At 33.9% G+C, this 57,671-nt stretch carries 42 protein-coding genes and 2 tRNA genes (2 of these 44 only partly in view); 33 read left to right on the top strand and 11 right to left on the bottom strand.

What is annotated here, in order from left to right; genetic code table 11:
• The 22 genes from BLT30_RS08815 to BLT30_RS08705 form a co-directional block, all read left to right on the top strand.
• Window positions 1–1,185, top strand: the end of a protein-coding gene (locus BLT30_RS08815) for a T9SS type A sorting domain-containing protein (RefSeq protein WP_089873207.1). The gene continues 5,115 nt to the left of window position 1, outside the view; only the last 1,185 of its 6,300 coding nucleotides appear in the window; the start codon falls outside the window, past its left edge; the stop codon is at window positions 1,183–1,185.
• Window positions 1,186–1,559: 374 nt separating this feature from the next.
• A complete protein-coding gene (locus tag BLT30_RS08810; protein ID WP_089873206.1) occupies window positions 1,560–7,604 on the top strand; it encodes an Ig-like domain-containing protein in 6,045 nt (2,014 codons plus the stop codon).
• Window positions 7,605–7,712: 108 nt separating this feature from the next.
• On the top strand, window positions 7,713–8,027 hold the full coding sequence (locus BLT30_RS08805; RefSeq protein WP_089873205.1) for a hypothetical protein: 315 nt from the start codon (window positions 7,713–7,715) through the stop codon (window positions 8,025–8,027).
• A 102-nt stretch (window positions 8,028–8,129) separates the two neighbouring features.
• Entirely contained in the window at window positions 8,130–8,705 is a 576-nt protein-coding gene (locus BLT30_RS08800) for a sugar transferase (RefSeq protein WP_089873204.1), read from the top strand.
• Window positions 8,706–8,908: 203 nt separating this feature from the next.
• Window positions 8,909–10,042, top strand: coding sequence for a DegT/DnrJ/EryC1/StrS family aminotransferase (locus BLT30_RS08795; protein WP_089873203.1), 1,134 nt, complete (start codon window positions 8,909–8,911; stop codon window positions 10,040–10,042).
• A gap of 19 nt (window positions 10,043–10,061) precedes the next feature.
• Window positions 10,062–11,993 carry a polysaccharide biosynthesis protein gene (locus BLT30_RS08790; RefSeq protein ID WP_089873202.1) on the top strand — a complete coding sequence of 644 codons (1,932 nt, stop codon included), beginning with the start codon at window positions 10,062–10,064 and terminating at the stop codon, window positions 11,991–11,993.
• Window positions 11,994–12,041: 48 nt separating this feature from the next.
• A complete protein-coding gene (locus BLT30_RS08785) occupies window positions 12,042–12,824 on the top strand; it encodes a polysaccharide biosynthesis/export family protein (protein ID WP_089873201.1) in 783 nt (260 codons plus the stop codon).
• Between the two features lie 254 nt (window positions 12,825–13,078).
• Entirely contained in the window at window positions 13,079–15,436 is a 2,358-nt protein-coding gene (locus BLT30_RS08780) for a GumC family protein (RefSeq protein WP_089873200.1), read from the top strand.
• Between the two features lie 19 nt (window positions 15,437–15,455).
• Complete coding sequence (locus BLT30_RS08775) at window positions 15,456–16,904, top strand: flippase (RefSeq protein WP_089873199.1); 1,449 nt, start codon at window positions 15,456–15,458, stop codon at window positions 16,902–16,904.
• A 29-nt stretch (window positions 16,905–16,933) separates the two neighbouring features.
• A complete protein-coding gene (locus BLT30_RS08770; RefSeq protein WP_089873198.1) occupies window positions 16,934–17,887 on the top strand; it encodes a glycosyltransferase family 2 protein in 954 nt (317 codons plus the stop codon).
• Between the two features lie 8 nt (window positions 17,888–17,895).
• On the top strand, window positions 17,896–19,119 hold the full coding sequence (locus tag BLT30_RS08765) for an EpsG family protein (protein ID WP_089873197.1): 1,224 nt from the start codon (window positions 17,896–17,898) through the stop codon (window positions 19,117–19,119).
• 5 nt (window positions 19,120–19,124) lie between these two features.
• A complete protein-coding gene (locus tag BLT30_RS08760) occupies window positions 19,125–20,267 on the top strand; it encodes a glycosyltransferase family 4 protein (protein ID WP_089873196.1) in 1,143 nt (380 codons plus the stop codon).
• A gap of 247 nt (window positions 20,268–20,514) precedes the next feature.
• On the top strand, window positions 20,515–21,468 hold the full coding sequence (locus BLT30_RS08750) for a glycosyltransferase (protein WP_089873194.1): 954 nt from the start codon (window positions 20,515–20,517) through the stop codon (window positions 21,466–21,468).
• 6 nt (window positions 21,469–21,474) lie between these two features.
• Window positions 21,475–21,954: an acyltransferase gene (locus BLT30_RS08745; RefSeq protein WP_089873193.1), complete on the top strand. Its 480-nt coding sequence runs from the start codon at window positions 21,475–21,477 to the stop codon at window positions 21,952–21,954.
• Window positions 21,955–21,994: 40 nt separating this feature from the next.
• Complete coding sequence (locus tag BLT30_RS08740) at window positions 21,995–23,290, top strand: GH39 family glycosyl hydrolase (protein WP_089873192.1); 1,296 nt, start codon at window positions 21,995–21,997, stop codon at window positions 23,288–23,290.
• Window positions 23,291–23,584: 294 nt separating this feature from the next.
• Window positions 23,585–24,664, top strand: a complete 1,080-nt coding sequence (locus BLT30_RS08735; protein ID WP_139166610.1) for a glycosyltransferase — start codon at window positions 23,585–23,587, stop codon at window positions 24,662–24,664.
• 51 nt (window positions 24,665–24,715) lie between these two features.
• Window positions 24,716–25,684, top strand: coding sequence for an NAD-dependent epimerase/dehydratase family protein (locus BLT30_RS08730; RefSeq protein WP_089873190.1), 969 nt, complete (start codon window positions 24,716–24,718; stop codon window positions 25,682–25,684).
• 175 nt (window positions 25,685–25,859) lie between these two features.
• Window positions 25,860–26,303 (top strand): adenylyltransferase/cytidyltransferase family protein, encoded by a 444-nt coding sequence (locus tag BLT30_RS08725; RefSeq protein ID WP_089873189.1) that lies wholly within the window; start codon window positions 25,860–25,862, stop codon window positions 26,301–26,303.
• A gap of 11 nt (window positions 26,304–26,314) precedes the next feature.
• On the top strand, window positions 26,315–26,860 hold the full coding sequence (rfbC, locus tag BLT30_RS08720) for a dTDP-4-dehydrorhamnose 3,5-epimerase (RefSeq protein WP_089873188.1): 546 nt from the start codon (window positions 26,315–26,317) through the stop codon (window positions 26,858–26,860).
• Between the two features lie 141 nt (window positions 26,861–27,001).
• Complete coding sequence (locus tag BLT30_RS08715; protein WP_089873187.1) at window positions 27,002–28,393, top strand: exopolysaccharide biosynthesis polyprenyl glycosylphosphotransferase; 1,392 nt, start codon at window positions 27,002–27,004, stop codon at window positions 28,391–28,393.
• Between the two features lie 90 nt (window positions 28,394–28,483).
• Window positions 28,484–29,785: a 30S ribosomal protein S12 methylthiotransferase RimO gene (gene rimO / locus BLT30_RS08710; protein ID WP_089873186.1), complete on the top strand. Its 1,302-nt coding sequence runs from the start codon at window positions 28,484–28,486 to the stop codon at window positions 29,783–29,785.
• A gap of 525 nt (window positions 29,786–30,310) precedes the next feature.
• Window positions 30,311–30,679 (top strand): septal ring lytic transglycosylase RlpA family protein, encoded by a 369-nt coding sequence (locus tag BLT30_RS08705; RefSeq protein ID WP_089873185.1) that lies wholly within the window; start codon window positions 30,311–30,313, stop codon window positions 30,677–30,679.
• Between the two features lie 232 nt (window positions 30,680–30,911).
• On the opposite strand, the gene groL is transcribed toward BLT30_RS08705, so the two are convergent.
• The 5 genes from groL to fbp form a co-directional block, all read right to left on the bottom strand.
• Window positions 30,912–32,534 carry a chaperonin GroEL gene (gene groL / locus BLT30_RS08700; protein ID WP_089873184.1) on the bottom strand — a complete coding sequence of 541 codons (1,623 nt, stop codon included), beginning with the start codon at window positions 32,532–32,534 and terminating at the stop codon, window positions 30,912–30,914.
• A gap of 106 nt (window positions 32,535–32,640) precedes the next feature.
• Complete coding sequence (locus tag BLT30_RS08695) at window positions 32,641–32,919, bottom strand: co-chaperone GroES (RefSeq protein ID WP_027385110.1); 279 nt, start codon at window positions 32,917–32,919, stop codon at window positions 32,641–32,643.
• 171 nt (window positions 32,920–33,090) lie between these two features.
• Window positions 33,091–33,804 (bottom strand): DUF3108 domain-containing protein, encoded by a 714-nt coding sequence (locus BLT30_RS08690; protein WP_089873183.1) that lies wholly within the window; start codon window positions 33,802–33,804, stop codon window positions 33,091–33,093.
• A gap of 62 nt (window positions 33,805–33,866) precedes the next feature.
• Window positions 33,867–34,874 carry an o-succinylbenzoate synthase gene (locus BLT30_RS08685; protein ID WP_089873182.1) on the bottom strand — a complete coding sequence of 336 codons (1,008 nt, stop codon included), beginning with the start codon at window positions 34,872–34,874 and terminating at the stop codon, window positions 33,867–33,869.
• 63 nt (window positions 34,875–34,937) lie between these two features.
• On the bottom strand, window positions 34,938–35,957 hold the full coding sequence (gene fbp / locus BLT30_RS08680; RefSeq protein ID WP_089873181.1) for a class 1 fructose-bisphosphatase: 1,020 nt from the start codon (window positions 35,955–35,957) through the stop codon (window positions 34,938–34,940).
• 239 nt (window positions 35,958–36,196) lie between these two features.
• Between fbp and BLT30_RS08675 the strand changes: the two genes are divergently transcribed.
• The 4 genes from BLT30_RS08675 to BLT30_RS08660 all read left to right on the top strand — a co-directional run bounded on the left by BLT30_RS08675 (window position 36,197) and on the right by BLT30_RS08660 (window position 39,644).
• Window positions 36,197–37,435 (top strand): aspartate kinase, encoded by a 1,239-nt coding sequence (locus BLT30_RS08675; protein ID WP_089873180.1) that lies wholly within the window; start codon window positions 36,197–36,199, stop codon window positions 37,433–37,435.
• Window positions 37,436–37,442: 7 nt separating this feature from the next.
• On the top strand, window positions 37,443–39,287 hold the full coding sequence (locus tag BLT30_RS08670) for a bifunctional lysophospholipid acyltransferase family protein/GNAT family N-acetyltransferase (RefSeq protein WP_089873179.1): 1,845 nt from the start codon (window positions 37,443–37,445) through the stop codon (window positions 39,285–39,287).
• 92 nt (window positions 39,288–39,379) lie between these two features.
• Window positions 39,380–39,452, top strand: a tRNA-Phe gene (locus tag BLT30_RS08665).
• A gap of 119 nt (window positions 39,453–39,571) precedes the next feature.
• Window positions 39,572–39,644 (top strand) — tRNA-Phe (locus BLT30_RS08660).
• A gap of 105 nt (window positions 39,645–39,749) precedes the next feature.
• On the opposite strand, the gene BLT30_RS08655 is transcribed toward BLT30_RS08660, so the two are convergent.
• Together BLT30_RS08655 and BLT30_RS08650 are read right to left on the bottom strand one after the other, a co-directional pair.
• Window positions 39,750–40,502: a polysaccharide deacetylase family protein gene (locus BLT30_RS08655; protein WP_089873178.1), complete on the bottom strand. Its 753-nt coding sequence runs from the start codon at window positions 40,500–40,502 to the stop codon at window positions 39,750–39,752.
• Between the two features lie 86 nt (window positions 40,503–40,588).
• Window positions 40,589–41,542, bottom strand: coding sequence for an NAD-dependent epimerase/dehydratase family protein (locus tag BLT30_RS08650; RefSeq protein WP_089873177.1), 954 nt, complete (start codon window positions 41,540–41,542; stop codon window positions 40,589–40,591).
• 95 nt (window positions 41,543–41,637) lie between these two features.
• Here BLT30_RS08650 and BLT30_RS08645 point away from each other — a divergent pair, with 95 nt between their 5' ends.
• Entirely contained in the window at window positions 41,638–42,468 is an 831-nt protein-coding gene (locus BLT30_RS08645) for a sulfurtransferase (RefSeq protein WP_089873723.1), read from the top strand.
• A gap of 73 nt (window positions 42,469–42,541) precedes the next feature.
• On the opposite strand, the gene BLT30_RS08640 is transcribed toward BLT30_RS08645, so the two are convergent.
• A complete protein-coding gene (locus BLT30_RS08640) occupies window positions 42,542–45,757 on the bottom strand; it encodes a hypothetical protein (RefSeq protein ID WP_245707147.1) in 3,216 nt (1,071 codons plus the stop codon).
• A 186-nt stretch (window positions 45,758–45,943) separates the two neighbouring features.
• Here BLT30_RS08640 and BLT30_RS08635 point away from each other — a divergent pair, with 186 nt between their 5' ends.
• The 3 genes from BLT30_RS08635 to BLT30_RS08625 all read left to right on the top strand — a co-directional run bounded on the left by BLT30_RS08635 (window position 45,944) and on the right by BLT30_RS08625 (window position 48,777).
• On the top strand, window positions 45,944–46,735 hold the full coding sequence (locus tag BLT30_RS08635; RefSeq protein ID WP_089873175.1) for a T9SS type A sorting domain-containing protein: 792 nt from the start codon (window positions 45,944–45,946) through the stop codon (window positions 46,733–46,735).
• 195 nt (window positions 46,736–46,930) lie between these two features.
• Window positions 46,931–47,686 carry a T9SS-dependent surface endonuclease, AS87_RS02955 family gene (locus BLT30_RS08630; protein WP_089873174.1) on the top strand — a complete coding sequence of 252 codons (756 nt, stop codon included), beginning with the start codon at window positions 46,931–46,933 and terminating at the stop codon, window positions 47,684–47,686.
• Between the two features lie 302 nt (window positions 47,687–47,988).
• Complete coding sequence (locus tag BLT30_RS08625) at window positions 47,989–48,777, top strand: T9SS type A sorting domain-containing protein (protein ID WP_089873173.1); 789 nt, start codon at window positions 47,989–47,991, stop codon at window positions 48,775–48,777.
• Window positions 48,778–48,918: 141 nt separating this feature from the next.
• Here BLT30_RS08625 and BLT30_RS08620 read toward each other — a convergent pair whose 3' ends face one another.
• Both BLT30_RS08620 and BLT30_RS08615 read right to left on the bottom strand, forming a co-directional pair.
• Window positions 48,919–49,521 (bottom strand): response regulator transcription factor, encoded by a 603-nt coding sequence (locus BLT30_RS08620; RefSeq protein ID WP_089873172.1) that lies wholly within the window; start codon window positions 49,519–49,521, stop codon window positions 48,919–48,921.
• Window positions 49,518–51,299, bottom strand: a complete 1,782-nt coding sequence (locus BLT30_RS08615; RefSeq protein ID WP_175487163.1) for an ATP-binding protein — start codon at window positions 51,297–51,299, stop codon at window positions 49,518–49,520. Before BLT30_RS08615 ends, BLT30_RS08620 begins: the two co-directional genes overlap by 4 nt.
• Window positions 51,300–51,539: 240 nt before the next feature.
• Between BLT30_RS08615 and BLT30_RS08610 the strand changes: the two genes are divergently transcribed.
• Genes BLT30_RS08610 through BLT30_RS08600 form a run of 3 tightly spaced genes read left to right on the top strand, consistent with a single transcriptional unit; the run spans window position 51,540 to window position 54,958 of the window.
• Entirely contained in the window at window positions 51,540–52,112 is a 573-nt protein-coding gene (locus BLT30_RS08610) for a T9SS type A sorting domain-containing protein (RefSeq protein ID WP_089873170.1), read from the top strand.
• A gap of 18 nt (window positions 52,113–52,130) precedes the next feature.
• Window positions 52,131–53,279: an autotransporter outer membrane beta-barrel domain-containing protein gene (locus BLT30_RS08605; protein WP_089873169.1), complete on the top strand. Its 1,149-nt coding sequence runs from the start codon at window positions 52,131–52,133 to the stop codon at window positions 53,277–53,279.
• Window positions 53,280–53,284: 5 nt separating this feature from the next.
• Entirely contained in the window at window positions 53,285–54,958 is a 1,674-nt protein-coding gene (locus BLT30_RS08600; RefSeq protein WP_089873168.1) for a T9SS type A sorting domain-containing protein, read from the top strand.
• 75 nt (window positions 54,959–55,033) lie between these two features.
• Here the strand turns inward: BLT30_RS08600 and BLT30_RS08595 are convergent, their stop codons facing one another.
• Window positions 55,034–57,671, bottom strand: the 3' portion of a protein-coding gene (locus tag BLT30_RS08595; protein ID WP_245707146.1) for a TonB-dependent receptor. 179 nt of this gene lie beyond the right edge of the window; the window shows 2,638 of its 2,817 coding nt (coding positions 180–2,817); its start codon lies off the right edge, out of view; it ends in the stop codon at window positions 55,034–55,036.

Raw genomic sequence — 57,671 nt, 5'->3', positions numbered from 1 at the left:
GTAAGAGCAGAAACAGGTTTAAATCCGGAAACAAATGCTAACTATATAGATGGTTATTCCAAGATTTACAAATTCAATGGAGTGCCAAATAATGGAGATATAAACATCAACCTAATACGTACCAACACAACAGGTAATACAGGAATAGGTTTTAATCTTGTTGGTAATCCTTATCCTTCCAATATGGACTTTAGGGAATTGTATGCAGCTAACAGTAGTGTAATATATAACACTGCATATTTCTGGACCAATAATGTCTTTGTGAAAACACAAGCGGGTACAGGTTATGCTCAAAATAATTATGCTGTATATAATGGTACAGGAGGTAATGCAGCGACGCAAGCGGCAGGCGGTTCTGGAGATACAACTGTTCCTGATGGATTAGTGAGTATCGGGCAGGGATTCATCGTTCAGGCAAAAAATCAAGGGACTTCCAGTTTAATGTTTAAGAATAGTTATTCTACAGGGCATGATTTGAGATTAGCTGGCACTAGCCATTTTTATCAAAAGCAATCATCGGAAGCTAAAAATCGTTTCTGGATAAAACTGAAAACGCCTAATGATCTAGTTAATACCCAGCTTATTGGTTATATGTCCGGAGCAAGTAATGAGTTTGAACAGGATTTTGATGCAGAGACATTGTCTACAAGCTCGGATGTGTTCTATTCAATTTTAGGAAGCAGACAATTGTTGATCCAGGGACGTTCTGAGAATTTTACCACAAATGATGTGGTTCCTGTCGGAGCAAACTTCTACCAAGATGGAATATATAGTATAGGTTTGGATAGGGTAGAAGGTATTTTCGAGAATGGACAAAAGGTGTATTTGAAAGATAATCTGTTGAATAAAGTTGTAGACCTCTCACAAGGAGATTATAATTTCTCAGCTAGTAAAGGTCTAAATAATACAAGATTTGAAATCGTTTATAAAGGAAATGACGTTTTAGGGGTTGATGGATTGTCTAAATCAGATTTCACGGTTTATAGAGATGGAGAGGTTTATGTGGTCCATTCAACAAAAAAACTGGGAAAAGTGGAAGTTTATGATGTATCCGGAAGAATGTTGAGAAGTTTCAATTCCGCAGAAACTATAATGAAAATTGACATGAGTGATGTTTCTAATGGAATATATATTATTAAAGTTGAAAACTCTGGAGATACGAAAACGAAAAAAATAATAAAATAGTTATTATATTATTCAAAAATTGAAGGTCAAAACATTTGTTTTGACCTTTTTTTGTTTTAACATTGAAAAATAAATTTTAATGTTTTAATTATCATTTGTTAATTTTATTTATAAATAGATTATTATATAAAATTATAAATATTATAGTGTTTTATAGTATTTTATGTGTTTTGTTGTAGTTTTGTAGGGGTTATGTTGATTTGATTTCATATAAATGATTTTTATAAGTAGGATATATTTATTTGTAATTATTAATATTTTTTATTTAAAAAATAATTTAATTGTTAATTAAATTCAAAAAAAATTATATTTTTGTTTGTTGATATTATTCTTCGTTTTTAGAAGATTTGTTTAAAATTAAAAAACACAATCCTATGATGAAAAAATTTACTCTATTCACAGAGAGAGCGTTTTCTTGCTTTTTAAATTTTAAAATTGCTTTGGTTTATGTACTTGTTTCTTTCATGACGTTGATACAGGCACAGACGACGGTTACAATTGGAAGCGGAACTAATGTTGGAGGTAAACTTCCTGTAGTACCATTTTATGGATATTCATTTTCGGAACAGATCATTCCCAAGGCCGAAATCAATACCAGTGGAATGTCAATAACAAAGCTTAGATTTTATTCTAATGGGACTGTGTTGACCAATTCTAATAACTGGACAATTTATTTGGGGCATACTACAAAAACTAGTTTTACATCTAATACCGATTGGATTTTAGCTAGTGGTATGACACAAGTTTACTCGGGAACAGTATCTGCGTCACCTTCTGCTGGATGGATGGAGATAGCATTAACAACAGCCTTTCCATATAACAATACGGATAATCTCGTGGTTGCTGTTGATGAGAATGCGGCAGGATTTTACTCTACAAGTACTAATCATTTTAGGATTTTCACACCTACTTCTCCTAGTCCGACAACCAATTCTTCTATTTATTATCAAGATGATACTACTAATCCGGATCCGGCAAGTATTATCTTGACGGGAACACGGGTTAACTATAGAAATCAAATGCAATTGGTTTTTGAAAATGTCGCAGCATGTACAACACCATCGGCTCAGCCAACTGCTCTTTCTTTCGGAACAACTTCAGCAACTTCTATCGCAGGATCCTTTACTGGTGTTTCAAGTCCTAATACTCCAAGTGGGTACATGATAGTAAGAAGCACAAGCGCAACTGCACCAACACCAGTCAATGGGACAACATATGCAGTGGGTTCTACCGTATTGGGAACAGGTACCTATGTGGTGCAGAACTCGACCGCCACATCTTTTACGGATTCCAGTTTAACTAGCAATACAAGATATTATTATTATGTATTTTCCTATAATAATTCTTGTACAGGGGCGCCATATTATTTGACTGCATCTCCCTTGACTGGAAATAAGATGACTTGTGTAGCCGCCCCAACAGCAGCGACCACCCCTGTTACTAGTATTACCAGTAATTCCGCCACTGTTAATTGGGTTGCATCAGTGGCTGGTGGCTCTGCGGGAACAATTAACTATACTGTGGAGGTTTATACGGATTCAGGTTATACCACGGCTATTCCGGGTTCTCCGTTTAATGCAGGGACTTCTACGGCACAAAGTATTACATTCTCAAACGCTGCAACAACTTATTATTATAGAATAAAAGCAAATAATGGTAGTTGTGACAGTACCTATCTCACAGGTAATTTTATTCCTGTTTGTGCAGCCCCTGCTTCGCTTGCTGCATCAGCTACTTCTACCGCAGCAGGTATTACTTCTGTTACTGGTAGCTTTACGGCTACAAGCAGTTCTCCAGCACCTACAGGTTATGTCGTTGTACGTTCTACATCCTCATCTTTGCCATCTTTGTCAGGAGGAGTTACTTATACAGTGGGAGCTAATATATCTGTTGCATCCAATGGTTATATAGAATATGTGGGAACAACGGCGGGTAGTTGGACATCATCAGGATTATCATCAGGAACAACGTATTATTATTTTGTTTTCTCTTATAATAATACAAGCTGTTCCGCTGGACCTCTGTATTCTGCATCGGCGACACAGACGAACGCGGCTACGAATGCATGTCCATCTTTCAGTTCGGTGATTTCAATAGGGGGAAGTACAACAACTCCTGGTAGCCTTTATCCGACATTAACTGCGGCTATCACGGATCTTTCGGTTTGTGGAATTACTCAGGCGACGACTTTATCCTTAAATAGTACTTATACATCTGCTTCGGAAACGTTTCCAATAGTGATACCAAGTATTTCCGGGACTAGCGCGGCCAACACACTTACCATAAAACCAGCAAATGGTGTAACTACAAATATTACAGGTTCAAATGCTGCAGCTATCTTGAAATTAAATGGAGCTGATTATGTTATTATTGACGGCAGTAATACAGTGGGAGGAACAACTAAAAATTTGACCATTACAAATAATAATACAGGTACATCGTCGGTGGTTGTATGGGTCGCAACAGCTTCTGCAAGCGATGGAGCGACTCATAATACGATTAAAAACATGATTATTAATGGTAATTCACGTGTAACAACTGCGGGAGGAATTGTATCTTCAAGTACAACAAGTATTTCCACCGCATCAGAAACAGATAATGCATATAATACTGTACAAAACTGTACAATCACTGGTTCTTTCATAGGTTTCGGAACTTATGGAGGTGCTTCTTTAGATACGGGTTGGACAATTACTGGTAACATTATTGGCTCCTCTACTAATTCTAGAGCTCATTATTTTGGTGTAGACCTTTATAATGCTAAAGATTTCACTATAAATAACAATATTATTTCCGGAATATTTGCTAATAATGCTAATAGTTCTAGCGTTAGCGCTATAGAAGCCTATGGAACTGTGAGTAATGGATCTATTTATGGTAATAAGATATCAGATGTTGCTAATGGCGATAATAGTGCTGGTTATTCTGGGAATGGTATATATCTAGAATCAACTAGCTCATCATCTAATGTTTCCGTTTATAATAATTTTATTTATGATGTCAAAGGAGTTGGTTATACTGGCTATTTTGCGGCTGTTGGGATTTGGGTAGGTTCCGGAGGAGGATTCAATATTTATAATAATTCGGTTTCTATCAATTCTTCTACTCAAGTATCTACAGGAGCGGCAAGTACAGGACTTCTGGTTAGTAGTGGCACTTCTAATTTGGATATTAGAAACAATATATTTTATAACTATGCTACGGTTGGTAGTAGATATGCGGTTTATTCAGCTGCAGCAAATACTGTGTATAACAATATTAATAATAATGATTATTATTCTGTAGGGAGTGTAGGTTATCTGGGTGCTGTACAAGCTACATTGGCAGCTTGGCAAATAGCTACGGGGAAAGATTCTAACTCTATTAATTCATTACCACCATTTGTATCTGCTACAGATTTACATATAGTAAGTTCCACTTGTACTGCTTTGGAAAGCGCAGGAACACCAATAGCAACTATCACGAAGGATATTGATAACGACGCAAGGTCGGCAACAGCACCTGATATTGGGGCAGATGAATTTAATGGAAATATTCCTCCCAAGGTTGCATCTGTGGTTGCTGGAAGTAATTGTGGTACGGGCGCTGTATCATTAACGGCCAACGGAAGCACTACTGGAGCTGCTATAACAGAATATAGATGGTATTCTGCGCTTACGGGAGGAACACTTGTGGGAACATCTAATACTAATGTTTGGGTTACGCCTTCCATTTCTGCAACAACCAATTATTATGTGGTTGCATATAATGGATGTGAATCAGAAACCAGAACTTTGGTAACTGCTACAATTAATCCTGCACCTACTGCCGTGTCTGTTGCAACAACAACATCTCCAGCAGGTGGTGATGCCTGTACAACAGACTATGTGAAATTAGAAGCAGCAGGAGGAGTAACCCCTGTTAGTAATCAATATGCATTCGGAACACAGGTGGCAACAAATAACACAACAACAAGTACGGCATTCCCAGCACCTTATACATTGTATTATGGAGGACAAAGAATGCAGATGTTAATTAGAGCCTCTGAACTTACAAGTGCTGGTTATTCTAATGGGTCTAAAATTACAAATATCCAGTTTCCTGTTGTTTCGCTTGGTGCGAACTGGGGATCAACAGTAACCTCTTGCAACAGTTTTCAAGTAAGTATAGGCACTACTACATTAAATACATTGACATCTTTCCAAGCTGGTCTGACTCAGGTTGTTTCACCTTCTAGCTTTACTCCGACAGTAGGTTACACAAATACGCATACTTTTAGCACGCCTTTTGTATGGAATGGAACTGATAATGTCATTATTGAAACAACATTTTCAAATAATATTACTGGTGTAACTGCAAATTTGGTGGCTCAGTATAATAGTCCTACAACTTATCAATCTACCATTGTTTATAGAGTTGATGCTGCAACAGCAGCGGCAGTCGCATCAGCTACAAGTGTTTCATATTCATATAGTGCACGCCCTGATTTTAAATTAAATGGAACAACAGATGTCCAGCAGGTATCTTGGACTCCAGCTACGGGATTATACACAGATGCCGCTTTAACAACACCTTATAGCGCAGGTGATTTTACTACAACATTATACGCCGCACCAAATGGAACCCAAGCTTACACGGCGAAAGCGACATTAGGAACCTGTGATAAAACAGCGGTTGTAAATGTTACAAAAAATAAGAGGGAATTTACAGGTAATGTTGATAATAGCTGGAACAACGCCAACAACTGGTATCCTAACCAAATTCCGGATAATAGCAAGTGTGCTAATATCCCTGCAGGTAAAACGGTTGTTATTGATACTAATGCTGAAACCAGCCATTTGATAATAGCAGCAACAGGTAAAACTACAATCTCAGCTAACAGTTCTTTGAAAGTTACCGATGCAATCAATATCACAAACAACGCCAGCAATGATAATCTTGTGCTGGAAAGTGATGCGGTATTGTTGCAAGATAATCCTAATGCTGTAAATACGGGGAATATATATGCGAAAAGAGATGTGAAGATGCGTCAGAAAGATTATACTTATTGGAGTTCGCCGGTACAAAATCAGGTATTGCTTAATACATCTGGAGGAGCATCTGGTCCATTATATACAATTGGAGGCTTCTCAGAAGGTACACCAAACAACAGGATATATCAGTATAAGGAACCTAATGATACTTTTGTTGCTACGGCAGATGCTAACTTTTTGAACGCCAAAGGATATGCAATAAGAGGCAAGGATTCATATGATATTTCTACTCTTACGACAGACAATACTTTGAAATTTGTTGGTTCCCCTAATAATGGTGATATCACTATTGCTATTCAGAAGTCTAAAAATACCACAAGTGGTGCCAATACTTATACACATGGATACAATCTGATTGGAAATCCATATCCATCAAATATAGACTTTATCAAATTCTATAATTTGGATCAAGGCAATGGTACAAAAAACAGTGACCTGATCAATGCCAAAGCTTGGTTCTGGACCAATATAACTACTGTAACCACTCAAGCAGGTTCTAACTATTCTGGTAATAACTATGCAACTATTACACTTTCCGGAGGAACACCTGCTACGGGAATAGATACAACGACGGGTACTCCGACGCCAAATGAATTTATAAAAGTAGCTCAGGGTTTTATTGTTGAGATGAAAGGAACAGCGCCTACAGGAAGCGCTCCTATTACCGGAACGTTGAAGTTTGATAATAGCATTAGAACCAATAATAATACAGGGCATTTTTATAACAATAACAAAACTGCAGAAAATGGAATTGACCGTTATTGGGTGAAGCTTATTTCTCCAGAAAATGTTGTGAATACTATTCTTGTTGCGCATATTGCTGCGGCCACCAACCAGTATGATGCAGATTATGATGCAGATCTGTTGACAGTAGGGGATGATTCATTCTATACAAAACTGGATGCGCATAAACTTCAGATCCAAGGCAGAAATGTGTTAGATGTTGAGGACATTATTCCTCTGGGAACTAAATATTCAACCAATGGAACCTATAAAATAGGACTTGGAAATAAGGAAGGTATTTTCAGTTCGGCACAGAAGGTATATTTGCATGATAAACTTGCGAATACTTATACGGACTTGATGGAGAAAGATTACACATTCAGCGCAAGTAAAGGTATAGATGATTCTAGATTTGAGCTGGTTTATAAGAATCAAGATGTTCTTGGTACAAATATTTCCACGAGATCAGATTTTACAGTATATAGAGATGGCAATTCTTATGTTGTCAAATCAACCAAAAAACTGGGCAAAGTGGAAATGTATGATACATCTGGGAGAATGATAAGAGCTTTCAAAACTCCAGAAACAATGATCAAGATTGACATGAATGATGTTTCCAATGGGGTTTATGTGTTGAAAGTGGAAAACGCCGGAGAAACAAAAACACATAAAATCATTAAATAATTTGAATATAATAGACATTAATATTAATTAATATAGAGATGTTTATAAATTTTTAAGATTTTTTTATATATTTACAACCTGAAAAATGTATCTATTTTTAAACTGCAAATGAAAAAATATTTAGCTTTAATATATCTGTCCCTGAGTGTTATGTCTTTAGCCCAATTTAAAGACAATGTGTTTGACCAGGAACAGTCCAAAGTTGGAAATGAATCTTCTCGAGATTTGAATGCTACTGCTCAAAGTGAGTCGGTTCAGACATTCGATCCTAATACAGATACATCTGATTCTCCTACAGAATCAATAGGTCCTGGTAACCCAGGTGAACCAGTTCCAATTGATGGGTATCTACCTTTTTTGTTGATAGGTAGTTTGGGATTGGTATTTTATTATCAGAGGAAAAATAAAAAAATCAATATTTAAATAACACAAATCCGGAATTCATGAATTTCGGATTTATTTTATTTGATAGGTATCCACAAGTAATTAATCTTTGACCTGCTTTTAAAAATACTAGAATTTTCTATGGATAATGATCTTAAGGGTTATTTGTTAATTAAACGTATTTTTGATATTGTTTTTTCTTTACTGGCACTCTTTTTCTTTGGCTGGGTAATTATTATCGGCTTTGTGCTTTCTTCAGTAGATACATTTTCAAATGGTTTTTTTCTTCAGGAAAGGATTGGTCAATATGGTAAAGTATTCACTATTTTTAAACTGAAAACAATTCATCCCAAAAAAGAAAAAATATCATATATAGGGCGCTTCCTCAGGACGTATAAAGTTGATGAGTTGCCACAACTTCTAAATGTGCTGTTAGGTAATATGAGTTTTGTGGGACCCAGGCCTGATGTGGCAGGATATTATGACCTGTTGGAAGGAGAGAATAGAAAAATTTTAGATTTGAAACCCGGAATTACAAGTCTTGCCAGTATAAAGTATGCAGATGAAGAGTCCTTGTTGTTAAAACAAAATGATCCATTAAAATACAATGACGAGATAATTTTTCCAGATAAGGTCAAAATGAATCTTGACTATTATTATAAAAGATCATTTGGATTGGACATCAAGATCATTGTGAAAACATTCATTAAATTATAGTTGAGAGTCTTTTAATACTGATCTTAAAAAGTAGCATAAATTCTCGTTTTTTTAAGAATACGTAATATTCTAAAAATGTTAAATTATATTAAAAATTAAATGTTTTTTTGTGTTAACTTTGTCAAAGTTTAATAAATCTTTTAAATTTTAAACTTACATGACGGGCATAAATAATATTGTAAATTATATAATAAATAATACTAGTGGAGTCTAAAATTTGGCTGTCATCTCCCCACATGGGAGGAGGAGAAATGAAATATATTCAAGAGGCGTTTGAACATAACTGGGTAGCGCCATTGGGGAAAAATGTAGATGAGTTTGAGATCGCTATAGAAAATTTTATTGGAGGCGATAAATATGTAGGAGCTCTTAGTTCTGGTACGGCAGCTTTGCATTTAGCATTGGTTCAATTAGGTGTTGGTATTGATGATGAGGTCATTTGTCAATCTTTTACATTTTCGGCATCTGCAAATCCTATCAAATATCTTGGCGCAAATCCTGTTTTTGTCGATTCTGATGAAACCAATTGGAACATGTCTCCAATATTTTTGGAACAAGCTATTCAGGATAGAATTAAAAAAGGTAAAAGACCGAAAGCGGTGATCGTTGTCCACCTTTATGGAATGCCGGCATTGATGGATGATATCATGGAGATTTGTAATAGATATGAGATCCCATTGGTTGAGGATAGCGCAGAGTCTTTAGGCTCTAGCTACAAGGGCAAGATGTGTGGTACTTTCGGAGAGTTTGCTATTTTGTCTTTTAATGGAAATAAGATCATCACTACATCTGGAGGAGGAGCGTTGGTGGCCGGTACGAAAGAACAAAAGAACAAAACAATTTTCTTGTCAACGCAAGCAAGAGACAATGCTCCACATTATCAACATTCAGAGATAGGATATAATTACAGACTTAGTAATATTTCCGCAGGAATTGGCAGAGGACAAATGGAAGTTTTGTCGGATAGGGTCACTCAGAGAAGGGCTAATCATGAATTTTATAAAGAGCTATTTTCTGGTATAGATGCCGTAACTGTTTTCTCGGAAGCTAATTCGGATCTCTATTCCAATCACTGGCTTACCAGCATTACTTTAAATAAAAATTTGACGACGAAGACCAATCATGATCTAATGAATGCCTTTGCTGAAAAGAATATAGAAACACGCCCATTGTGGAAACCCATGCATCTTCAACCAGTTTTTAAAGATTGCCCGTATTACGGAGAAAAAATTGCTGAGGATTTGTTTGACAGAGGATTATGCTTACCCTCTGGTTCTAACCTTACGATTGATGATAAAAAAAGAATAAAAGATGTAATAAATAATTTTCAATTTTAAAAATAACTTACCAAACAGAATGGAAAAGGTCAAAGATCTTAAAAAATTTTCGCTTAATGACAATGTATTAGATCTCATAGATTTAAAGTTTTTGCCAAGATGGGTTATTTTATTTATTGATATATTAATTATCCTCGTTTCTCTCTTTATATCCCATCTTTTGATAATGGGATTGGAGGTAAAACATTATCGGGCCTTTCCTTTGCGGTATGTGTTTTTGTTTATTTTATCAACCAATGTTTTGTATATGTATATATTCAAAACATATTTGGGGGTTATAAGACATTCCACCTTTGTTGACCTTTTCAAATTATTCTTTGCAAATCTCTGCTGTGTTCTGACGATAGTAATTGTAAACTATACATATTATTTCAGTTCCAATGAAAAAGCCATACTTATACCTTTTTTAGGATTTTATTTTGCTCTGTCTTCTGTTTTTCTCTTTGTTTTCAGACTTTGTGTGAAAGGTTTTTTTAATGTGATCAAAGAAAACAAAAGGAGCGCAAGTAGAAAAAAAATCTATATTTTAGGAGATGATGATACATCTGTAGCCATTGCTCAGGTAATTCTTTCTAACCCTAACTTACCTTTTGATATCAAAGGTTTTATATCCTATAATGATAGAAGAGTAAGTATAAAGTTATTAGATAAAAACATTGCCACCAAAGCTAATTTTATCAATAGTCTCAATACGGGGAAGAAAGAAGTAGATGGCGTACTGGTCATCAAAGAGGCTTTGCAAAAAGAAGAGTTGGATTTTTGGGTAAATTTGCTTCTGGAACATAATATTAAAATCTATAAAGCTCCAAGTTTACAAAAACTCCGAGGAAAAGAAACGATCAGTCAGATCAAGACGATACAGATAGAAGACCTTTTGAACAGAAAACAAATTAAACTGGACAATGTAGAAGTTAAAAGAAGACATTTCCAAAAGACTGTTTTAGTGACTGGGGGTGCAGGATCCATTGGGAGGGAGATCGTAAGACAAGTTGCTTTGCTGGAACCAATGCAGATCATCATTTTGGATCAGTCCGAAACTCCCCTTTATGATACAGAATTGGAGATGAAAGAGACCTACCCACATATCAATTTCAAATTTATTTTAGCAGATATATCTAATATTACTCGCTTGGAACCTTTGTTCAACAAGTATAGTTTTTCCATGGTCTATCATGCTGCTGCATACAAACATGTTCCTTTGGTAGAGGATAATCCACATGAGGCAGTACTTGTGAATGTATTAGGCACAAAAAATCTAGCGTTACTTTCCCATAAGTATAAAGTGAACCGTTTTGTAATGGTTTCCACAGATAAAGCTGTTAATCCTACAAATGTAATGGGGGCTTCTAAAAGGGTTGCTGAACTTTTTGTACAATCATTACAAAACTTGGAAGGGAACACTACCAAATTCATTACAACCCGTTTCGGAAATGTTTTGGGATCCAATGGGTCTGTTATACCTCATTTCCGAAGACAGATCGAAAAAGGAGGTCCTGTAACCATTACGCATCCTGATATCGTAAGATATTTTATGACTATAGCCGAAGCATGTGAATTGGTATTGAATGCCGGAACAATGGGATCTGGTGGTGAAATTTATGTTTTCGACATGGGAGATCCGGTGAAAATATTGGAGTTGGCAAAAAGAATGATAAAATTATCAGGCTTTGAACCAGATATTGATATAAAGATCATTTATACAGGATTAAGACCTGGAGAAAAACTATACGAAGAGCTTTTAAGTGATAATGCTCGTACATTGCCAACTTCTCATGAAAAGATCATGATATCTAAGGATCCATCTATGTTATTCGAAGAAATTGATGAATTGACAGAACTTGTGATCGAATTTTCGAGAAAAGAAGAAAAACAAGAAATAGTAAGGGTGTTAAAATCCATTGTAAAGGAATTTAAAAGCAATAATTCTATCTACGAATCGTTAGATAAATAAGTTTGCCTATATTTGCAAACCTGTAATAAAAATTATCTTTAAAATATTATGAAGAAGTATTTACTATCTGTTTGGTTTCCTTTGTTACTCCTTGTGATATCTTGTAAACCGAAGCATGATATTGATTATATGAAAAATATAGAAGAGGTAGCTATACAAACTTCTATTCAAGGATATAATTCTACGATTCAGCCTGGCGATCAATTGCTCATATCCGTTCTGGCAAAAGATAATGAGGTGGCAAAACCCTTCAATCAGAATTATTACTCTACCGATTTGTCTCAGTTCTCTACTATGCCAACACGTAATACCACTGCCGATCCAACCTATTTGGTAGATAGCAATGGTAATATCGATTTTCCTATTCTGGGAACCTTGAGTACAAAGAATTTTACAGTAGAACAGTTCAGAGCGGAGCTCAAAGAGAAAATTACAAAATATATTGTAAACCCTACGGTCAATATCAAAACCACTAATTTTAAAGTAACAGTTCTGGGAGAGGTCAATAGAACCGGGATTATTCCCATTCCGGATGGTCAACCTACAACAATCTTAAATGTGATTGGGATGGCCGGTGATCTTACAATCTATGGAAAACGCCAGAATGTTCTATTGATAAGAAACTTGGATGGTGTTACATCAAAACATTATATTGATCTAACAGATGCAGAATTTATCAATTCTCCGTATTACTATGTTAAACAGAATGATGTAATCTATGTTTCCCCTAATAAAGCAAGACAAAGTTCGGCCAATTATGGGCCATCGACCACCATTTGGATTTCTATTGCTTCCGTGGTTTTGGGAGTTTTGGCACTTATCGTCAGATAAGATTTTGTAAGATTTTTGATGAAATTAAAAATTTATTAAAAATAATTTATAATAAAATCAGGCTCAATATCACATTGATTTTTTATTTATAATAAATAAGATTTTGCATCTTTAGAAAGGATAGATAGGTAATCACCAAAATATTTTCTTAAATAAAAGAAATACATAGACAGCTTTTGCTGGAAAATAATAATTTTTTTAGTCATAATTTATGAAAATAAATTATGACAACCACGAATAACAGTTAACTAGAGATGAGTAACGAACAAAACAAAGAAGAGGTAATTAATTTAAAGGATTTAATAAAGCCATATGTGAGAAAATGGTATTGGTTTCTATTCAGTGTTCTGGCAGCATTAGTTCTGGCTGTCATTTATATTAAAATAACTGTTCCAATATATAAAGTACAGTCTTCTGTATTTATAAAAGATGCCAAAAAAATGTCAACAGCTTCCGGAGATTTAGGCGTATTGTCAGGTTTGGGAGGCTTCGCAGGAATGGGAACTAATAGCATCGAGAATGAGGTAGAGATTTTCAAATCAAAAAAGATCATAGAAGATGTTGTGAAAGAGCAAAAATTCAAAACCTCTGTTTTTTCTAGAGAATTTTTCTATGATGTTGAACTTTTTAATGATACCAATCCTATCAATATCTTTGTTGTTAACGAAAAACAATATGAAGAATTACCTAAAAAACCAATTGATATCAAAATAAACGGAGATAAAATTACTTTAGATTCTAAAGAGTTCAAAAAACCTATCAATACAGCTTTTGGTAAACTTATCAGCTTGCCATACGCCAACTTTATTATTACCAAAAATCCAAACTTCAAAAGAAAGAAAGTCAAAAAATTGGAGCTTAATGACCTGTATTTTACCTATTCGGATTTTGGAACTATCGTCGATGATTTTCAGAAATCTTTGGATGTAGATTTGTTGGATAAAGATGCAACAGTGATAGCATTAAGTATCAACGAAGCAAACCAGGACAAAGCAAAAGATTTTCTCAACAGTCTCAGTAGAATCTATAATGATTATGCTATCACGGATAAAAATATAGAATCTAAAAAAACCAAGGATTTTATTGATGAAAGAATCAAAATTATATCTGATGAGCTGGGTTCAGTAGAAACAGAGAAAGAACAATTCAAAATCGATAATGACCTTATAGATATTACATCAGAAGCAAAAATCAATCTGCAGATTTCTAATGAAACCCGTAGAAAAGTTTTGGAGTTAGATACGCAAATAGAATTGGGTAAAATGCTTTTGGGTTATATCAATTCACAGACAAATAACTATCATGTTTTACCAACTAATATTGGTTTAGATAACCCTGCAGCAACGTCCAATGTTTCGGCCTACAACAAATTGGTGATAGATAGAAGTAGAATGTTGGAAAATGCAACGCTTGAAAATCCTCTTGTCGTTGAAAATACAAAAGATTTGAATTCTATAAGAAATGCGCTTAAAGAAAGCCTTACCAGAGCGAATATTACGATGCAGGCCACCAAAGATCAGATTCAAGGAGAAAACTCTTACAGTAACAATCAGATACAAAAAGTACCAAGACAGGAAAGATTGTTCCGTAGCATAGAAAGACAACAGCAGATCAAAGAAAATCTTTACCTCCTTTTATTACAAAAAAGAGAAGAAGCCGCTATTTCTATGGCAATGACCGGTGACAAGGCAAGGGTTGTAGATTATGCATACTCTTCTAAAAAACCTGTTTCGCCTAAAAAACTGGTTGTTCTGTTAGGTGCTATAATGTTAGGTACTGTTTTACCATTTGCATATATCTATCTGAAAGAATTACTTAACAATAAATTGATAGATAAACATAATCTAGAAAAATTAACTTCAACATCTATCTTAGCAGAAATTCCTAGATTATCCACCAAAGAAAATGAGCTTATTCAGCATAATGATGTCAGTCCTTTGGCTGAGTCATTTAGAATCTTGGTCACTAATATCAAATATATGTTGCAAAGGAGAGATAGAGCAAAAGTGATTTTTGTAACATCTACCGTGAAAGGAGAAGGAAAAACATTTGTTTCTGTGAATCTCTCTTTAACTTTAGCATCTCCAAAAAATAAAGTTTTGGTTATAGGTTCTGATATAAGAAACCCTCAATTACAGAGATACAATCCAGCCATGAAAGGAACAAAAGGATTGACGGAATATTTGTATGAAGATGTTACTGATCCAAAATCGATAATACATCCAAGTGGATTTAACAAAGATTGCGATTTTATCTATTCTGGAAACATACCACCTAACCCTACCGATCTTTTACAGAATGGAAGATATGAAGAACTGATAGAATCTTTAAAAGATGACTACCAATATATTATCTTAGATACAGCACCACTAATGCTAGTAACAGACTCCTTAATTATTGCAGACGTAGCTGATGTTACAATATATGTGACTAGATCTGAGGTGACGGAGAAAAGTTTTATCGATTATGCCAATAAAAATATTGAGGCTAAAAAAATTAAAAATGTTGCTTTTGTCCTTAATGATGTCCATAAAACCAATTTTGGATATGGCAACAAATATGGCTATGGATATCATGCTGAAGAGAAAAAGTGGTGGCAATTCTTTAAATAGTTATTGTTGATTATAAATTATGTCAAGTATTAAAAAGAATTTTTTATATAGTAGTATTCTTACTGTATCAAATTATATATTTCCATTACTTGTCTTCCCATATATATCCCGTGTGTTGGGTGTTACTAATGTTGGTATTTGTGGTTTTATAGATGGTATAATCAATTATTTTATATTGATTTCTATGATGGGTATTTCCGTGGTAGGGATTAGAGAAGTTGCGCGCGTAAAAGATGATGAGTCCAAAATTGCAAAGACTTTTTCATCTTTATTTTATCTGAATGCTATAACAACTTTCATTGCTCTTATAGTTTTGATGGTAGCTATCTATACAATCCCCCAGTTGTATGAGCACAAAGAACTAATGTATGTGGGAGTAATAAAACTGATTTCTAATTTTTTGCTCATAGAATGGTTGTACACTGGCTTAGAAAAATTTAAATTCATTACGAATAGAACTATTATTGTAAAAATATTTTATGTCCTATGCATTTTTTTATTTGTAAAAAAATCAGAAGATTATTATATCTATTTTATGTTGACAACATTGATGATTACTGTCAATGCTTTCATGAACTGTTGGTTTGCAAGAAGATTTTTTAAAATTCGGAATGTTTCTTTTGATTTCAAAATCTATCGCAGGCCTGTAATCGTTTTAGGTGTATATGCAATACTAACGTCCATGTATATCTCCTTCAATATTATTTTTTTAGGCTTTTCCTCTGGCAGTACAGAAGTCGGATATTATACAACAGCATCAAAATTATATACCATTCTTCTGGCATTGTACACAGCATTTACAAATGTGATGTTACCAAGAATGAGCTCTCTTTTAGGTGAAGGTAAAATGGATGAGTTCAAAGATATGATCGTTAGATCTCAAGATCTATTATTTGGTTTTTCTATACCAATATGTATCTTAGCAATTGCTTTTTCTCCAGAAATTATACAAATTATCGCAGGCGATGGCTACGAAGGGGCCATTGTGCCTATGAGGATCATGATGCCTCTTATGATTATAATTGGATATGAACAAATACTTGTATTACAAATTCTAACACCACTCCAAAAAGATAAAGCGATATTTATTAATTCTGTTATCGGAGCTTGCGCCGGAATAGCTCTGAATCTACTTTTGGTACCATTGTTCAAGAGTATTGGTTCATCTATAGTGTGGTTCATAAGTGAGTGCGTTGTTTTAGCATCGAGCCAGTATTTTGTACATAAATTCATAAAAGTCAACTTCCCATATAAAAAATTGGCAATTAATGTTTTATGGTCAATTCCTGCAATTTTATTATGTTTACTTTTGAAGTATAATTTAAAATTCTCACCATTTATTAATTTGTCAATTGCCGGTTTGATTGTTGGGTCATATTTTATGATTATACAATTGTTTTTTCTTAAGAATGAATTTTTCATTTCATCTTTTCATAAAACATTAAAAATAATTAATTTAAAAAAATAAATTATTATCAAATATTATCATTTATTCTAATGAAGTATAGTATTGCAATCCCAGGATATAAAGGAAAATTTTTATTTAAATGTATAGAAAGTATTCTTTGTCAAGATTATGCAGATTTTGAGCTTATTATAGTAAATGATGCATCACCCGATAATCTTGATGATATTGTGAATCAATTTAATGATTCTCGTATAAGATATTTTAAAAATGAAAAAAATTGTGGTGCTGAAAATGTAGTTGATAATTGGAATATTTGTTTGTCTTATGCACAAGGAGATTATTTTATATTAATGGGTGATGATGACGAGTTAATGCCGAATTATTTATCTACATTTGATAGACTTATAAAAAATTTTCCTGATTTAAATGTTTACCATTGTAGATCTTTCATCATCAATGATCAGTCTGATATCATACGGCTAACGCCTTCTTGGCCAGAAAGAGAATCTGTTTATGAAAATATTTGGCACAGGATGAAGGGATTAAGAAGTCAATATATTTCTGATTTCTTATATAGTAGAGAACATTTAGTTAGTAAAGGAGGGTTCTTTAAGCTTCCTTTAGCTTGGGCATCTGACGATATAACTTCTTTTGAAGCTTCTATGAGCAAAGGAATTGCACATACCCAGGAACCAATATTTTGTTACAGGGAGTCTGATACTACAATCTCAAATTCTGGTTCTGTTGATTTAAAGTTTAAAGCGATTAGAGAAGAAGAAATTTGGTATGATAATTTTTTGAAAAATATGCAACCTGAAAAGTCCATAGATTTTTATTTTTATCAGAATATTAAAGCAGAAAAAAATAAATATTTTCTTACAAAACGCATAGAAACGATTGCTTATAGTGGGATAAGGGAGCGGTTTATATTCAGAGATTTTTTATTTTTTTTTAAAAATAAAAAACAGTATAATTTAACTTTTAAACAAGTCATATATGCTTTTATATTAGCTCTCAAAAAAAGTAAATCAAAAAATATATAATAAATTTTATGCAGCCGACTTTTAGCACAACGTATTCTTATCCATATATTATTCTTTTCTTGATTTTCTTTGTTTTTTTCCTTTGGGAAAACAGCATAAGAAAAAAAGATGGGGATATCAAGATGGTCAGATACTTTTGTATGTTGGTCTTTTTTGTTTTCTTTGGGTTTAGAGGCTATTTGGACACAGATTGGGCACTTTATTATCCCTTGTATGAAAAAACGCCTACTTTGGATGATGCCAATGGAATTGCAAAATATTTCTCGAGTATCAATGAGGATTTTATTTTAAAAGTAGAACCAGGATTCAAAGTAATTTTTATCTTGTTAAAAAGTATTAATGAAGATTATTTTACCTTGCAAATTTTCTCTTCATTTGTGAATGTGCTTTTTCTTAATTATTTTTTCAAGAAATATTCTCCTCAGTATGTTTTGGGTTTTATTATGTACCTGATTTTTTCAGGATTGATTATAGAAATAAATTTAATAAGGAACTCCAAAGCTATTTTTCTCTTCATATATTCCATTCAGTTTATTAAAGAAAGGAAGGCTCTCCAATTTTTTATTTGTAACGGTATGGCGCTTTTTTTACATTCGTCAGCCATTTTCTTTTTCCCATTATACTTTTTTCTGCACAAAAAAATTCCAACGCCTTTGGTTTGGGGCACATTTCTATTAGGAAATTTTCTGTTTTTGGGTCAGATCAAATACATAAGCCCCATTGTAATTGCTATAGGGGATTTTTTTGGCGGAGCATACTCCTTATTGGCAGAAAGTTATTCTAACAATAAGTTATACAATAGCAGCTATAGTATTTCTGTTGGTTATCTAGAAAAGGTATTCACTTTTATTATTTTATATTATTCTTATAATAAAATAGGGAGTTATATAAAAGATAATAAAACACTTAATATCTTTTATAATTTATTTTTCTTATATATTACTACTTATTTATTTTTGTCAGAATACTCGGTTTTTATAGACAGGATCACAACCTTGTTTGTTTGCTCCTACTGGATACTATATCCTTATCTATATGCAACGCTAAAACAGGGGCTAAAGAATGTGTTTACGGCGGTGTTATTGTTCTTTGGGATTTACAAAATGGTTTATTCCAATAATAATATATTAAGGAATTACGAAAATATTTTATGGGATAAACCTACTATTACCAAAGCATATTCCATTTTTAATAAGCATTTGGACAGAGTGCTTAACCCTAAAAAGAAATAATAAACATGAAAATTGCTTTTTTATCTACCTTTGCTTTAGATGCTAATATTTCTCTTATCCATGCGTTGAGAAAAAAAAGTGATGTTTATTTTTTCACAGAAGCTTTGTATGAAATATATAATTTTCTTGATAAAAAAAAATTAACAAAGGCCATCTCCAAAGGAACTGAAGTCGATCAACTAGAATGTTTCCGGGATTTGATTGATCTTGACAAAACTTTTGTAATCAAAGGAACCCGGAACGCCAATGTTATCAAAAAACTCTTTATATCTTATCAAATCCATCAATATCTAAAAAAAATAAATCCGGATGTTATCATCATCGATAACAGTATGCTCACTTATTTTGTTTCTACATTAGCTTTCAGAAAAAAAATGTTGCTGGTAGTACATGATCCTTTTTTACATTCTGGAGAAAATTTTTTCATAGACAGATATTTGAGAAAAATACATTTTGGTTTGATTCGACAAAAAATGCTTTTAAATGAAAATCAAAAAAACGAATTTATAGCACATTATAATTATAGTCCAAAAGATATTCATACGTCTTTTCTGAGTGTGTATGATTTTCTGAATTATTGCAAAACGAATAAGCCTGTTGATTCTGGAAATTTTAACATCTTGTTTTTTGGTCGTATATCTCCATATAAAGGAATCAAATTCTTGCTGGATGCTTTTGTAGATATTCTGTCAACCAAAAAATATCCGAATATAACTCTGACAATTGCAGGTAGCGGAAATTTTGATTTTGAAATTGAACATTACAGACAATATCCAGAAATTAAAATTCTGAATGAGTATATTTATCCAGAAAATCTTGCCGATCTTATTTTCAATTCTTCTGTAGTAGTTTGCCCATATATCGATGCGACACAAAGTGGGGTAGTGATGTCAGCTTATGCCTTCAAAAAACCTGTCATAGCAACCAATGTCGGTGGGTTGCCAGAAATGGTTAAAGATCAATCGACCGGGATTATCATCGAGCCCAAAAACTCAGAAGCAATCACGAATGCCATACTGGAACTGTATAATAACAGTTATTTATTAGAAATAATGTCTCAGAATATTGAAAAATTGTATTTTTCAGGAGAAAAAAGCTGGGCAAGTTCCGCTGATCGATTTATAGAAGCATTAAAAAACATAAAATAATTACCTAAAGCATCAACAAATGAGTCAAAGACTTGATTTTTTAGATTCTGCTCGTGGAGTAGCTGCTATGTATGTCTTGATTTTTCATTCGATACTCGCATTTGGTAAAAAAGTTACTAATCGGAAAAATTTTCATTTTATATCTGAAGAATATTTGTATTTCGGAAAATTGCTGCTATTGGTTTTTTATAATAAGTGGGTTGTTGTTCCGTATAGTATTATAAGTAATGATAAGAAGTTCTAATTTATGAAAAACCCTCTAATAACGATAATTATACCAGTTTATAAAGTCGAGCAATATTTGGAAAAATGTGTGGATAGTGTAATCAATCAAAACTATCCACATTTGGAAATTATTTTAGTGGATGATGGTTCTCCAGATAAATGCGGTGAGATATGTGAATCTTATGCAAAAAAAGATTCTAGAATTAAAGTAATTCATAAAAAAAATGGAGGCCTTTCAGACGCTAGAAATGTAGCAATAGATGTGGCATTAGGAGAATATATTACATTTGTTGACAGTGATGATTATGTTAGTGATGATTATGTTGCGACTTTGTATGAATTAATAAAAAAAAATGACTGTAGAATATCAGCATCTGGTTTTACTAGATTTGAACAGGATGATGTTTTAAAAGTTGGTAATGAAATAATAAAAGAATATGTTTTTTCTCCGGACAAAGCTATCAAAGAAATGTTTTACCAAAGAAAATTTGACACTAGTGCTTGGGCAAAATTGTATCATAGATCTTTGTTTTCAGATGGATTACGTTATCCAGTAGGACTATTATATGAAGACCTAGCAACTACATATAAGCTTTTTCGAAAAAGTGATAAAGTTGCTTTTTCGACTAAAGAAACTTATTTTTATTTAATAAGATCTACTAGCATAGAAGGGGCTCCATTTAGTCAGAAAAAAATTGATAGTACAATGGAAATAATAAATCAACTTGAATCTGATTTTAATAACGCTCCCCAATTTAAGAGACCTCTCGGTTCCAGAATTTTAAATTTTAGCTTTCATATTTTACTTTCAATGCCATTCGATAATGAAAATCGGTTGTTTTTAATAAATAAAGTAAAGTCTTATAGGTTATCTGTAATTAAGGACAAAGAAGCGAAAATGAAATCAAGAATTATCTGCCTATTGTCTTATTTTGGAATTAATAATGTAACTAGGATTTTAAAAATAATTAAATAAAAGATTATGATTTTACTTAAATTATATTTTCATTTGAAGGCCTATTTTTACTTATTTTTATACAAAATAATATATGGTAAATCATTTCAATTTGGGAAAAAAGTTACCTTTAGAAAAGGATTTACACTCATAATAGAAGGTAAAGAAGCACAAGTCAGTATTTCAGATGGTGTTTTTTTTAATAACTATTGCTCTGTTTGCTCTATGAACAAAATAGAAATAGGAAAGAATACGATTTTTGGAGAAAATGTGAAAATTTATGATCATAACCATAATTATAAAAACCCTTCTGCTCTTATCAAAGAACAAGGCTTTAATTCAAAACCAATTATAATTGGAGAAAACTGTTGGATAGGCTCCAATGTTGTGATTCTAAAAGGTGTTAAAATTGGAGATAATTCTGTTATAGGAGCCGGTTGTGTGATTTTTAAAGATGTTGAGTCGGGTTCTGTTATTGTTAATCAGCAAAGCCTTATCAATATTTAGATTTTGAGAGAACTTATAAATCAATTAAAATTTTTAAAAAATGATTTTAACACATTTGAATAAAAAACTTTTTTTCTTTATTGTCTTTTTTTTGATGTTTGTTACTGTCAAAAGTCAAAGAATCAAAGATTCGGTAAAAGTAGAAGTTGATTTTAGTAAAAAAATTTCTAATGTAAAATCTATGTCTGGCTTTTTACATTACGAGAATATTAGACTTCTTGAAAAAAATATAAAAGAACTCCAACCAAAATATTGGCGAATTGGCTGGTCTTGCAAATCCCCAGATGACATAACATATGTACGGAGTTTTGGTATAACTCCTATCTTGGTAATATCTGATTTGTATGGTTATCCCGGAATAAAAAATAATAAAAATTGGCCGCATCCTTTATATACTGACAAGTTAAAAACAGTAATAACTACAGAATATCAAAAATTTAAAAACACCGTGATTTATGATATATGGAATGAGCCTTTTCATCAACCAACTGCTGGTGATTTTGATAAAGAAGAGTTTTATCAAATATTTAAAAAAGCACATGATATCATAAGATCTTTTCCAGGCGGAGATAAAGCAATGATCACTGGTCCCTCTCTTGATAATTATAACGAAAAAGAAATAGATGATTTTCTTAATTTTTGTAACTCAAATGACGTAAGAGTAGATGTATTAAGCTGGCATGAGTTTAGGGATCAAGAAGGCTTGAAAGATTTCAGTAAGGATATGATAAAGTTACGAACCAAAATCCTTCCAAAATATCCAAAAGTTGGTGTGAAAAAAATTGTTTTGACTGAAATACTTAACCAATACTCCATGTTATCTGCATCAGAAGCTTTAAATAATTTTAAATCTTTTGAAAATAATGGTATTGATGGTACCTGCAAAACTTGTTGGGCAGAAAGTGATGGCGTTTTCAACTGTAATAATTCGATGAATGGACTGTTGGATAAAAACGGAAACACAAGAGCGATATATTGGGCTTATGAAATCTACAATCAGAGTACAAAAAATAACAGAGTAAAAGATTGGACTAATTATGATAAGGCATCCGTATTTGCTTCCTATGATAAAAAAGGCGGTTACATTATTGTAAATAATAATAGTGGAAATAAAGTAGTCAATACAGTTGTGAAAATCAAAAATTTGCAATCTGTATTCGGGACAACTAAAAAATTAGATTTAAAAATCTATGAGATTCCTAACACACGAGAAGAGCCATTGGAAAAAATGATTTTCAATAAAAGTCAGAAGATTAATATTGCTAAAAATACTACAGAAATCATTTTACCGGCAATAAGCCCTAAAACAATTTTTTACTTGTTATTATCCAAATAATTGTACCTTACAAATATTATTTATGTTTTCAGTTTGAAAAGAAAGACTAAAATAGTTCAATTTGTACAAGCCTTTGGAGAAGATGTTTACATTTATGTAAAAGATTTGTAATTTTGAAAATTACAATTATATTTTTTTTAAAAACAAAATTAAAAACACATTAATCTATAAAGAAAAATAAATTTTGAAATTAAACATTTTAAAATCAGATAATATTTCTAAAATGATTATTTTCGTGAATATTATTTAAAATATTATCAATGTTTTTCTTGGCCAGATAATGCATTATAGAGAGTGAAGAAGAAAATTTTACATATAGCGGAAGCTTTCAGTACCGGTATTTATACTTATTTACGCGATTTAACGTCTTATATGACCAATGTTCTCGGTGAAGAAAACTACGAGATTGTTATCGTATATAGCAAAAGAGATGTACTGGACGAGTCAAAGATCAAAGATGATTTTTCTGATAAAGTAAGATTTATCAAAGTTCAAATGGTACGTAATATAAACCCAAAGAATGATTTTGGATCATTACAAGAACTAAGAGAAATACTAAAAACAGAACGTCCGGATGTTGTTCATTTACATTCTTCTAAAGCTGGAGTTTTAGGCAGGATTGCTTGTTCTGGAATTATAAAAAGAGATAAAGTTTTTTATTCGCCGCATGGTTATGCTTTTTTAAGACAAGATATTTCGCCCACAACCCAAAAAGCCTTTCGTTTGATAGAGAAGTCTGTTCAATTTTTGTTCGGTGGGATTACCATTGCTTCCGGAGAAACCGAATTAGAATTCGCAAAAAAAATTGGAAAAACTTATTTTGTAAGAAACGGAATAGATTTTAAAAATCAAAAATATACACAAAGTTCAAAAGAAAATCAAAAATTCACAGTAGGTACAATTGGAGTTTTGCATGCTCAAAAAAATCCTTCTGGTTTTAATGAAATAGCACTTAAAATGCCTGATGTAGATTTCGTTTGGATAGGAAACGGAGAATTGGCAAATCAAATTACTGCACCCAATGTTACTATTACAGGTTGGGTAAGTACACGAGAAGAATTATTATCTCGTACTTCTGCTTTCGATGTTTATATGCAGGTCTCATTATGGGAAGGGCTTTCTATTGCGATTTTGGAAGCCATGGCATTAGGGAAACCTATTGTTGCCAGTAATATTGTAGGTAATAAGGATTCCGTAGAAGATGGAAAGACTGGATTTTTGATTAATACAACAGATGATGCTGTTTTAGCTATTAAAAAGTTACAAGACAAATCTCTTAGAGCTACTATCGGCAAAGCATCTTATCAGCGTTGCAAAACACTTTTTGATAAAGACAAAAATTTTGAAGAACTAATTAAGATCTACGAATCTTAAAAATAGCAACAGCGTAAAATACATTGTTGATAGAAAAATATTTTATTATTTATGAACTATTTCATTTTTGGAGGATCAGGATTTATAGGTACACACCTTGTGAATTTGCTCCATGAAAAATATCCTCAATCTCTTATTTATAATTTAGATATTGTAGAAAGTGATCATTCTGGAAAATCTAAATTCATACATTGCGATGTAAGACTAGAAATAAATATAAATGTGCCTGTCTCAGAGCAAGACATTGTTTTCAATTTTTCTGCAGTTCATACCACTCCGGGACACCCAGACCACGAATATTTTGAAACCAATATAAAAGGTGCAGAAAATGTAACTGTATTTGCTGAAAAATACAATATTAAAAAGTTACTTTTTACTTCTTCTATCGCACCTTATGGAGCATCCGAAGAAATGAAAACAGAAATGACTCTCCCAATGCCTAATACGCCGTATGGTATTTCTAAATTGGTTGCCGAAAAGATACACATGGTCTGGCAAGCAAAAAAAGAAATAGAGAGGCAATTGACGATTGTAAGACCAGGAGTTGTTTTTGGAAAAGGAGAGAATGGAAATTTTACCAGATTATATTGGGGGATCAAAAAAAATAGATTTTTTTATCCAGGTAGGAAAGATACCATAAAGGCTAGTATCTATGTCAAAGAATTGGTGAGTTTCATGCTTTATAGAATCGAGATGGATAAAACCGATGTCGAGATCTACAATTGTACCTATGAGCCGGCATTTTCTATAGAAGAAATTTCTAATGCCATGATGAAGGCTACCGATATGCAGAGAACTATTTATAAAATTCCTGGTGGGATCTTGAAATTGGCTGCAGGAATTATTGGCGCATTAGGTGGAAAATCATTTGGGATACATCCTGATAGAGTGAAAAAATTGATGATATCAACTAATATCAGCGGGAAAAAGTTAAAAGAAAGTAGTTATAAATTTCAATATACCTTTGATGAAGCTTTAAAGGATTGGTACAAAGACAATGATAATTTATATTTAAAATAATCAGGGCGCTGAGCTTTCCAAAAATAAAAACTTCAGCCGATTCTTTAAAAATTTTTATAAACGCTCAATCGAGTAAGATTATTATTTTGAATTTAATTTATTTCCTTATTTTCTATTGATAAATTAGTTAATAATAGTTAAAATTTATACTTTTGTATATATTAAAACTTGATCTATGAAAACGCAACGTGTCGGGATTACTTTTTCCTCTTTTGATTTATTGCATGCAGGGCATATAAAAATGCTTGAAGAAGCTAAAACTGTTTGTGATTATTTAATAGTTGGATTACAATTAGATCCTACTTTGGATCGTCCAAATAAAAATAAACCTTCCCAATCTATTGTTGAACGTTATATTCAGCTAAAGGCCTGTAAAGATGTAGATGAGATCATTCCTTATAATACAGAAGAAGACCTTATGGATATCTTGCAGTCTTTTGTTATAGATGTACGTATTATTGGCAGTGATTACAAAGACAAGAATTTTACAGGAAAAGACTATTGCGATGAAAAGGGAATAGAAATATTCTACAACAAAAGAGATCATAGATTTTCTAGTTCAGCACTGAAAAAAGCAGTTTTTGAGCAGGAACTTAAAAAAATAGATTCTACACTCTAGTAAAACAATGTATGAAGATAAAAAACACACCTCTTAAAGATTGCTATATCATTGAACCAACAATTTTTGAAGATGATAGAGGATATTTTTTCGAAAAATATAATGAAGAGAAATTTGAAAAGCTAACGGGGCAAAATGGTCATTTTGTCCAGGATAATATTTCTAAATCGTCCTATGGCGTTCTACGTGGAATTCATTTGCAGAAAGGAGAACATGCACAAGCTAAATTGGTTTCTTGCCTGGAAGGTAAAGTTTATGATGTGGCTGTGGATCTAAGAGAAGATTCCCCAACTTTCGGGCAATGGTTCGGAGTGGAACTAACGCCTGAAAATAAATTACAATTATATGTGCCAAGAGGTTTTGGGCACGGTTTTTCTGTTTTAAGTGAGACTGCTGTTTTTGCATATAAATGTGATAATTTTTACAACAAAAACTCCGAAGGTGGCGTTTTATGGAATGATGAGAAACTCAAAATAGATTGGCAACTTCCTTCAGAGGATATTATATTGTCTGATAAGGATGCTGTTCTTTCCACGTTTGACGACCATAATTTTTAAAATTTGTTTAATTTTTTATCTTCTTTGTAAAATATTCCCCATTTATAAAATATTGTTATATTTGAATTATACATTGTTTAGTTGGGCAAGTATTTTAATCCAATAAAGAAAATTAAAATATATAAGACTGTATTTTAGATTATGCCTCTTTTTTTCCTAAGAAAATTAACTCGATTTCTAGTACTAGGAGATTATATTATTATTAATCTTTTCTTTCTGCTGGGTATTAATTTTTTTATAACACAGCCAGAAAGTATCCAAATAGGTACAGATTATAAAACACAATTGTTGATTCTTAACTTTTCGTGGTACATTATTTCCAAATTGGTAAAGCTTTACAAAGATTCCTATTATAGAGATTCGGCAAAGCATTTTAGTACTTTGTCAAAAGCCCTTATCATCTTTATTATATTCTTTCTTCTTTATATTACCCTGATTTATTCAGAATCTGTAAGTATTTGGTTTTCTATAAATTATCTGGCGTTAGTGATTTCATCTATGGTATTGTCCAGGATCATCATTTTCTTGATCAGAAAGCGATATAGGATCAAGATCAATAGAAGAATTAATACTGTAAACACAATTCTGATAGGTAAGAATAATTTTTCCGAAACGATTCTTTCTAATGAAGATATTAGGTCTACCATGGGGATCAGAGGTTTTTATACTTTGGAAAATACTGTCAAGAAAGGAAAAAATCTGGGAGATGTCAACACGCTTTTCGAAGATCTGGAAACAGGCAAAATAGATAACATTATCCTTTGTGATAATTCTATAGATCCAGAACTCTTTGATAATATAGTTCAGATATCTGAGCATAAAATGATAAGGGTCTACATGGTTCCTGACTTTAAATATATCAATATAGGGCCACATTCATTTAGTATGATAAATGGTGTACCTTTCCTCAAATTGATGCCGGAGCCATTATCTACCCAAGAGAACCAATTATTAAAAAGAACTTTCGATGTTGTTTTTTCTTTCCTGGTCTTTATTTTTATATTGATATGGCTTATACCGCTAATTGCAGTTATTATTAAATTAGAAAGCAAAGGCCCGGTATTTTTCCTACAAAAAAGATCTGGAATTAAAAATGAACCATTCAGTTGTATAAAGTTCAGAAGTATGGCTGTCAATTCAATAGCCGATCATCAAAGTGCAAAAAAAGGTGATAGTAGAATTACAAAATTCGGAGCATTTATGAGAAAAACGAGTATTGATGAATTGCCACAGTTTATCAATGTTCTTTTAGGACAAATGTCTGTTGTTGGCCCCAGACCTCATATGCTTTCTCAAACAGAGCAATATTCTAAGATCACTAGGAAATATATGCTTAGGCATATGATAAAACCAGGAATTACTGGTTGGGCACAAGTAATGGGCTCGAGAGGAGAGATTTTTTCTGATGCCGATATGGAGAAAAGAGTAAGCAAGGATATTTGGTATATCCAGAATTGGTCTTTTTTCCTGGATCTGAAAATTATTTTCCTTACGTTCTACAATATTGTGAAAGGAGACGAACAAGCGTACTAAAAAACAATTTGTTTTTAAACAATCTAAATAGAAAGAACCAATTTTGGTTCTTTTTTTTATTGCTAAATTTGCAGTCTCAAAATTTTACGAATGCGCACTAAATCAACTGGTAAGAAAAAAATAAATATTGTAACCCTTGGATGTTCCAAAAATGTCTATGACTCAGAAGTTTTGATGGGGCAGCTGGAAGCTAATGGGAAAAAAGTGGTGCACGAGGAAAAAGGCGATGTTGTGGTAATCAATACTTGTGGATTTATTGATAATGCAAAAGAAGAAAGCATCAACACGATCCTCGAGTATGTAGATCTTAAAAACCAGGGAATTGTTGAGAAAGTTTTCGTGACAGGCTGTCTTTCTGAAAGATATAAACCGGATTTGATGAAAGAAATTCCAGATGTCGACCAATATTTTGGAACCAGAGACCTTCCTATTCTATTGAAACACCTTGGCGCAGATTATAAGCACGAATTGGTTGGAGAAAGATTAACAACTACTCCAAAGCATTATGCTTATCTTAAAATTTCTGAAGGTTGCGACAGACCTTGCTCTTTCTGTGCAATTCCATTGATGAGAGGAAATCATATTTCTACTCCAATAGAAAAATTAGTGATAGAGACGCAAAAACTGGCTAAAAAGGGAGTGAAGGAATTGATTCTTATTGCTCAAGATTTAACCTTTTACGGACTTGATATTTATAAGAAAAGAGCGCTTGGAGAATTGCTTCAAGAATTAATAAAAGTAGAAGGAATAGAATGGATCAGGCTTCATTACGCTTTCCCGACAGGTTTTCCTGAGGATGTTCTGGATATTATCAGAACAGAACCAAAGATATGTAACTATATTGATATCCCTTTGCAGCACATCAATACAGAATTGTTGAAGGCTATGAAACGAGGGACAACATTCGAAAAAACAAATACACTTCTTGACAAATTCCGTGAAAAGGTTCCGGATATGGCTATCAGAACAACTTTAATTGTTGGATTTCCTGGCGAAACAGAGGAGAGGTTCGAAGAATTGAAACAGTGGGTTAGAGACCAGAGATTCGACCGTTTGGGGTGTTTTACTTACTCTCATGAGGAAAATACGACTGCTTATGTTTTGGAAGATAACATTTCGGATGATGTGAAGCAGAAGAGAGTAGAGGAGATCATGGAGATCCAGCAACAAATCTCTTGGGAGAAAAATCAAGAGAAGGTAGGAAAGACCTTCAAATGTATTTTTGACAGGAAAGAAGGTGATTATTTCGTAGGAAGGACAGAGTATGACTCGCCAGATGTTGATAATACGGTTTTGGTTCCTGCAAAAGATGTTTACATCTCTATCGGGGAATTTGCAAACGTGAAGATTACCTCTGCAGAAGACTATGATCTGATAGGAGAGTTGGTATAGTCCAATTTTAAAAAATAATTAAGCCTTCAAAAACTGAAGGCTTTTTTTGTTTCTGTTAAAATTTTAATCAATTTTATTTAAAGTGTTGATATTTAGTATCTTAAATTATTGTTACCACTTTGTATCATGGTTTTATTTAAAATATTGTGAATTTTATATTAATGCAAGTTATTTATGATTTAAAATTTTATTATTATAGTTTTAGTTTAAATTATTTTAGCTAAAAAGCTCTATAAATTGTTTAATGATTAAAATTTTTTTTATTTATAAACAATTGGTTTTAATGTAAAATATTGATTATTAGTTGATTGATAGTTTTCCCTTTTTTTAATTAGCTTTATTTAATTAACAAGGTTTACATTAAATTAACATTTTTTAACAAATCCTGTAATTTGCTTATAGTAGGTGGTTGTAGAGGATTGTTATTTCAGTTTTATCATAAACGAACCTCGATTTCGAGAAAAGTGAGGTTCGAAAAGCCATTCCCAGTATCTTTGCGAAGTCAAAACCCAATAAATATTCAAAATGATAAAAAGAATCTTTCTTGTAGTCATAATGATGATTTCAACACTTGGTATTTACTCTTTCAAGAGTTATGCCACAGATGCCAAAACAAGTTTTGCATCGTACTACCACGATAAGTTTAATGGTAGAAAAACAGCGAGCGGAGAAATTTTCAGTAACAAAGAGTTAACCGCTGCCAACAAAACCCTTCCTTTTGGAACAGAAGTAAAGATTACTAATTTGATTTCAGGGAAAAGTGTTGTAGTGAAGGTAAATGACAGAGGTCCTTATCATTCTTCAAGAGCCTTTGATCTATCTAAAGCTGCATTTAGTTCAATAGCAGATACCAGAAAGGGTACAATCGCAATTGAATACGAAATTATCGACTAAGTTCAACTTATTTTAAAGTTAAAGCCAATCAAATTTTGATTGGCTTTTTTTGTTTATTCTATCAGTGTTATTACTCTGTGATCAATGTTTTCTCCAGAGAGGACATTTTGCTTAATAATTCCTTTTTCAATAAGAAGAATTTTCTTCCAATGTAAAAATAAAAAATCAAATAAAAAACCGCTCAGAAAAATCTGAACGGTTTATTTTTATAATTTGCCTCGGTCGCTGACCGTTACATCATTCCTGGCATTCCGCCGCCCATTGGCATTGCGGGTTCGTCTTTTTTAACTTCAGTAATTACACATTCGGTTGTAAGAAGCATTCCTGAAACAGAAGCCGCATTTTCCAGGGCAACCCTTGTAACTTTAGTTGGGTCGATGATCCCTGCTTCAAGCATGTTCACATATTCGTCAGTTTTTGCATTATAACCGAAGTCTCCAGTTCCTTCTGCTACTTTTGCAACGATTACAGAGCCCTCGCCACCAGCATTGGCAACAATTTGTCTCAAAGGCTCCTCTATGGCTCTTTTAACGATTTTGATACCAGTTGTTTCGTCAGCATTATCACCTTCGAAGTTAAGGGCAGAAACCGCTCTTACCAAAGCAACACCACCACCAGCAACAATACCTTCTTCAACTGCAGCTCTTGTTGCGTGAAGTGCATCGTCCACTCTGTCTTTTTTCTCTTTCATTTCTACTTCAGAAGCAGCACCTACGTAAAGTACAGCAACACCACCAGCTAATTTAGCCAGTCTTTCCTGGAGTTTTTCTTTGTCATAATCAGAAGTTGTAGTTTCCATCTGAGCTTTGATCTGAGAAACTCTTCCTTTGATCTGAGCTTCATCACCACCACCATTTACGATAGTTGTATTGTCTTTGTCGATCACTACTTTTTCAGCAGTTCCCAACATCTCGATTGTAATGTTCTCCATTGTGAAACCTCTTTCCTCAGAGATCACAGTACCACCGGTAAGGATTGCGATGTCTTCCAACATTGCTTTTCTTCTGTCACCAAATCCTGGCGCTTTCACAGCAGCAATTTTAAGGGAACCTCTCAATTTATTCACTACCAAAGTTGCCAAAGCTTCACCTTCAACTTCTTCAGAGATGATCAATAATGATTTTCCTCCTTGTGCAACCGGCTCAAGAACTGGCAATAATTCTTTCATGGAAGAGATTTTTTTCTCAACCAAAAGAATGTAAGGATTGTCCAACTCAGCAACCATCTTTTCAGGATTGGTGACGAAATATGGAGATTGGAAACCTCTGTCAAACTGCATCCCTTCTACAACATCTACAGTTGTATCGATACCTTTTGCTTCTTCTACAGTGATTACACCTTCTTTACCAACTTTTCCGAAAGCTTCAGCGATTAGAGAACCGATTGTTTCATCATTATTTGCAGAAACAGAGGCAACCTGCTTGATCTTCTCAGTAGAATCTCCAACAGCTTGAGACTGGGATTTTAGATTTTCAACAACAGCAGTTACCGCTTTGTCGATACCTCTTTTCAAGTCCATTGGGTTGGCGCCTGCTGCTACGTTTTTAAGACCTTCTCTTACGATAGCCTGAGCCAAAACTGTAGCGGTAGTTGTACCATCTCCAGCGATGTCATTGGTCTTAGAAGCTACTTCTTTCACCATTTGAGCACCCATATTTTCTACTCTGTCTTCCAGTTCGATTTCTTTTGCAACAGAAACACCATCTTTAGTTACGTGAGGAGCACCGAAAGATTTTTCGATGACAACGTTTCTACCTTTTGGTCCCAAAGTTACTTTTACTGCATTAGCCAATGCGTCAACCCCTCTTTTAAGAGCGTCTCTTGATTCGATATCGAATTTTATTTCTTTTGCCATAATTCTTATTGTATTAATGTACAATGTAATATGTACAATGTTTTTTTTAAATTTCTATTTAATAAAAAGCCGTTAATACTTTTTACATTTTACTTTTTACAAATTATTACCCGATGATGCCTAAAAGGTCTCCCTCTTTTACAATTAAATAATCTTTGCCTTCAAATTTTAATTCGGTTCCGGAATATTTTCCATAGAGAACTTTGTCACCCACTTTTACAGTTGTAGGTTCATCTTTTTTTCCAGGACCAACTGCTACGACAGTTCCTTCTTGTGGTTTTTCCTTTGCGGTGTCCGGGATGATAAGTCCTGATGCTGTTTTAGTTTCAGCTGGAGTTGGTTCTACCAAAACTCTGTCTGATAATGGTTTAAAATTTACTGACATATTATTATAAATTTTTAAATGTTATTCTGCCTCAGAATTCTCCAAGATTGTGCCAACGCGTTTGATGGTAAATAGTCCATAGCTGATGGTTAAATTTGGCAGACTTTTATTTGTGGAGTGAAATTTTGGCAGAAAAAGTTGACCGAATGGTAGATTTCGTTGGAAAGAATTTTATTCGATCGTCATTCTTTTTCCGTTTGCATTGATCTCCTGCTTCAAAACTTTTCTTGTAGCCGAATCAATATAATATGTGCTCTCAGACTTTCTATCCTGGATATCATCCGTTATTTTTACGATCCAAACTTTCTTTCCATTGTATTCTCCTTTTTCTACCTTTTCTATGTAGGCTTTAATGACACCTTTTTTCGCTGTTGGATTATAGTCGAAAATTGATATTTCAGTTGTGTAGCTTTCTTTGAAAGGCAAAAATCTAATTAATGCGGGATAACTGTTGCTGTCAAAATATGATGAAGTTGTGATTTCATTAATGATATCTTTTTTCTGAGTTTTTTTATCAAGATAATAGCCGATCACTTTGTTTTTGGTAAATCTCAGCGACATATCTCTCATAGAATTAAATGACGAATGATAAATCGGCTGGAAATCTGAAATCTTGATAATGGTTGAGTCTACCCAAGCTTCAGAAACTTGTTTCATTTTGACGGTTGTTTTTATAAGAAGGTCTTTTTTATTTAATTTCTTAAACTCAGTTATTACTTTGCCGATTTCTATTTTTGAACCAGCATTTTCGATGGACCAGCTTACTTCGGAAGACTCATTTTGAATGTATTTTGAATCAAGCCTGATATTGGATGGCGAAAGGATATTCTGTGCAGAAAAAAAACTGGCACTGCCAATTATTAAAAGGAAAAGAAATGTTTTCATATTTTTTAATAATAAGTAGTGCCGGATATGATATAGTTACAACAAACTGAAATTACTGTAATCTAATTTTCGAACCAAAGATTTTCACCTTTCAGAACCAAAGGCGTCTCGAAATTATTGGTGAATAACCCACCAGTTCCCAAGCCTTGTGGCATCGGGTTTTGCTTGAGGTAAGTATATTGAGCAATTGCACTCAGACCGATATTGCTTTCCAGTGCAGAAGTAATCCACCAGCCAATATTATTTTTTTCGGCTAAAGCAATCCATTCATCTGAACCGGAAAATCCACCAATCAAACTTGGTTTTAAAATAATATATTGTGGATTGATTTCTTTGAGAAGTTCTTTTTTTGATTCGATATTCAAAACACCTATTAATTCTTCATCCAGGGCGATCGGAGTTGGTGTGTTTTCGCAAAGTTCTGCCATTGTTTTCCAGTTTCCTGCTTGTATTGGTTGTTCTATTGAATGAATCTCCAAATCTGCCAATTCTTGCAAGACAATTTTAGCCTTCTCCGGAGAAAAAGCACCGTTTGCATCTACACGGAGCTCGATTTTATCTTTCGGGAATTTCTTTCTGATGGATTTTAATATTTCTTTTTCAGAATCCCAATCAGTTCCGATTTTTAGTTTGATGCAAGTGAAATTGTTGTTTAATTTTTCCTCTATTTGAGATTGCATATAATCCGCATCTCCCATCCAGATCAATCCATTGATTTTAATCGAATTTTTTCCTTCTGTAAAATCACTTGGAAAATAGAGATCTCCCTGATGTTCTAAATTAAGCAAAGCTTGCTCTATACCAAAAATAATAGAAGGATGATTGACGAGTTCTTCCTGTAATTCACCCAATGTCAAATTGATATTACGACAAGCCCAGTCCAAGGCATCTTCATAATCATCATCGTCATCAAAACTCAATCCTCGGAAAAGGGAGCATTCTCCAATTCCTTTTTTGTCATCTTCGAAGATTTCGATAAAGTAAGTTTCTTTGGTGTTGAGAACGCCTCGCGAAGTTCCGCCAGGACGTTTGAAATTCAGAATATATTGATGGAATTTTGCGGTCTTCATTCTGCAAAAATAAGAAAAGACCGATAAAATCGGCCTTTGGTATTGTTTAAATAATTTTTAATCTTAGTTTTTATCTACAGCTTTTGCCATGAATTCTTCTGCTTTTGTCACCATTGCAGCACTTCCACAGAAAAAAGGGATGCGTTGATGCAATTCTGTCGGCTCAATTTCCATGATCCTTTTGAATCCATCACTGCATTTTCCACCTGCTTGCTCCGTCAAAAATGCCATAGGATTAGCTTCATATAGCAATCTTAGTTTTCCTTTCGGAGATTGTGAAGTTGATGGATAAATATAAATTCCACCCTTCAGCATATTTCTATGGAAATCAGAAACCAAAGAACCTATGTATCTTGAAGTATAAGGTCTGTCGTCTTCTTCTTCCTGACAATATTTGATATAATCTTTCACACCTTGTGGGAACTTCGCATAATTTCCTTCGTTTATAGAATAGATTTTACCGGAAGTTGGGAACTTGATGTCCTTATGAGAAAGATAATAGGTACCGATAGAGGGATCCAGCGTAAATCCATTTACGCCATTTCCGGTTGTGTAAACGATCATTGTAGAAGATCCGTAAACCACATAGCCAGCAGCTACCTGATTCACTCCTTTCTGTAAAAAATCCCTAAGCTCTACAGGACTTCCTGGATCAGAAACTCTCCTGTAGATAGAGAAAATGGTTCCCACGGAAACGTTCACATCTATATTGGAAGAACCATCCAAAGGATCGATCAAAACCACATATTTACTAAGGTGTGCGTTTTCTGTACATTTGACCTCGATGAAATCATCATTTTCTTCGGACGCAATTCCGCAAACCACTTCTCTTTGTGATAATGCTGCGATGAAGATATCGTTGGCTAGAACATCCAGTTTTTGTTGTTCCTCTCCCTGTATATTTTCCGTACCCACTTTTCCAATAATGTCGGCAATTCCAGCTTTGTTGACTTCACGATTTACAATTTTTGTGGCAATCCTTATAGAGCTGATGAGACGGGAAAGTTCTCCGGTAGAATACTTGAAATCATCTTGCTTTTCAATAATGAATTCCCCTAAAGTCTGTAAAGCCTGTTGTGACATATTTGGTTGATTTGATTTTTTACAAAACTAAATTTTTTTTCAATCAAATGAAACAAAATTTATCGATTTTTGATGATACTTATCATAAATTTATTAATATGGTTTCATTATCTCATTTGGAAACATTAGAAAAAATGTTGCTGATTTTTATATTCCGTTCATAATTAATATTTTTGAAAGTTAATAATCAATTAACGACTCTTTGATTTCTAATAAAAAAGTTAACGGTAAAAAATCTAATGAAAATTTACAAATTTGGTGGTGCATCTGTAAAAGATGCTGAAGGTGTGAAAAATGTGGCCTTGGTTCTGGAAACACAAGGGTTTGAAAAATGTCTATTGGTAGTTTCTGCAATGGGAAAAACTACAAATGCTTTGGAAAAAGTGGTAGAATATTATTTCAAGAAACAGGATTATCAACAAGAAATTGAATTGATAAAGAAAAATCACATCGATATTGCCAAAGGTCTATTTTCAGAAGGTCATCCTGTTTTTGGAGAGATATCATTATTTTTTGATGATATCGATTCTTTTCTGAGAAGGAACAAATCACCTAATTATAATTTTGTTTACGATCAAGTTGTAAGTTGTGGGGAAATGATCTCCTCTAAGATTTTGAGCGAGTATCTTAATGATATTCAGTTTTTCAATCATTGGTTGGATGCTAGGGATTATATTAAAACGGATAGCAATTACAGAGAAGGAATCGTAAACTGGCAGGAAACAGAACAGAATATTTCTAAATTAGATAAGATCAATTGTTACGTTACTCAGGGCTTTATTGGTTCAGAAAGCAATAATTTCACTGTGACATTAGGGCGTGAGGGTTCAGATTATACGGCTGCGATCTTCGCTTATTGTCTTAACGCAGACGAAATGACGATATGGAAAGATGTTCCCGGAGTCATGACGGGAGACCCCAGGAAATTCGAAAATGTGGAATTGTTATCCTTTATTTCTTACGAAGAAGCTATTGAGATGGCGTATTATGGAGCATCTGTAATTCACCCGAAAACACTTCAGCCACTTAAACAGAAAAATATTCCGTTCTTTGTGAAATCCTTTGTAGAGCCTAAAGAACCTGGTACTAAAGTCGGAAATTCTACAGAAAATGAATTGGTGGAAAGTTATATTCTAAAAGAAAATCAAACATTACTAAATGTCGAAACAAGAGATTTCTCGTTCATAGCAGAGGATCACATCAGTCTGATCTTTACACTTTTGGCGAAATATAAGATCAAAGTTTCCTTGATGCAGAATTCTGCGATTTCATTGGCTTTGTGCTTAGAGGATAAATTCGGGACAGCTAATGATTTTAATGAAGAATTACAACAGAATTTCATCACGCAAATGACAAAAAATGTATCTTTATTCACCGTCAGAAATGCGGAATTGGATAAGTTGGACCAGTTTTACAAAGACAAAAAAGTATTGCTGGAACAGATATCCAAGAAAACCTTCCAGATGGTAACCATGTAAAAACACTATGAGCTTAATATCCAAAGAAGACTTGATAAAAGCTGCCGGACTTGATAAGATTGGTTTTCTCAAGAGACCGGTTGCTTCCGCTATCATGAATCTCACAAAAATAAATGAGGTCAATAATCTATACAATAAACTGATTCATACAAAAGGTGTAGAATTTTTTGATGAATTTATAAGAGAACAGGAACTCAGTTATATCGTTTTCGAAGAAGATCTTGCAAAAGTGCCAAAAACAGGTCCGTTTATCATTGTGTCCAATCATCCCCTGGGAGCATTGGATGGAATCTTGATGTGCAAGATCCTGTTACGCGTCCGGCCGGATTTCAAAGTGATGGGTAATTTTCTTCTTTCGAAGATAAAACCGATGGAACCTTTTGTAATTTCTGTCAATCCTTTCGAAGGTAGAAAAGATGCTTACAATAGCTCTTCCGGGATGAGAGAGACCTTCAAGCATCTTTCTGAAGGAGGATGTATTGGGATCTTTCCTGCTGGCGAAGTATCCAATAAAAACAATGAATATGGTGAGGTGCTTGACAGACCTTGGGGGAAAACAGCGCTCAAGATCATTAAAAAAGCAAAAGTCCCTGTAGTTCCGATGTATTTTCATGCAACAAATAGCAAGGTCTTTTATAATGTTTCCAAGCTTCATCCTGATTTGCAAACACTTATGCTGCCTACAGAAATGATGCGAAAAAGAGACAAGCCGATCCGGATCAGAATTGGAAAACCTATTTCTGTAAAACAGATGGAAGAGGAGGAAACTCTCGAAGAATTAGGGGAATATCTCTACAATAAGGTTTATATGCTGAAGTCTTACTATGAGAAAAGGAAAAGCATTACGGAGAAGTTGAAGCTTCCTAACATGTCGCTTAAACTTCCGCTTCAAAAGCAAAATAATATTGTACAGAATATTATTGATGAAACGCCGGTTGAAGATATCATTAAAGAGATCCATATACTCAAAGAGACGGAAAATAAAAAGCTTTTTTCACACGGAGACTATGATGTGTTTTTTACCACCTCTGCAGAGATCCCATCTATAATGAGGGAAATCGGAAGACAAAGAGAATTAACTTTCAGGGCGATAGGAGAGGGGACAAATCTACCTTTTGATCTGGATGAATATGATAATCATTATCATCATCTTTTTCTCTGGGATAATGCTGGGAAAAAATTGGTAGGCGCATATAGAATGGCCCTAGGTTCCGAAGTGATGAAGAAATTCGGGATCGACGGATTTTACACCAGTTCACTTTTCGAATATGACCCGGAATTACAACCATTTTTCAGAAAAGTGATAGAAATGGGAAGAGCTTATATTTCAATCGAATATCAGCAAAAACCGTTTCCATTGTTCTTACTTTGGCGGGGAATTGTCCACGTTTGCCTAAGGAATCCGGAACACAAATTCTTGATGGGAGGTGTGAGTATCAGTAACAAATTCTCAGAGTTTTCAAAATCTTTGATGATAGAGTTCATGCGTTCCCATTATTATGATTCTGCCGTTGCACAATATATCCATCCGAAAAACGAATTTAAAGTTGTGATGAAAGAGCGTGATAAAGCTCTGTTTTTTGAAGATATGGACGCAGATCTAAATAAATTGGACAAGATCATAGACGACCTCGAGCCGGAGCTTAGATTGCCGGTTCTGATCAAAAAATATATCAAGCAAAATGCGAAAATGATCGCTTTCAATGTGGACCCTAACTTTAACGATGCGATCGATGGGTTGATGTATATCAGGATAAGTGATCTCCCGGAAGATACAATTAAGCCTGTTTTGGAGGAACTGAGTGATTTTTTCAAAGCTCAAACTGAAAAAAAATCTTCTGATAATCAATGATTTTTGTTAAAATAAGAGAAGTATTTTCAATATAATTTGCGTGGTAAGGATAAAGAGTATATTTTTGCACCACTCAAAACAACAAGAGTGCTGGTTTCTTAGCTCAGTTGGTAGAGCAACGGACTGAAAATCCGTGTGTCCCTGGTTCGATTCCTGGAGAAACCACTTGAAACCGCCTAGCTTAGGCGGTTTTTTTATGAAAATCTTAAAATTAGTATTGATCTAATTTGGATTATAAGAGTAAAGCGTGTATTTTTGCACCACTCAAAAACAACAAGAGCACTGGTTTCTTAGCTCAGTTGGTAGAGCAACGGACTGAAAATCCGTGTGTCCCTGGTTCGATTCCTGGAGAAACCACTTAAAATCACCTAATTAGGTGATTTTTTTGTTTTATCACAGTAGTTTCCTAAAGTTGAGAAGAAATCAACTATATAAAGGGTTTTTAATATATATGTGGGAAAGTCAAAACAAATAATCCTTCATTCTCGAAACAGCTATTTCGTTCTCATCAATGAACTGAAATAGCTGTTCAAGACGGTCTTCGAATTTACGACCGATATTTATCTTTTTATAGAAAGGCAACCCGATCGGAAGTTCTTTCGATTCAAAAAATTGCCAGATGTTGGAATAGATCATTACATATTCATTGTTCTTCAAACTTTCCAAAAGCATACTTTCGTAATACTTCATTGGTGTCACCTGAAGCACATAATCATTGAAGGGAAGTTGAGAATAGGGCGATTGGCTTTCCGGGACGATCGTCAAATCATTTTCGATATGGATTTCTGTTTTTGCAGTCAATTTTCGCCATAGAAAATTGATTCTCGATTCCTCGATATTGGAGACATAGTTGAAGTCTAGTTTCTTGATTTCCGAGTAAGGGATCTGATGATATTTCTGTCTCATCCCTCGTATCGGTTTTTGTAAAATATCTTCAATATTTTGCTTCACTTTTTCTATCGTTTCCACATCAGAATTCATATTGTAAAGTGCAATTTCATGACCTGCAAATGATATCTTTTTTATCGATTTTTTTAATTCTTCGGCGATAGAAATATCAATGAAAAATGTTGCATGAAATTCGTGGAGCTCTAATAAAAGTAAGGTAGAATTAATTTTTTCTTCGATAGAAGATATCAATTCAGATTCTGAAATATTTTTAGTTTCCAAAGTCTTGTTCTCTGATATTGATATGTTGAAAGTTAATAAAACCACTTAAATTATAATTGAGATAAATTTTTTAATCAATTAAAAACCAAATGTTAAAATTGATTTGATTAGAACCGATGATTTAAATTTTGTTATTTGTTAAGCTTTTTCTTAAGGTTATTTATCATATCTATCGACATGGATGAAATATCGAACTTATAATCCAATCCCCAATCTTGCTTAGCTGCAGAATCGTCTATACTTGCCGGCCAGGAATCTGCGATTGCCTGACGAAAATCCGGCTCGTATTTTATCTCAAAATCAGGTATCGTTTTTTTGATTTCAGAAGCCAATTCTTTTGGTGTAAAACTCATTCCTCCGAGGTTGTAGGAATAGCGGATTTTTACCTCTTCTTTTGGAGCTGTCATCAGTTTGATTGTAGCATCGATTGCATCGTCCATATACAACATTGGCATCGCAGTATTCTCACTGATGAAACTCGTGTATTTCCCATTTTCTACTGCCTCATAAAATATCTCGACAGCATAATCTGTAGTACCACCTCCAGCCGGAGCTTTCCAGGAAATGAGACCGGGATAACGGATACTTCTGATGTCAACGCCATACTTTTCGAAGTAATATTCGCACCATTTTTCACCTGCCATTTTGGAGATTCCGTAAACAGTTGTCGGGTTGAGAACAACTTCCTGCCCGACATTTTCTTTCGGAATTCCTTTCCCAAAAACGGCGATCGAACTTGGCCAGAATATTTTTTTTATCACACCTTCTTTTGCTAATTCGCAAAGATGGATCAATGGGTCAAGATTCAGTTTCCATGCAAAAAGCGGCTGTTTTTCCGAAGTTCCAGAAAGAAGCGACGCAAGATGATAAACTGTAGTGATGTTGTGCGCTTTGATAATTTCTGTAACAGCTTGGAAATTAGTCACATCAAGCCTTTCGTAATAACCGGCTTCTGTGATACCTTCCTTCCATTTGTCCAATCCGGAAGCTATAACGTTTTCCTTACCATAAATTTCTGATAATTTGGCAGTTAGTTCTGTTCCGATTTGTCCAAGCGCGCCTGTGATTAGAATTTTTTCTGTCATAGTTTCATTTTTACTTTTCTTGATTGGCAAATCTAATTAAATTTGGGATTGAGAATCAAAAAGAATTCCAAGAAATTTTTTTAAAATATGATAAAATGAAAAATCAATTGCCAATTATAGAAGTTGCTGAACTTTTTACGAAATCAGAAAATCTAGATCTAAGGATTTTTGATGTCAGAACCGGACCAGATGCGAATACAGAGTACCGGAAAAAGCATCTCGGGAATTCGGTTTTCGTTGATCTGAATTCTGATTTGGCTGAGATTGATGATCCAAAATTTGGAGGCAGGCATCCGCTTCCGAAGTTTGAAAATTTTATCAAGACAATAGGGAAGTTAGGAATTGATAAAGATTCTCACGTTGTGATCTATGATGATAAAAACGGAGCAAATGCCGCGGCAAGATTTTGGTGGATGTTGAAGGCGGCTGGTCATCAAAATGTTCAGGTTCTGAATGGCGGTTTGCAATTCGCTGAAAATCAAAATTACCCTTTAAGCTCGAATGATAATTCTTATCCTGAGACTAAATACATTTCTGACTATACAGATTGGCAATTACCACAAGTTTGGATTGATAATGTGAGATCGGCTTCACAAGATATGGATTCTGTAATTGTGGATGTACGTGAATCACAACGTTACCAGGGGATTACCGAGCCAATCGATTTGGTTGCCGGACATATTCCTAATGCTAAGAATTATCCTTTTTCTGATAATCTGGATGAAAATGGTTTGTTCAAATCTCCTGAAGTTCTCAAGGATCTATATTCCGAATTATTTGAGAAATATGATAAAAGCAAAATCATTTTCCATTGCGGAAGTGGTGTAACGGCCTGTCATTCTCTTTTAGCTTTGGATTATGCAGGTTTTGATATTCCGAATCTCTATGTTGGAAGCTGGAGCGAGTGGAGCAGGAATGGGATTTAATTATTAATTATGAGTTATGAGTTATGAATGAATGTTGGAACTCATAATTAATAACTTATAACTCATCACTTTTTTAAAAACTTGCGCGGATTTGCATACTTCCGATGTGGATTGTCCTATCACCGGAGTTTCTACCTTCGTAATTAATATTAAGCTGAATGAAAGAATTAATTGCTTGCTGGATGTATAATGTCCAGACTTGATTTTTTCCGGCTTTCAGACCTTCCAACATTTGATTTCCGACAATGCTGTAACTGTTTCCGGTAAAATCATTGTTAATGAAAGAGAAATTGGCCCTGATGGATGTTTTTGATCTTTCCCATTGGAGCGTTCCTGAGATTTCATAGGTTTTCAAAAGTTCCTCGCCGTCGGTTCTTTTTTTCTGGCGAAGCGCCCCGAAAATTTCTGTTTGTAAAGTTTCCGTTAATTTATAGGTCGCTTTCGGTTTTGTTTCCCAATTTTGAAGAAGATAATTTCGAGTGTTGTAAACCTGGGAGCTATTGGTCACATTCTGAAGCGTATTTTCCCAATCGGCGCGGAAAGTCTTTGTGAATGAATAACCGACATTCATAAAATGAGACCTCTGAGAATGTTCCTCGTTGCTGAAATTTGCATTCACAAGATTGTCATTGTCCGTATATCGGTAACTTCCGTTCCAACCGGATTTGTCATTAGAATTAAATAAAGCCGAAGCCAAGATATTCTGAGTTCTAAGCAATTGGTCGCTTTGTCTTTCGAAAGGATTCCAAACCAGGACTTTGCTACCTTTCATATAAGAATTTTGCGAAAGTAGGGACAAATTGAAGTTCCAACGTTTCAAGAAGGCATTTTCTGAACTGATGATAACGGAAGGATTTACAAATAAAGCTAACTGAAGTTTATTTTTATTAGAAGCCAGATAGTTTACACTATTTGTATAAACTCGGATGTATTGCGCCAGATCTGCATATTCTGCCACTTCAAATTCATCTAATTGCTGAACGCCATCGTTGTTATAATCCGTCCATTTGTAAACACCTTGTCCGTCGGTTACTTTGATGTACTGGAATTCCCGCTGCGCTTCCTGGCCATTTCCTAATTCATAGAAAAGCTGAAGGCGCATTCCGTTTTTGAATAATTGCTGATTGTATAATATATTTCCAACTACAAAATCCTGATTTTGATTATTGGTCAAAGTCTGATTCTCATAAAAGAACTTCCTGTAATGAACCAAAGTCGATAATTGTGTTTTCTCTGTTTTGATGATTTGACTTTCCGCCTGAATTCCAAGAATATTGTTCATTTTTTGAAGACGGTTGTCAAGAACTGAGTCATTCCCTCTGAAATATACTTTTGCCAACAACTTGGTTCTAGCAGAATCGGCTATTTTTTTCTGAATAAAAACCTCTCTCCAGCTAAAGCTTGTCAAATCGAGAGTTTGCGTAGCATTGTATTTTTTTTCATTATGTTCCATAGAACCGCCCAACATCCAGCTCCCTTTTTTGCCAGCCAACTCAGTAGAAACTGCCCCTCTGATGAAAGTGGTATTAAGGTCGGTTGATTTGGTGTCCAGATAGGAAATTGTGCCAAGATTCTTGAATTTTCCAATTCTCCACGTTGCATCCAAATCGTTTTTGATTCCTTTATAAGTACCGGTCTCTTCTAGGTAATTGATTTTATAATTGACAGAAGATCTTTTATTAAAGTCATTCAGGAATGAAAAAATAAATCTGTTCTGGGTGATCTGACTGAATTCATTGGTCAGGTTAAAATCTCTCCAGAAATCAACATTATTGATTCTGTCAAGAATATGGAAATTCTTTTGAATGGCCTGATATTCCACCATCGGCGTTCCCGTCCAGGTGTTTTTCTTGAAAGTTTTATTGGCATAGATTCTCGCTGCATAACCGATATTCTGTTTGTTGTCTTTTGACGAAAACAGATTGAGGTCATAATTGCTCATAGAAACATCGGTTCCAATAACGCCATCGTTGAGCGCATATTCAATACTCGCCGAATAAACCTGTGATTTTTCCGGTGCGGGTAACTTTCTCACCGCCATATAATCTCCCAAGCCAGCTCCTACATATTGGAAAACACGACCGTTGTTTGTTGATTGCTGTAATTGGTAATCGCCTTTTCCACTTCCGAAATAAGTAAAAGCAACTTGATAAAGTACCTGAGTTTGGTCGGTTGAAAACTCATAATAGAAAGACTCGCCGGAGAATACTTTTTTGTAAAGGATCTTGTTGACATCATATTCCGTTTCTACACCTGATGGCGAAAACATGGCGTCGGAATTGTTCCCTGCATTGACCAGAGTTTGTTTGTCCTCATCACTCAGGTTGAGAGATAACGGTGCATTTTTATTATCGTTCTCCATAAACCAACTGAATCCGGCTTTCAGCTTTTCTCTTTGATGCTTGATGCTTCCTGTAATTAGAAATCTTGTATAATTTCGGTTGGTATAATTATAAGATACGTTGATGAAATTCTGTTTGTAGATCGGTCGGAAACTGGTGAATGTAATCTCGCCCGTATTATAATTGATCGTATAATCCTGATTTTCGCCACGTTTCATCAGAATTCCATCAATATAAACCTGTTCCGAGCCGGAAATGATTGTGATGAATAATTCTCCGTTTTTCCCAGTTAACCGATATGGTCCTTGATTGCCTTCGATCCCTTGAAAACGCATTCTGAAAAATTCACTTCGGGCAACGCCGCCAGAAACATCAACTGAAGTTTTATTACCATTTTTTTCCCAGCTGGTCAGGAATTGCAATCCCATACTTCTTCTTTGATAACGTCCGAAATAGGTGGTTTCATCATTCAGGTCTAGATGTCCTGCTCTAATGATGCTATGGTTTTTGATATTGAGCTGAAGATAAATTTTGTCAAATTCCTGCAACGTCTGTGTATAACCATCGGCTTGGACGGGAAGATTATGGTCAGAAATCGAAGCCAAAATAGAAACATCCGGACTTAATTTACCCGAAATCTGCATATCCATAGAACTTTGAACAGACGAACCTTGGTTGTTTCCAAAAGTAATACCTCTGATAATAGAGCCTTTGGAATTGAGTTCTCCAAGTATTCTCTTTCTGTCATTTTTCACCAGAACTTCTTCATCATAGATCACACGATTCTGTTTTTTGATGAAGTCAAGCGTGTCTTTGGTGAAAAAATCCCGATTGATCTTAGATATCATCACGCTATCCTTTTTAAGGGAATCTTGAGGGATATTTGGATTTTTCCAACTGAATATCTGTGCATTGACCGAAGCCATTGCAGAAAAAGTACAGACCATTAGAAAAAAATTGTATATCTTAGACACCCTTTTCTTGTAAAGTGTAAATGTAGTAATAATAGGCTTTGAACCGAATTAACAATTATTTAAAACGGAAAAGGAAGCTGTAAAATTATAGTTGGCTTTAAAATTTTATATTTGCCATCCCATAAGGGAAACGAAAGAAACATTTTTAAACTTTATATTATGACAAAATTTTATTCTTTATTAGCAGCAGTTGCTTTAACTGTAAGCAGTAATCTTGTTGCACAAACAGCTACGGTAACTATAGATGTAGCAAGTATCGGGGGTACTGCGGTATTAGGAACAAGTAATTATAATGGTGGAGCTGAGAGGACTTGGACCACTAATGCTATTGATTTTGGAGGAAAAGCCATTACGGCTAATGCAGTTAATGCTCCTACTTCTGGCACTGCGGCAGGAACTAACATCCAAACACAAGCAAATCAAGGTGTTATTTATAATACAACGGCTTTGCCAGGTAAAATCCTTAGTGTAACTATTAATTCTGTAGGTACAGCCAGAGAATCTTCTCTTTATGGAGGAACAACACGTTTAGTAAATGCTACGGCTGCTAATTATGATGTAACTGGGGGGACACAGATAGGCACTGCTTCTACTACGGGATGGACAACTACCGATCTATCAGGAACTGATTACAAATTCTTCGCTATCAAAAGAGGAGCTAGCGCAGGATATATTACTTCTATTGTTATTGTATATGAAAATCCTACAATGGCAGTAGTAGATGCTACAAAAGGAAAAGCCAACTTAGTAAAAAATACCATCGTATCAAATGAATTAATCTTTGGGGCTTCTGCAAAAGTGTCAGTTTATAACACAGCTGGCCAAGTTGTAAAAACTGCTGAGGTTTCTGAAAATACTAGATTAGACGTTTCTACTTTGGCAAAAGGAACTTATATAGTAACAGGCCTTGTAAACGGACAAACTGTTTCTCAGAAAATTATAAAGAAATAATTATCATTATTTCTAAATGATAAAAAAACGCTACCAATTTTGGTAGCGTTTTTTTTGTTAATTGAATATTACAGTAAATGAACTCAATTAAAACTATATATTATTGATTGTTATTATATTTTTAATGTTTTGTCAATCTGAGATCGTTGTGGATTACAATAGATTTGTCACAAACAAAATTTAATAAACTTTATTATGAAAAAGATTTATTCTTTATTCGCAGCAGTTGTTTTAACTGCATCGATCAATGCTCAAACTACTGTTTTCAATGCAACATTTGATGATGTTGACGGAACTGGTGGAAGTGATGGGAACTGGGCTTCTTCCGTAGCAGGCACCGCACTTGCAAGTTATACTACAGGAGGTACTTGGGATTTAACAAGGGCTTATAAAGGAGGAGGTTGTTTGAAAATGGGAACAGCTAGTGTTCTCGGGGTATTGAAAACACCAAATATTACATTGACAGGTAGTGGGACTCTTACTTTCAGAGCTGCGGCTTGGAACGGAAATAACGAAAATACCACTTTGAAGGTCTCTGTTACGGGAGGTACTTTAAGCCAAGCTACAGTAACTTTGGTGAAAGCCAGCTATACAACTTATACAATCAATGTAACCAATGCAACAGGAAATGTGGTCATTGCCTTTGAAGGAAATGCAGCAGCAAACGGCAGATTCTTTATAGACGATATCAAAGTTACCACGGCAACTATGGCCGTTGTAGATGCTACTAAAGAAAAAACAGGTCTTGTTAAGAATACAATTGTATCAAACGAATTGATCTTTGGGACTTCTGCAAAAATATCAGTTTATAACACAGCCGGTCAAATTGTAAAAACAGCCGAAGTTTCTGATAACTCCAGATTAGACGTTTCTTCTTTGGCAAAAGGAGCTTATGTGGTAACAGGTCTTGTAAACGGACAGGCTGTGTCTCAGAAGATCATTAAGAAGTAACTCCTTTTCCGGGTCTTAATTTATAAAAGTCGATGTTCCTCACATCGGCTTTTTTATGATTTAAAACAGACTTAACATATCGTCTTATTAATATGTTTATTTTTGTACAAGCAAAATGGGCAAGATTTTTGAGAATAAAAAAATGTTAATTTTCATAAGTTATAATTTTCTGACCTTGATCAAATCTAGACCTGATAATGCGGAAATGTTAAAAAATGAACATAATTTTGCGGAATACATTTTTTTATTAACTTAGCAACCCTTTAATTTTTATAATAAAACAATTTTTAAACTTTAATAAAATGAAAAAAATCTTTACAATTTTAAGTATTGCAGCTGTATCTTTAGTATCGGCTCAAAATTTAGTAACAAATCCAGGTTTTGAAACTGGAGTATTAGCTCCATGGGCAAAAGGTCCATCGACTGCTGCTTCTTATACTGAACCTACATTGGCTAATTCAGGATCTTATGCAGGGACTTACAACGCAGCTTATACAGCAGCTACCGGTACAACTGGATTTTATCAAGATATTGCAATAACCGGCGGAACAGAGTATACAGTATCTTTTTGGTATAAAGCTACTGGTGATGGAACAGATGCAAGAATCTGGAGTGTTTTTAAAGATTCAGCAGCAACTATTCTTTATTTAGCTGGGGATGCATCTACGGCAACTTCAGATCCTTTAAGAGGTCCGAACAATTTATACCTTGATCCGGCAACTAGTTGGACTCAGAAATCAATCACTTTTACTTCTCCAGCTGCAGCAACAGTATTTCAATTAGCTGTTAGAGCATATAATAATTCAACACTTGCTGCTTTTGATGATTTTTCTTTGGTGCAAGGAGGCTTAGCAGTTACTGATTTTTCTAAATCAAAATACAGCTTAGTTAAAAACACAGTAGTTGGAGAATCTATCGCTTTCGCTAAGAATGCAGATATCCAAATCATCAATGCTGCTGGTCAAGTTGTAAAAGCGGCTAAAGTAACAGAAGGTTCTACGCTTAACGTATCTTCTCTTGTAAAAGGTACTTATATCGTAACTGGAACAGTGAACGGAGAAAAAGTATCTCAAAAAATTATCAAAAAATAATTTGAGCCACTTTTCAAAAATAGAAGGCTTCCTAATTCAGGAAGCTTTTTTTGTTTTATGTATGATCTTCGAGAAACTTAGCCCAGCCAGGCTTAAACATGTTTAGTATTAGTATTGTCATCCTGAGCTTGTCGATGAATCTTAATAATCAATGATTCCCAATTTGATGGCTACGGCTATCAATTGTGCAATGTTGGTAACATTAAGTTTGAAGAATATGTTTTTGCGATGGGTTTCTATAGTATTCACACTTATGAATAGCATATTGGAGATTTCGGTACTTGAATGTCCTTTGCTGATGGCCACCACAATCTCTTTTTCACGGGGACTGAGGATGTTCTTTTTGAACTGGATCTCTTGAAAATCGATTGAGGAGGAATAATAATATTTCTCATTTTTTAGATAGAGGTTGGTGATTATATCTATCAGCTTTTCTTTAGGTGTGGTTTTCAGCATATAGGCATCTATTTTGCGCTTGGTTACCATATTCTGGAAACTACTCATTATAATGATTTTGATATGTGGAGAATTCTCTTTTACATGATGGATCAGCTCCAGACCACTCATCTGTGGCATAGAGATGTCTGTGATCAAAATATCTATTGTTTGTTTTTGGATGTATAACAATGCTTCCTTTGCATTGTCCACAGCAAAGACAATATTGTAATTTTCTTGGACAGACAGGATTGAGCGTAACCCGTCCAAAAATAATTGATGATCGTCTACAATGCCAATATTTATCATATTCTGAAGGTTATAGTTACAGTGGTGCCGTTATTGGGAAAAGAATCAATTTCCAAATGAGCTTTGAATATTTTTAACCTTTCCTTGATGTTTTTAAGTCCTATGCCTCCGGTCTTGTTCTTATCGAATCCCTGACCGTTGTCTTCTATCATAATGCAAATGGAATTTTCATGCTGGGTCACACTCATTTGTACTCTTGTGGCATTAGCATGTTTACGGATATTCGTGAATAACTCTTGAATTATTCTGTATAGATGGTTTTTTGTTTCCTCGTTGATTCTAGTCAAAGCATTTTCCGGAAAGAATAAGATATCTGTCAAGATTCCGTTTTCCCTATTTCGTTTTGCCAGATGTTGCATTAACTGATAAAACGTTTTCTCCATAAGAAAATGGTTACTAAGGTCATGCGTGATTTCTCGTATTTCTTCATGTAATGTATTGATATGCCTCTGAATAACAGAAAGATTATCATTCTGTAAAACATCATTTTCCTTGTCTAGCATAAAATTGATTCCGGCTAAACTACCTGCAACACTATCGTGAAGTTCTTTTGCCAAACGGTTGCGTTCTTTGTTTTGTCCTTCCAGAATATCTCTTGTCTTATTAAGTTCCAGTTGTTTCTTATTTAGTTTTTGTTGAGATTTCAATTTGTTTTTATAGAGAAAGAAACCAAGTAATAATAGTATGACTAGCAGTCCCAAAATAAAATATAGTTTTGTTTTTCTTACTTTCTGCAACTCATTTTCTTTACTGAGAAGCTGTATTTGGTTGTTCTTTTTGCCTACCTCATACTTCGCAAGCAGATGATTATAATTCTTTTCTTTTTCAATAGTGAAGAGACTGTCTTTTAGTTTATAAAACAGGCTTTGATATTCATAAGATTTTTGGAAGTTGTTATCTTTTTTGTAAACATTAACCAGACTTTTTAATATATTTAATTTCTGGTCAATAGGAATTCTTTCTGCATCATATGCTTTATAAGCCAATTCATAGTGTTTTATGGCATTTTGAAAGTCATTTTTATTCATGTAGTACGCACCATAATTAAAATACAAATAGAAGTTATATAAATCCTTGCCATCCAATTGTTTAAGAAGCTTCTCTGCCGCTTTCAAATAAGATAGGGCTTTTTCGTTTCTAGATTGGTTATTTGGGTCCAGAAAATTATTACTCTGGTTGAATCTGATATCAAATTGTTCCTGCCTGTCTTTGGTCAATTGGGCCAAACGATATGCTTTTTCATAATAATCGTTGGCTTTTTGATGGTCTTTGGATTGTATGGCATTTGCTATAAGAATGTATGAACTTAGTATCCTTGCGGTATCTTTTGCTAATATGGAATATTTAGATGTAAGTTTATAATTTTTGATACCCGATATAGTATCACCTTTGATAAGGAAAAGGTTTCCGAAACTGTAATGCAAAATACCATAATACTTATTATCTGGTTTTTTCTTTAAATAAAACAGAGCTTTTTGATATTCATTGAATGCTTTGTCATATTCACCAGCCTCAAAAAACATAATACCTTTTAAATTATAAATGCGATAAAGCGCGATGATATTGCCTGTTTTTTTTGCGAGAATCAAAGCCTGGTCAATATATTTCCTGCATTTTGAATTGTTGCCTAGATTATAATAGTATGAAGCATATAGAATAAGACATCTTGATGCATAATAATCATTACCTATTTTATTATTAAGCTTATATGCCTGCTTGCAATAATAGTAAGCTGAATCTGAATCCTTATTGATAACAGCACTGAATTTTTCAAACATCTTATCTAATTTTTCTATTTTTTTTTGTCCAAAAACACAATTAAAGGTAATTAATAATGTTAAAAGCGTTTTTTTCATAAAAAATCACGGTATTATGTGATAGAAATATTTTAGTTAAGCTTATATTTTTGTTAAATATAATTAAATTCTTTCTTAAAGAGATTGTAATTGATGAATTTTTCAGAACAGAATACCAATAAGAGCAAGTGTTTTGTATACTCCTAAAATAATAAAACTTACATGAAAATAAATCTCCTTATAATAATTTCCATATTTCCTTTCTTTAAATCTCAAACATGTTATTATACAGAGGTTAATCCCATATCTCATGGATATTCCTGTAATGAGAGTAATCTTATTTTTACCAGTTCTATCAATACCGTTGTAAGGAATGACGTTTCTGCATCAAACGGTATCCTAATCATACCAAGTCAAAACTATAATATTACAATTTTACCGTCAATACCTTGTGATAATTGTGCAGCAGATACAGGAGGGACTACCATTATACCTAAAAAAAATGGAAATGACGGAGCAAATAAAAGAATATATTATAATTCACAAAAAACTGTAAAATCACAGGAAATAACAATAGAAGAAAATCCGGTAGAACACATACTTAAACTCTCTTTAGACAAAGGAATCTTGGAAAATATAAAAATCTATGATGCCAATGGACAAGAAGTCTTGAATAATGATACTAATAATAAAACATCAGAGATCAATGTATCCAGACTTATAAAAGGAACTTATTGGTTGAAAGTTATGACCAATGAGAACACGACCTATACAAAACAATTTATAAAAAAATAACAATTAAAAATTTAAACTATGAGAAAACTTTTTTTACTAAGCTTTTTGGCGCTAACAGGAATTGCAAATGCGCAAAATTGGTCTTTAACTGGTAACTCCGGTATATCCTCTGGAACTAATTTTTTAGGAACTACTGATAACCAAAGTCTAGTATTTAAAACAAATAATATTGAATGGATTAAGCTGACTACTAAAGGCAGACTTATATTTCAAAATATTGATAACGGTTATGGTTGGAATAATAATCTATTTATTGCAGGGGGAAACGATTTTGCCACTGGTCTGGGCAATACATCAGTGGGTCTAGGCTCTTTAGTCTCCATTACAACGGGACTTAATAATACTGCTTTTGGAGCCAATTCTTTAAAACCAAATACTACAGGAGAAGGCAACACCGCTATAGGAGTTAATTCTTTGTGGAATAATACAACCGGATCTAATAACACAGCATTAGGGCTAAATACATTGAGTGGGGCAGGAACCCTGACAGAAAATACAGCAATTGGATTTGCTTCTATGGCCAGATATAATGCAATAGCTAGTAATAATATTGGCTATAACACAGCATTGGGATCTAGCTCGCTTGGAGGAGTGATTACTGGAAATTACAATACAGCCTTAGGACGAAGTTCCTTAACGGACTTAGTAAGTGGTAGCAATAATGTTGCAATTGGAGCAAATTCCGCCTCTGGTCTTTCTTCTGGAAGTAATAATATAATAATTGGCTACGGAGCATCGCCAACTTCTTCAAGTGTAAACAACCAACTGAATATAGGAAACTGGATAAGGGGAAATAATGGAACTATAGGAATAGGTACATCTAACCTTCCTTCGGATGGAATTGCAGGAGATGGTGAAAAATATAAACTTTTCGTAAAAGATGGTATCAAAACAGAAAAAGTAAAGGTAGAGATAGCGGCTGCAAACGGTTGGGCAGATTATGTTTTTACTAAGGATTATAAACTAATGCCTTTAAAAGAAGTAGAAAATTATATTAGTATAAACGGACACTTACCAGAAGTTCCATCTACAGAAGAGGCAATCCAAAACGGAATAGAGCTAAAGGAAATGAATATCCTGCTTCTAAAAAAAATAGAAGAGTTGACATTACATCTAATAAAGCAGGACAAGAGAATAGAAGAGCTAGAAGCTAATAATAAAAAATAAAAGGTATGAAAAAACTTTTTGACATTTTTATATTTGTTGGAATGATTGCTTTATTCAAAGCACAAAATAATCCATTCTCTACTATTTGCGCTAATGAGTCTGTTGATAAATTGAACGTTAAGAATGCGAAAATATTTGATTCTAAGGAATTAGAATTAAATTCTACCAACTGTGGCAACACATCTCAATATTATAGTAGTAATGATTATTCTTACAATCATTATGATCTTTATTTACCAAAATCGTCTGATGGTATTATTTATTTAAAACTTAATTTCATTTTTCTTACCAAACCAGATGGCACAGGAAATTTTGAGCAGAATAATTCGGATCATAATGCATTTTTGGATGAGACTATTAGTAGAGTTAATCAAACATTATTAAATTTGGACGGACAGCCAACATCTCCTTGTGAAGGATATGGGCAAACAAATCTTACCAATACAAAGGTTCAATTTGTAGTTAATAAGATTTGGAAAGTAGATCCGGCCTGGGATTATCTTTATACGGGATATATTCCATGTACTTTGTCAGGAGCTCCAGTAACTTGTACAAATTTTAATAAGGTCTATCCTAACAGTACAGATTATTATTATACTTATTTCGATAATGATTCAACCATTCCTTCTGGAATTAATGTAGTTTTTGCGAATAATGGGAATATTTATAATGAGTTTGTAAATAATAACAATTATTCTATAGGATATGGAGAAGGCTGGGCCGCATCAGAATCACCATCCAATTCTAATTTTTCACAAAAATTGGGACAATTTTATCCAAATGCCTATCTCGCCTATCTTTGGATGAAAAATTATGTTGCAGATAATCCAGACCCTACAAGCCCTGCCCCTAATACTCCTTGGACAACTGTAAGAGGTTGGTATGTAGCCAATTTTAGAAAAGGTATTTTGCACGAAACTGGCCATAATTTTAACTTGGGTCATGAGAATAACTGTGCTCCTAATATTATGAACCAGGATGGGGTTGCAGCCGGTAACTTTCTTAGCAATCTTCAAATTTCTAAAATTTATTTAGCAGCTTCTACTAAGAGTACTAGACAATATTTTACAGAAGATTCTTTTAAGAACACAAGTCTAAATGTAGGAAATGATGAGTTATGGGATTTAAACTTCAGATTATATTCTAATGTGAAAATTGACAATAATTCAAGTCTAAAAGCCACTTGTAAAATCATAATGGCTCCAGATAGCAGGTTCATCGTAAAAGATGGTAGCAATTTTATTATCGAGGGTGCAGAGATTACGTCTGCAAATAATTCTACTTGGAATGGGATAAAAGTAGAGGGCAACGGTTATCTTTTAATCAATCCTGATACATTTATTGATACAAATCATTTTTATGCTTATGCAGATAATACACCATTACCAAATGGAAAATTCAGTTCGAGTCCTAATACAGATAAGATAAATGAAGAAATAATTGAAAATACCATTGTAGACAAGGACTATAGAATATATCCAAATCCGACCGGCGACTTTATCAACATATTGACTAAAAACAAAATTTCCAAAATTGAAATATTTAACCTCTTGAATCAATCCTTTTTACCAATTTATAAGGATAATAAAGTGGATGTTAGAAATTTATCACAAGGTAATTATATTCTAAAGATATATAGTAATTCGGGGGCAAAAACAATACATTTTATTAAAAACTAATAACCGTAACTCAAAAAAAGCTAATAACCCTTATATTAAAGAAATCACTGAACTTTTTCGGTGGTTTCTTGTTTTTCAATAAACTCCACGTCTCAGATTATTGATCAACGCTCCAAGATTCAGAACCAAAGTATATCGGATTCTGTAACCATAATTTTTGAATCCAGGTTCAAAACCAAGGCTGGAAACAACAGGAAAATAAACTTCAAGAAAATCTGGAACGACTTTCACCTTCACACCAGAATCCCAAATGAACTGAGTTGCCCTATTTTTATTTTTATAAACACCGGCATCTGCATAAAGATTGAACCATTTCCAAAGATGAGAATCTACATTTAAACTCGTTATAAATTGATTCACAGATGTATTGAACATCGATTTGAAGCCACCTTCTGCCAAGATGAACTGCTGAGAAAGAATCCCTGAAGTGGCGCTTTGACCTAATAGACCATATGAAAAAGAGTAGTTGGAAACTCGTGATAATCCATAATTGAATAAAGCATTTTTAGTTTCATTCTTTATAAAATATCCGGCAAACCACCTGAAACTGATTTTCCTATCCTTCGAAAATTCCCAGCGGTAAAAAGCTTCCGCTGAAATCTTTTGAAAATCTTCCATCCATTGTAAATTGGTCGAGATATATTTTTCGTGAATCAATCGGTTGTCTGAGTATGAATAGCCCAAATTCCAAAGGTTATATTTGGAATAGAGATTATTTTCAATCATTAGTGGAGTCAATTCTCTGTCATAATAATTATAAGAGAAGTACAAACTTCTTCCAATGGCACTTCTTGGGTTTTTATTAAAATTAATGGAAGTCCCGGCTCCAAATCTTTTATAGGCCAGATTGGTATTATAATGAAAGTAAGACCCCGAAAGTGTAAAATTCCAGCTTCTGAAAAAACTATTTGGTGGCAGAATGGAATAGCCAATCGCACCCGAACCAGTCAGTTTTCCGGTTCCGGTACTATAGTAAGGCGTGAATGAATAATCAAATTTCTGGTCAAAAATCCCTTGATTCTTAAAATTAAGTCCAAGTAAAACTTTATCATAAGCATTGAAAGTCAATCTTGGAGTCAGGAAGATCTCGTTATATTCAGGGTTTTGGACATCCTTTACCAATTTGAATCTTATCTTTTTGGTGTTAGAGAAAAATCCTTTTGTATAGATGTAATTATCTCGAAAATTAGTTTCAGGAAAAGCATAATTGTCGTTCAGTACAATCTTGTAAACATCTTCTTTCGCAATAGAAAGCGAATCTTTTGTCAGCGAATTAGAACTTTTCCAATAGAGTTTTTTCTCTTCGGTTTTATTTTCAGATTCTATTTTCAGAGGAATATTGGACGCATTTTTATCCTTGATATGAACAAGATAATCTTGCTTTTGTTCTTCTATGTTTTTCAGATTAAAATTGATTCTATGCTTTTCATTCATCATTTGATTCAGGAAAGCAGATTTTCCATTGGTGAATTTTTTAAGATGATCGAGAAAATCTTTACCTGTTGTTTTGGCTCTGTATGCTGAAGATAAATAGTCTTTTAGAAAAAAATCAAAAGAATTTGTTCCTTGATATTCCGAGATATAATTCAGAAGATTGCCCATTTCAAATTGACTGATCGCAGTGGTGTTGAAATTGCTCAACTGATGAAAAGGCGTGTCAATTTTCTGGTCAAGATTCTGAGTCGAGATATAATGATAAGCCAATCCGTAACGCTCGGAAAGTTTCAGCTTTGAAGCGTGGAATAACTTCAAAGGCTTAATTCCGAAGAGACTTGCGTTATCGGGAAGATTCCCAAGAAGCTTATGATTTGGATAAAAGTTTTTCAGATACTGGATTTCCAGATAAGACTTCAAACCATTTTTCAGCCAATGTTCCTGCGTCTTGTTGGTAATGAAATATTCGTCCATTATCTTCTTCGAAACGGCACTGAAATAATCCAAATCTGTCTTTTCATAATCCGTGAACAATTGATATTTGAATTTCCAGAATTTGATATCATCAATCCCGATAAACTCTTCTTTATTCAAGAATTTTTGAGTGATGAATAATTTGTCCGGAAGATTTCCAATTCTTGCTTTTATGAATTTGAGATGCGTTGGCAAAAGAAAAGCCAAGGTCTGTCTTTGATATTCAGAAACCTGATAACCTAATTGAACTGTGATTTTTTGCCCGTCAACATCCAGTTGGTACTCAGGATAGATTTCATTCGATAACTGGAATTCTGGGTCATTGATAGAATTTCCTACGAATTCAGAATCATTATTTTGCTCAAGATTAGAGTAGATTTTCCAATTCTGTGGGACTTGGAAATCTACTTTCCAAAAAGAACCTGCGTTAGCTGTTTCTTCCGTATCTCGATAGAAAGAATTGCTTTGATTTTCGGTTTCGTAAGTCTCAGGAACTAGGAAGAAATATTTTAAAACAATCTTGTTGACATCAACCCCGTAACCTGTAAAACGGGCGTCAGGAAGCTGAATCTGATATTTTAAATTCAGTGTGATGCTTTTTCCAGATTCCAAAGGCTCAGAAAGCGGAATGAAAATGTTTTCCTGAGTTTTATTAAGGATTTCTGAAGATGTGTTTCCGTAAGAATACTGGAAACTTTCCAACTTTCCCAATTGATTTTCTTTGGCAAAATAAAGATCCTTTTTGCGGTCTTCGACTTTTCTTTTGAGAAGAGGCGTTTTACGTTTCTGATAAGCAGAAACCCAA

Source organism: Epilithonimonas hungarica (assembly GCF_900102265.1).
Taxonomy (GTDB): Bacteria; Bacteroidota; Bacteroidia; order Flavobacteriales; family Weeksellaceae; genus Epilithonimonas; species Epilithonimonas hungarica.
Note: the sequence above shows the minus strand (reverse complement) of the source record. Positions and strands in the feature narration are given on the sequence as shown.

Coding starts and splice junctions, on each gene's coding strand:
- BLT30_RS08770 (WP_089873198.1), top strand. CDS start 16,934: ATGAAGTATAGTATTGCAATCCCAGGATATAAAGGAAAATTTTTATTT.
- BLT30_RS08610 (WP_089873170.1), top strand. CDS start 51,540: ATGAAAATAAATCTCCTTATAATAATTTCCATATTTCCTTTCTTTAAA.
- BLT30_RS08670 (WP_089873179.1), top strand. CDS start 37,443: ATGAGCTTAATATCCAAAGAAGACTTGATAAAAGCTGCCGGACTTGAT.
- BLT30_RS08730 (WP_089873190.1), top strand. CDS start 24,716: ATGAACTATTTCATTTTTGGAGGATCAGGATTTATAGGTACACACCTT.
- BLT30_RS08690 (WP_089873183.1), bottom strand. CDS start 33,804: ATGAAAACATTTCTTTTCCTTTTAATAATTGGCAGTGCCAGTTTTTTT.
- BLT30_RS08640 (WP_245707147.1), bottom strand. CDS start 45,757: ATGGTCTGTACTTTTTCTGCAATGGCTTCGGTCAATGCACAGATATTC.
- BLT30_RS08705 (WP_089873185.1), top strand. CDS start 30,311: ATGATAAAAAGAATCTTTCTTGTAGTCATAATGATGATTTCAACACTT.
- BLT30_RS08635 (WP_089873175.1), top strand. CDS start 45,944: ATGACAAAATTTTATTCTTTATTAGCAGCAGTTGCTTTAACTGTAAGC.
- BLT30_RS08695 (WP_027385110.1), bottom strand. CDS start 32,919: ATGTCAGTAAATTTTAAACCATTATCAGACAGAGTTTTGGTAGAACCA.
- BLT30_RS08750 (WP_089873194.1), top strand. CDS start 20,515: ATGAAAAACCCTCTAATAACGATAATTATACCAGTTTATAAAGTCGAG.
- BLT30_RS08625 (WP_089873173.1), top strand. CDS start 47,989: ATGAAAAAAATCTTTACAATTTTAAGTATTGCAGCTGTATCTTTAGTA.
- fbp (WP_089873181.1), bottom strand. CDS start 35,957: ATGTCACAACAGGCTTTACAGACTTTAGGGGAATTCATTATTGAAAAG.
- BLT30_RS08620 (WP_089873172.1), bottom strand. CDS start 49,521: ATGATAAATATTGGCATTGTAGACGATCATCAATTATTTTTGGACGGG.
- BLT30_RS08650 (WP_089873177.1), bottom strand. CDS start 41,542: ATGACAGAAAAAATTCTAATCACAGGCGCGCTTGGACAAATCGGAACA.
- BLT30_RS08775 (WP_089873199.1), top strand. CDS start 15,456: ATGTCAAGTATTAAAAAGAATTTTTTATATAGTAGTATTCTTACTGTA.
- BLT30_RS08785 (WP_089873201.1), top strand. CDS start 12,042: ATGAAGAAGTATTTACTATCTGTTTGGTTTCCTTTGTTACTCCTTGTG.
- BLT30_RS08715 (WP_089873187.1), top strand. CDS start 27,002: ATGCCTCTTTTTTTCCTAAGAAAATTAACTCGATTTCTAGTACTAGGA.
- rfbC (WP_089873188.1), top strand. CDS start 26,315: ATGAAGATAAAAAACACACCTCTTAAAGATTGCTATATCATTGAACCA.
- BLT30_RS08630 (WP_089873174.1), top strand. CDS start 46,931: ATGAAAAAGATTTATTCTTTATTCGCAGCAGTTGTTTTAACTGCATCG.
- BLT30_RS08765 (WP_089873197.1), top strand. CDS start 17,896: ATGCAGCCGACTTTTAGCACAACGTATTCTTATCCATATATTATTCTT.
- BLT30_RS08645 (WP_089873723.1), top strand. CDS start 41,638: ATGAAAAATCAATTGCCAATTATAGAAGTTGCTGAACTTTTTACGAAA.
- BLT30_RS08600 (WP_089873168.1), top strand. CDS start 53,285: ATGAAAAAACTTTTTGACATTTTTATATTTGTTGGAATGATTGCTTTA.
- BLT30_RS08760 (WP_089873196.1), top strand. CDS start 19,125: ATGAAAATTGCTTTTTTATCTACCTTTGCTTTAGATGCTAATATTTCT.
- BLT30_RS08790 (WP_089873202.1), top strand. CDS start 10,062: ATGGAAAAGGTCAAAGATCTTAAAAAATTTTCGCTTAATGACAATGTA.
- BLT30_RS08745 (WP_089873193.1), top strand. CDS start 21,475: ATGATTTTACTTAAATTATATTTTCATTTGAAGGCCTATTTTTACTTA.
- BLT30_RS08780 (WP_089873200.1), top strand. CDS start 13,079: ATGAGTAACGAACAAAACAAAGAAGAGGTAATTAATTTAAAGGATTTA.
- BLT30_RS08805 (WP_089873205.1), top strand. CDS start 7,713: ATGAAAAAATATTTAGCTTTAATATATCTGTCCCTGAGTGTTATGTCT.
- groL (WP_089873184.1), bottom strand. CDS start 32,534: ATGGCAAAAGAAATAAAATTCGATATCGAATCAAGAGACGCTCTTAAA.
- BLT30_RS08615 (WP_175487163.1), bottom strand. CDS start 51,299: ATGTTTGAAAAATTCAGTGCTGTTATCAATAAGGATTCAGATTCAGCT.
- BLT30_RS08675 (WP_089873180.1), top strand. CDS start 36,197: ATGAAAATTTACAAATTTGGTGGTGCATCTGTAAAAGATGCTGAAGGT.
- BLT30_RS08810 (WP_089873206.1), top strand. CDS start 1,560: ATGATGAAAAAATTTACTCTATTCACAGAGAGAGCGTTTTCTTGCTTT.
- BLT30_RS08725 (WP_089873189.1), top strand. CDS start 25,860: ATGAAAACGCAACGTGTCGGGATTACTTTTTCCTCTTTTGATTTATTG.
- BLT30_RS08685 (WP_089873182.1), bottom strand. CDS start 34,874: ATGAAGACCGCAAAATTCCATCAATATATTCTGAATTTCAAACGTCCT.
- rimO (WP_089873186.1), top strand. CDS start 28,484: ATGCGCACTAAATCAACTGGTAAGAAAAAAATAAATATTGTAACCCTT.
- BLT30_RS08605 (WP_089873169.1), top strand. CDS start 52,131: ATGAGAAAACTTTTTTTACTAAGCTTTTTGGCGCTAACAGGAATTGCA.
- BLT30_RS08800 (WP_089873204.1), top strand. CDS start 8,130: ATGGATAATGATCTTAAGGGTTATTTGTTAATTAAACGTATTTTTGAT.
- BLT30_RS08740 (WP_089873192.1), top strand. CDS start 21,995: ATGATTTTAACACATTTGAATAAAAAACTTTTTTTCTTTATTGTCTTT.